Here is a 57,671-nt window from a genome sequence, read left to right as displayed (position 1 = left end):
GCTCGCGGTGAATATCGTCGAGTGTTGAGTTGCTGAGCGCGGCCGTCGACTGACTGCGCCATGACAGCGCCCACGTCCCCGGCGTAAGCTGTCGAAGCGTCGATCGGCCGCCGTTGTACGGTCCGTCGATGCGGCTCCATTCCATCGCACTCAAGCACTATCAGGAGGCTTCCTCGCAATGTCGCTGCCGAATGCTCCCGTTTCCGCGTCCCACACCGCACGCACCACCGGCGCGCGCCTCGTCGTCGATGCATTGCTGACGCACGGCGTCGAACGCGTGTTCTGCGTTCCCGGCGAAAGCTTTCTCGCCGTGCTCGATTCGCTGCGCGACGAAACCGGGCGCCTCCAGACGATCGTCTGCCGTCATGAAGCCGCGGCCGCGAACATGGCCGAAGCGGTCGGCAAGCTGACCGGCCGCCCGGGGATCGCGCTCGTCACGCGCGGGCCGGGCGCGACGCATGCGTCGATCGGCGTGCACACCGCGTTTCAGGACTCGACGCCGATGATCCTGCTGATCGGCCAATGCGCGCGCGAGCATCTCGATCGCGAGGCGTTTCAGGAGATCGACTATCGGCGCATGTTCGGCCAGATGGCGAAGTGGGTTGCGCAAATCGATGACCCGAGGCGCATCCCCGAATACCTGAGCCATGCGTTTCATACGGCCACCTCTGGTCGGCCGGGGCCGGTCGTTCTGGCGCTGCCGGAAGACGTATTGAGCGATGCCTGCGACGCGGTGCCTGGCGCACCCGCGTATCAGCGCGTCGCGGCGTCGCCGTCGGCCGCGCAGATCGCGAAGCTGCGCGAGTTGCTCGAAGGCGCGCAACGGCCGATGCTGATCGCCGGCGGCAGCGGCTGGACACCATCTGCATGCGCGGACCTGCGGCGCTTCGTCGAAACCTGGCGGTTGCCGATCGGCCTTGCGTTCCGCTTCCAGGATACCTTCGATAACGACCATCCGAACTACGCGGGCGACGTCGGTCTAGGTATCAATCCCGAACTCGCACGGCGCATTCGCGACGCCGACCTGCTGCTTACGCTCGGTCCGCGCCTCGGCGAGGCGACGACCAACGGCTACACGCTGCTCGACATTCCGAAGACGAAGCAGACGCTTGTCCACGTGCATCAGGGCGCGGAGGAACTCGGGCGTGTGTATGCGGCCGATCTGCCGATCGTCTCCGGCATGCCTGAGCTTGCGGCGATGCTGGCGGAACTGCAGCCGTCGTCGTCCGGCAAGCTCGCCTGGGTCGGCGCCGCCGAGGAAGCGCATCGCGCGTATCTGGAATGGCGCGAGCCGCGCCCGATCCCCGGCGACGTGCAGATGGGCGAAGTGATCCAGCAGTTGCGCGCACATCTGCCCGACGACGCGATCGTCACGAACGGCGCCGGCAACTACGCGACATGGCTGCATCGCCATTTCTCGTACCGATACTTTCGCTCGCAACTCGCGCCGACGAGCGGCGCGATGGGCTACGGAGTACCGGCCGCGCTCGCCGCGAAGTCGCTCTATCCGCAACGCGCAGTGGTCGCGCTCGCCGGCGACGGCTGCTTCATGATGGCCGCTCAGGAACTGGCGACAGCGATGCAGTACGACCTGCGGGTGCTGTTCATTGTCGTCAACAACAGCCACTTCGGCACGATCCGCATGCATCAGGAGCGGCACTATCCGCATCGCGTGCATGGCACCGGCCTGACGAATCCGGACTTTGCGGCGTTCGCCCGATCGTTCGGCGCACATGGCGAGACCGTTGAGCGCACGGGGGATTTCCTGCCGGCGTTGCAACGCGCGATGGAATCGCAGTTGCCGGCGGTGATCGAGATTCGCATGCCGCAGGAAGCGAGCACGCCCGCGCTCACACTCGAGCAGATTCGGGAGCAGGGGAGGAAGATGCGTGGGGAGTAGTGAAGCTACATTGGCAGCGCAGTAAAAAACCCCGCCAACGCGGGGTTTTTCATCACCAGACGCTTCTGCAACAAAACTTACTTGCCGCCCACGCTTTGCAGCGTCGTCCACTTGCCATCGACGACCTTGTACAGCGTGATACCGCCGTTCTTCAGATCGCCGCGAGCGTCGTACGCGAGATCGCTCGTCGTGACCGCCGGCTTCGACGTCTTCGCGAGCACCGGCAGGTACTTGGCCGGATCGGTCGAGTTCGCGGTCTTCATCGCGGTGAACATTGCCATCGCGCCATCGAATGCGTACGGCGAGTACGTCTGCACGTCTTCGTTGAAGCGCGCCTTGTACTTCTCGACGTATGCCTTGCCGCCCGGCATTTCTTCGAGCGGCAAACCAGCGAGCGAGGCCACCGTGCCGTTCGCCGCGTCGCCGGCGAGCTTGATGAAGGTCGGCGTGTGGACCATTTCGCCGCCCATCAGCGGCGCCTTCACGCCGAGCTGCTTCATCTGCTTGACCATCGGTGCCGCTTGCGAATCCGCGCCGCCGTAGTAGATCAGATCCGGGTTCGACGACTTCAGCTTGGTCAGGATCGACTTGAAGTCGACGGCCTTGTCGTTCGTGTATTCACGATCGACGATCGTCGCGCCCGCCGCCTTCGCTGCCTTCTCGAACTGATCGGCAAGACCCTGGCCGTAAGCGGTGCGATCGTCGACGATCGCGATCTTCTTCATGCCGAGGTTCTTCACCGCGAACGTGCCGGCGACCGAGCCTTGCTGGGTGTCGGACGTCATCATGCGGAAGGTGGTCTTGAAGCCCTGCTGCGTGTATTCCGGTGCGGTCGCCATCGCGATCTGCGGAATGCCCGCGTTCGCGTAGATGCGCGAGGCCGGAATCGTCGTGCCCGAGTTGAAGTGGCCGAGCATGCCCTTGATGCCGTCATCCACGAGTTTTTGTGCAACCGTCGTGCCGGTGCGCGGGTCGGCCTGGTCGTCGGCCGAGTCGAGCACGATGCGAACCGGCTTGCCGCCGATCACCGGCTTCGTCGCGTTGAATTCTTCGACCGCGAGCACGATGCCGTTCTGGAAGTCCTTGCCGTAGTGTGCCTGTGCGCCCGTCATCGGACCGGCGAAACCGATCTTCACGTCTTCGGTCGATTGAGCGTTGGCTGTCCCCGCCAGCGACATTGCGGCGACCAGAGCCGCGCCTGCCAGCTGTTTCATCTTGTGTTGCATAGCTTCTCCTTGATACCAGGTGTGGATGAAGCGGTGTCGGGGTCGCCGTGCCGCTTCCTTTCTATTGAGTGGATCGCCGAGGTTCGCTCAACCGATCGTCATCAAATTCGCATTGCCGCCTGCCGCCGCGGTATTCACGCTGACCGAGCGCTCGGTCAGCAAACGCTCGAGTGCATAGTCCTCGTCGCCGCTCGCGAGCGCACGGGCCGCGACGCCCTGCACCGACACGAGCGGCCCCGCGCGCTTCGCGACCTCCTTCACGAGCGCGAGCAGCTCGTCGCTATCGCCTTCGAACAGCACGGCGTCGAACGGCGCATCGGCACTCTTTCTCACGCTCGCGTGCGCCTTCAGGGACGCTGGCAGTTGCGAGAGCAATTGTTCGCCCGCCGCGCCTTCGAACAACGCCCGATTTCCCGTCGCCAGCGCCGCCGCGAATTGCACGCGCGCGCCGCTCGCGGTCGACGCGATGCACAGCACGGTGCCGCGCGGTCCCAGCGTGTACGTGTTGCGCTCGCCGGTCGGCCCCGACAGGACCGCGGTCGCGCCCGCCGGCACATGCGCGAGGTAGCCGTCGCAACGCGCGGCAAGTTGCGGGTCGCGCTCGGCGATCAGCCAGTCACGCAGCGCGGTCAGCGCGGCCGCCGGATTGTCACCCTTTTCCGCCGCCTGCGGTGCTTCGACCACCAGTGCCTGGGCGAGCGACTTCGGCAAACCAGCCGGCCGTATCGAGAGCAGACGCTGCAGATACAGCGGGCCACCGGCCTTCGGCCCGGTACCCGACAGCCCCTCACCGCCGAACGGCTGCACACCGACCACCGCGCCGATCACATTGCGGTTCACGTAAATGTTGCCCACGTGCGCGCGGCTGATCACGTGCGCGATCGTTTCGTCGATGCGTGTATGGATGCCGAGCGTCAAACCGTAACCCGTCGCGCGGATCTGTTCGAGCAGCTTGTCGAGTTGGCTGCGGCGATAGCGCACCACATGGAGCACCGGACCGAACACTTCACGCTTCAGTTCGTCGATGCTTTCGAGCTCGATCAGTGTCGGGGGCACGAAGGTGCCCTGCGTCGCGCCATCCGGCAGCGGCAATTGCTCGACCTTGCGGCCCTTTTCGCGCATCGCCGCGATATGCGCGTCGATGCCGCGCTTGGCGTCGAGGTCGATCACCGGGCCGACATCGGTTGACAGGCGATCCGGGTTGCCGAGCGCCAGCTCGCGCATCGCGCCCCTCAGCATTTCAAGCGTGCGGTCCGCGATGTCCTCCTGCAGACAAAGAACGCGCAACGCGGAACACCGTTGACCGGCGGAGTCGAATGATGACTGCAGCACATCGGCGACGACCTGCTCGGCGAGCGCCGACGAGTCGACGATCATCGCGTTCTGGCCCCCGGTTTCAGCGATCAGCGGAATCGGTTTGCCATCCGGATCGAGCCGGCCGGACAGCGTTTTGTTGATCAGACGCGCAACGTCGGTCGAGCCGGTGAACATCACCGCACGCGTGCGCGGGTCAGCGACCAGCGCGGCGCCGACCGTCTCGCCATTGCCCGGCAGCAGTTGCACCGCGCCCGCCGGCACGCCTGCTTCGCGCAGAATCCGCACCGCTTGGGCTGCGATCAGCGGCGTCTGCTCGGCCGGCTTCGCGAGCACCGTGTTGCCGGCCGCGAGCGCGGCGGCCACTTGACCCATGAAAATCGCCAGCGGGAAATTCCACGGGCTGATGCAGACCACCGGGCCGAGCGGCCGATGTGTGTCGTTCGAAAACTCGTTGCGGATCTGCGTCGAGTAGTAGCGCAGGAAGTCGATCGCCTCGCGGATCTCCGCGACCGCGTTCGCGAGCGACTTGCCCGCTTCACGCACCACTAGACCCATCAAGGTGTGCATTTGCGCTTCGAGCAGATCGGCGGCACGCGCGAGGCAATCGGCGCGCGCCTCGACCGGCGTCGCCTGCCAGATCGGCGCGGCGGCCACCGCGTAACCGAGCGCGGCGCTCACATGCTCGGCGGTCGCATCGACGACCGTGCCGACGAGATCGCGCTGGTCGGCCGGGTTGCGGACATCGCGCGCGGCGCCAATGTCGATCTCGTTGCCTTCGAGCATCGGCGCGGCGCGCCACGGATGATGCGCGCTCGCGAGCAGCGCCGACGACAGCGACGCGAGCCGATGTTCGTTCGACAGATCGAGGCCCATCGAATTGAGCCGTTGCGCGCCGTACAGATTGCGCGGCAGCGGAATACGGGGGTGCGGCGCGCCGAGCGGCACGATCTTCGACGCTTCCTCGACCGGATCGGCGACCAGGTCCTTGATCGCGACGGATTCGTCGGCGATGCGATTCACGAACGACGTGTTAGCGCCGTTTTCGAGCAGCCGGCGCACGAGGTACGCGAGCAGCGTCTCATGCGTGCCGACCGGCGCGTACACGCGGCATGGCCGATTCAGCTTGTCGCGGCCGGTGACTTCCTCGTACAGCGGCTCGCCCATGCCGTGCAGGCACTGGAACTCGTACTGGCCGGGGTAGTAGTTGTTGCCGGCGAGGTGATAGATCGCCGACAGCGTATGGGCGTTGTGCGTCGCGAACTGCGGATAGACGGCATCGGGTGCGCCGAGCAGCTTTTTCGCACAGGCGAGGTACGAGACGTCCGTGTAGATCTTGCGCGTGTACACGGGATAGCCTTCGAGGCCATCGACCTGCGCGCGCTTGATTTCCGTATCCCAGTACGCGCCCTTCACGAGGCGCACCATGACGCGGTGACGACTGCGGCGAGCCAGATCGATCAGGTAGTCGATGACGAACGGGCAGCGCTTCTGATACGCCTGCACCACAAAACCGATGCCGTTCCAGCCTTGCAGCTCCGGATCGAAGCACAACGCTTCGAGCAGATCGAGCGACAGTTCGAGGCGGTCGGCCTCTTCGGCGTCGATATTGAGGCCGATGTCGTAGCGGCGCGCGAGGATCGCGAGCGTGCGTACGCGCGGCAGCAGCTCGCTCATCGTGCGTTCCTGCTGCGCCCGCGAATAGCGCGGATGCAGCGCCGACAACTTGATCGAGATCCCCGGGCCCTCGTAGATGCCACGGCCGCCCGCGGCCTTGCCGATCGCGTGGATCGCCTGCTCGTACGACGCGTAGTAGCGCTGCGCGTCGGCCTCGGTGGTCGCCGCTTCGCCGAGCATGTCGTACGAATAGCGGAAACCGCGCGCCTCGTACTTGCGGCTATTCGCGAGCGCCTCGGAAATGTTTTCGCCCGTCACGAACTGCTCGCCCATCAGGCGCATCGCCATGTCGACGCCCTTGCGGATCAGCGGCTCGCCGCCCTTGCCGATCAGGCGCGTGAGCGCTGACGACAAACTGCTCTCGCTATTGGTCGTCACCAGCTTGCCGGTGATCATCAGCCCCCAGGTCGCCGCGTTGACGAACAGCGACGGCGCCTGGCCGACGTGCGATTTCCAGTCGCCCTTGCTGATCTTGTCGCGGATCAGCGCGTCGCGCGTCGCGCGATCGGGAATGCGCAGAAGCGCCTCGGCGAGGCACATCAGCGCGACGCCTTCCTGGCTCGACAGCGAAAATTCGTGGATCAGTCCTTCGACACCGCCGCCCTTGCTTTTCGAGCGCAGCGTTTCGACGAGCTTGCCGGCCATCGCCTCGACGTCGCCCGCGAGGTTGGCGGGCAGACGCGCCTGGCCGAGCAGGAACGGCACGCACTCGGGCTCCGGGCGGCGATACGCGGCGGTAATCGCCGCGCGCAGCACCGACTGCGGTTGCACGTTCTGCGCGAAATCGAGAAACGGATGCGAAGCGCCGTCTTCCTCGTTCGCGACCGCCGCGCCGTCGCCGAGATCGGCCGTGCCGGTCGCGCCCGAGAGTTCGGCCGGCAACTGGCCGTGCTCGATCTTTTCGAGGTACGCGAAGATGGCCTGCTTGATCAGCCAGTGCGGAGTTCGCTCGAGGCGGGTGGCGGCATCTTTGAGCCGGGAACGCAGGAGGTCGTCGACCTTGACGCCAAGGGTGGTGCTAGCCATGTTTCCTTCTTGAGACCGGGCGCGAGCCTGGGGAAAGACCAAAAGTTGGCCGAATCGTACGCCTCCCAATAAAAAGGTGCAACCAAGCCAGCGCGCCGGTTGCACCCCGCCCGGAGCCTTATTGGGCGTGGGTTTCGGGGCGTTGTTCGACGGCCGGACCGGCGCGATTGCGCTCGGTAGTTTCCCTGGCGTGATTCTTTTTGAAATAAGCCTTATCAAACGACTTCGCGCGCCGATAACCAGAAATACGACGACGGGCGGCCGGGGACATCGATTTTCCGGGTACGCAGAAAAGATAAACGGGGTTCGCGAGGGTGGGTGAGATGGAAAAGTGGCTGGTAATAGTGGGAATCTGGGTGATGTGTGCGGCGTGCGCGGTGTTCTTCATTCGAGGCGCGACGGGCGGCTCGAATCGGCGGGAAGAGGAGCGTCAGCGTGCGAGCGCCGCCTCGCGCGGATCGGCGGGCAACGCGCGAAGCGCGCTGAGCGACTGAGATCGGAAAAGCACGCATCCGGCTCGTGAATCCGGATGCGTGCTCGAGTGGAGGTGCGGCCGGCTTGGCGCGGGAACGCCGGCGCGCCGGGAATGCGCCTGAAGGTGGCCGTTGGGTCAGCACAGCCCGAGCGGCGGCGCTATCGACTCGAACTGCGTACAGACGTCGCCGGGCGATACGAGCTGGTCGTGCAGACGACACAACCGGCTATCGGCAACGCTCGCGCCGAACCCCGAGCTGAACGTGACGAGCCCTGCAATGTGCTGCTCCAGCGCATCGCGCCCTGCCTCGCGATGCACGCATCCGGAGCAGCATGGCGTAAGGGATGCGCTGCCGCGCTCTGCGGCACCCGCATAAGCCGCGGCGCCGGCGGCGGCATGAGCCGTCAGAATTTTCACGGGCGTTATCCGAGGCTGTTCCAGTACGACGCGAACACGTGCGCGGACAGCGCATAGCCGATCGCGATATTGACCACGACCCCCGCCGTGAACGCAAGGAACGGCTTCAGACCGGTCGCAGCAAGCGAGCGGAAGCGCGTCGTCAGACCGATGCTCAGGAAGCAGAAGGTGAACGCCCACGTGCGCAGCACGGTGATCGGCGCGACGAATTCCGGCGCGACGACCTTGCGGTAATCGGCGAGCGAATAATGGCTCGCGATCCAGGTGACCAGCGCCGACGCAATCACGAAACCGATGACGAACTTCGGGAAACGCGCCCAGATCTCGCCGACGTTCGCGCGCGCGCTGACCCCGCTGTCCTGCGCTTCCCAGCGCGTCGTCGCGACGATCGCGAGCACGAACGCCCAGATGCCGATCCAGATGTCACGCCCCACCACTTTCATCAGTGTGAACGACTGCAACGACGCTTCGGGGGCGCCGGCGATCGCGCCGGCCGCATGCCGCGCGAAATCGCCGTAGGCCTGGGCGGCCGCAATGCCGGCGGCGTCGGCGAACTCCGACGTGCCGATCCACGCCCCGGCGATGGCCGTCGGCAGACCGAGTGAGCGCGACGCGAACGGCAGCACGAAGATCATCACGATCGCCCACAGCACGACCAGCGTGATCGCCACCGACGCCTGCTCGCGCTTCGCCCGCACCGCGCCGGCAATCGCGATCGCCGCCGACACGCCGCACACCGCACCGCCGACGCCGAGCACCGCGGAAAAGCGCCGATCGAGCCCGAGCGCACGCGCAACGAAGAAAATCACGAAGAAGGTCACCAGCGAGACGATGCTCGCCTGCGCGACCGCAACGGGCCCGGCCCACACGAGCAGCGTGAACGGCAGCGTCGCACCGAGCAGAACGATGCCGACCTTGATGTAAAACTCGACGCGCAGCCCCGCCGCGAGCCACTCCGGCAACGTGAACGCGTTCGATACGATCAGCCCGAGCGCGAGCGCGACGAGCGGCGGCTCGAGGTTGTACTTCGACGCGTCGACCCACGCGCCGAGCGTCAGGATCAGCGCGGAAGCGACGAACACGACGGCGAACGCCGCCAGAAACGCGCCGACGCGCTGCTTCAGCAGGGCGACGCTCGCGCCGAACAACACGGCGAATGTCGCGAACAGCGCGATGTAGTTGGGTAGATGCTTGCCGATGTCCTGCGCGGCTTGCGCGACGCTCGACCACTTGGCCGGCGCAACGGCAAGCCACCTGATGCTGCTGCCGGACGCAAACAACGCCCATGCAATCACGATCACCAGCAGGCCGACGCCTGCGGCGAGCCAGTCTTCAGTCAGCGAAAAACCGCTGCCCCGCGCGGCTTGCGCGTCTTGCGTACCTTGCCGTTGACCCGGCCCGGCGCCCGGCGCCGGAGTGTGATGGGTGTCGCTCATTGCTGATGCCCCGAGTAAGTTGAGTGGCATCGGCGCGAAAATTATTGTCGTTTTGCCTCAAAATGCGCCGATTTCGCGACTATAGGCGAGCGCCATCCCAAAACGAAACGATCATTCGCTCTAAGGATATGACGCAAAGAAGTATGGCGGGCGTAATCTGGCCGGCGGCGTCAGATGTCGAGCGGATCGACTTCGAGACTCCAGCGCAACACGCCCTTGAGCGCGCGCAACAGCGGCTGCCACGCGCGCAGCGTGGCCTGCAGCGCAGCGCGCGAGGCGCTTTCGACCAGCAACTGCGCGCGATGCACGTGCATCACCTTGACGATCGTCAGCGGCACCGCGTCGTAGACGGTCACGCGCCCGGCGGCCGGGATTTGCGCGAGTTCAGCCGCGGCCTGCTGCAAAAACGCGAGCGCCGCTTCAAGCGTGCGGCCTTCGGCGCGCAGCAGCGCCTGGTAGACGAACGGCGGCAGGTGCGCGTCACGTCGCTCGGCGAGCGTGGCATTGGCGAAGCCGACGTAATCGTGGCGGCCCAGCGCGTGATACAGCGCGTGCCGCGGATAGCGCGTTTGCACCAGCACTTCGCCCGGCAGACCGGCGCGGCCCGCGCGGCCGCTCACCTGCATCAGTTGCGCGAACAGACGCTCGCTCGCGCGGAAATCGTGCGAAAAAAGCGCGGTATCGGCATTCAGCACGCCAACCAGTGATACGCGCCGGAAGTCGTGTCCCTTCGCGATCATCTGCGTGCCGACCAGAATATCGACTTCGCCCGCGTGCACGTCCGAGAACAGCGCCTGCGCGCTGCCTTTGCGGCGTGTGCTGTCGGCATCGATGCGCAGCACCCGGGCGCCCGGCACCGCGCCCGCGAGCGTTTCCTCGACGCGCTGCGTGCCGCGTCCGAGCGGCGCGATATCCACGTTGCCGCACTCCGGGCACGAACGCGGGATACGAGACTCCCAGCCGCAGTGGTGGCAGCGCAGCGCGCGCTCGGGCTTGTGCAGCACAACGTAGGCGCTGCAGCGCGGGCAGCCGGCCACCCAGCCGCACGCATCGCATGCGAGTTGCGGTGCATAGCCGCGGCGGTTCAGGAACACGAGACTCTGTTCGCCGCGTTCGAGCCGCGTCTTCAACGCGGCGATCAGCGGACCCGACAGGCCTTCGATCGACGCCCGCCCGCGCCGGCGCTCGTCTTCGAGATCGATGAGGCGCACGCTCGGCAATGCGGCGTCGGCGACGGCCCGGCGCGACAGCGTGAGCCGCTTGTAGCGCCCCTGATCGGCCTGCCACCAGCTTTCGAGCGACGGTGTCGCCGAGCCGAGCACGACCGGCACGCCAAGCTGCTTCGCCCGGTAGATCGCGAGATCGCGCGCCGAATAGCGCAAGCCCTCCTGCTGCTTGTAGGCCGGATCGTGCTCCTCGTCGACGACGATGATCGCCAGCTTCGGTAGCGACGCCAGCACCGCGAGCCGGGTGCCGAGGACGATGCGCGCGCGGCCGGTGTGTGCGGCAAACCAGTTGCGGGCACGCTCGCCTTCGGCGAGACCGCTATGCAGCGTGACGATCGCGCTGGCGTCGAGCGCGGCGAAGCGGGCGCGGAACGCCGCCTCGAACTGCGGCGTCAGATTGATTTCAGGTACCAGCACGAGCGCCTGTGCATCGGGCCTGGCGGCCAGAATCCCGGCGAGCGCGCGCAGATACACCTCGGTCTTGCCGCTGCCCGTCACGCCATGCAGCAGGAACGGAGCGAAGCCATCGGCGTCGCGGATCGCCTCGACGGCGTCGGCCTGCTCACCGGTCAATGTCGGGAGGGCCGGCGCGGGCGCGTCAGGCAGTACTGCGGCGGCAGTCACTGCGGCGGCGTCGATCACTTCGAGCATCACCCAGCCTTGCGTCTGCCAGGCGTCGAGCGTCGCCAGCGCCTTCGGATGCAGTGCGCGGGCGTCGGCGCCGGCGAGGCAGTCGGCGTCGGCAAGCGCCTGCGCGAGCTTTCGAAGCGCCGTCGCGCGGGCTGGCAATGCGTCAGGCAATGCCGTGCGGCCCTCGGGCGTCAGGCGGTAGTGCTCCTGCGGGGCGAACAGCCGCGCCCAGCGCGACGCGTCGCGCAGCGACTGCGGCAGCGCGGGCAACGCCACTTCGCCGAGGCCGCGTTGATAGTAGTCCGCGGCGAAGGCGGCAAGGGCGAGCCAGTGCTCCGACACCGGCGGGCACGTCGTGCAGACCTTCTCCACATTCCGCAGCCGCTCGGCCGGCACGTCGCTGTGAGCAACCACTTCGCAGATGAGCCCCACCACGTGCCGCTTACCGAACGGCACACTGACGAGCGTGCCCACCGCAGGCGGCTCGGATGAGTCGCAGCGGTAGTCGAACAGAGTCGGCAACGGATGGTCCAGCGCGACGCGGACGAACACTTCACTCACGCGGCTTGTCGCAAAGGTGGATCGCCCGCGAAGCGAAGCGGAATGGCAAACTCTGCCGTGCGGGATCCGGTGCCTTCAAAGTTAAAGTAAAACGTCAAATTCGCCGCTAAGTTTTGGATTCGGCTGAACAATTGCACTCGGCTCGCGGTCCTGTGGATAACTTTGTTGAGAACTTCGCTCCGACGGGCCGCAAACGGCGGCGCGGCGGCCTTGTGTGGGCTTTCGCACATTTCGTCTCTCTCCCCGGAAACCCTTACCAGACAAGGCTTGAGTCAAATGCGCCGAGTATGTGCAAGGCTCGGGGCACGATTGAACCCTCTACCGCGCCGCAGCGTGGAGAATGTGCATAAGTCAAGTCTTGACAATCACGAGACCGCCGTCCGGCGGCCTCTTCGCGAGATCTGCCTCCTTAGGCAAAGAGCCCAATTCGCTGCGGCGCACCAAGAAACCGTAACGATTAAGGCTTCACGCAGGGATATGCGCACCGCTACGAATAGCACGGCTGTGACGATGCACTTCGTCGATCAGTTCGGCGACGTGCTCCGGCGGCGTGAACTGCGAAATGCCGTGGCCGAGATTGAAAACATGTCCAGGATGATTGCCGAAGCTGTCGAGCACCGCGCGCGCTTCCATGCGGATAGCGGAAGGGGGCGCAAACAGCACGCATGGATCGATATTGCCCTGAAGCGCCACCTTGCCCCCGACACGCTCGCGCGCCTTGCCCAGGTTCACGGTCCAATCCAGGCCCACCGCGTCGACCCCGCTTGCCGCGATGTCGTCGAGCCACAGCCCGCCGCCCTTGGTGAAAGCGATCACTGGCACTTTTATACCGTCGTGCTCGCGTTTCAGCTGGCTGACCACCTGCTCGATGTAGCGCAATGAAAAGCGCTGATAGATGCCGTCGGCAAGCGCACCGCCCCACGTGTCGAAAATCATCACGGCCTGCGCGCCGGCTTCGATCTGCGCGTTCAGATATGCGGCGACCGAGCGCGCGTTGATCTCAAGAATTCGCTGGAGCAGATCGGGACGCGCATACAGCATCGATTTGACAGTGCGAAAGTCCGCCGAGCCGCCGCCTTCGACCATGTAGCACGCGAGCGTCCACGGACTGCCTGAGAACCCGATCAGCGGCACGCGCTGGCGGCCTTGGGCGTCCTTCAGCGCCGAGCGGATTTCGCGCGCGGCGTCGGTCACATAGCGCAGTGCGGCGTCGATGTCGGGCACCGCGAGGCGCGCGACGTCGTCTTCGGTACGCACCGGATGGGCGAATCTCGGCCCCTCACCGTTGACGAACTCGAGTCCGAGGCCCATCGCGTCGGGCACGGTCAGGATGTCGGAGAACAGGATCGCGGCGTCGAGCGGATAGCGATCGAGCGGTTGCAATGTAACTTCAGTCGCGAACGCCGGGTTCTTCGCGAGGCCGAGGAAACTGCCCGCGCGAGCGCGCGTGGCGTTGTATTCCGGCAGATAGCGGCCGGCCTGCCGCATCAGCCAGATCGGCGTGTAGTCGGTCGGCTGGCGCAGCAGCGCGCGCAGGAAAGTGTCGTTCAGAAGTTGATGGGCCACGTTGCTTGCGACTGAAGAGCCAAGGGCAAAAGAGCATTTTACCGGACGCGACTCAGGACATCGCGCACGGCGGAGTACTCATCGTGGCGACGACGCGTCTCGGGAAGCAGGTGCAGAGCCAGCCGGGCGTGCCTGGATGAGCGGCCAGCGGCCTGTGCGTGCACGCGTCGGGGCTAGCTGTCGCCCGCTGCCCGGCTCGCCCTGGCTGAACGGCCAATATTCAAGCCCGCGCTGCCAAGCTACCATCCGACAGCTTTGCCAACCAATTGCACACAGGGAGACTCGATGAAGAAGGCAGCACTCGCAATGCTCGGCGCGCTCGCCGGCGTCGTGATGCACGCCGGGGTGGCCAGCGCGCAAAACGCTACGGCGGCGCCATCAAGGCTCGACGACATCATCAGCCGCGGAACGTTGCGCGCCTGCACGACCGGCGACTACAAGCCGTACTCGTTTTACAAGGGGGACGGCCAGTTCGAAGGTATCGACATCGACATGGCGGAATCGCTCGCGAAGTCGCTCGGCGTGAAGGTCGAGTTCGTCAAGACTTCATGGTCGAACCTGATGAACGATTTCATCGCGAAGTGCGACATCGGTATTGGCGGCGTGTCGCCGACGCTCGAGCGCCAGAAGCACGCGTTCTTCACGCAGGCTTACATGATCGACGGGAAAACGCCGATCGTCCGCTGTGGCGACGTCAACAAATATCAGACGGTCGCGCAAATCGATCAACCTGGCACGCGAGTGATCGTCAATCCGGGCGGGACCAACGAGAAGTTCGCGAAACAGTATTTCGCGCACGCAAACGTGACCGTGTATCCGGACAACGTGACGATTTTCAGGCAGATCCTCTCCGGCAATGCCGACGTCATGGTCACGGATGCGTCGGAAACGCTGCTGCAGCAGAAGCTCAATCCGGGCTTGTGCTCGGTCCATCCCGACAAGCCGTTCCAGTACGGGGAGAAAGCATGGCTGCTGCCGCGCGGCGACGTCGCGTTTCAGCAATACGTCGATCAATGGCTGCATCTCGCGCGAGCCACCGGGGAGTATCAAGCCATTTCCGATAAGTGGTTGAAGTGAAGACGGCGCGACCATTGCGCCTGTCGGCGGCTAAGGCGTTGCGACACGGCGCCAGCAGCCGCCGAAAGCCTGATGTTTTCGTGCAGGGGCAGCAGGCGGATGTAACCAACGGCGATGCCATCGACCCGAGACATCGAACCAGACTCACGTTATGGCGGTGTCGTTGGCCTTTTTTGTGCGCTATGGCTCGAGGTTTGCCTGCTCGCATTGCAACACGGGTCGTCACCGAACTGCGCCGTATTTCGGGCCGGAGTCGCGACTGTTGTAACAACGGGAATTCATCGCTCGAAAGGTGCCCATGCAACGATTGCATGCGGAATCGCGGCGCGATTTCCGCCGCAATATGCGTCGGGAATGGCATCAAACATGCGCATGAATTTGCTGCGGGGGCATCGGTAATACTTACTTTTTGATTTGTTATTTTTGGCAATAAATCCCGGAGAGCCTTATCTGGCGGGCGTTACAACCTGAAACACTTTGTTACCGCGTTCCTAAGTTAATTCGCCCACAATGCCCTCAACGGTTTCAACACGGATGTGGCCGGGTGCGTGGTGTGAGCGGATGCGATGCACTTGCCGGTCGGCGGATGCCGAAGCCCTGTGAAGGGGCATCTCTGTTGGGGCCGTAGTCGACGCAGGGTCGTCGTGATATCCGTCCCATCTTTGGTCTCCTCGCGCTAACCCCGTAGCGTGTGGTTTTTAGCGGGCTCCAGGCCCGCTTTTTTTTCGTCTGGTCAAACGTTTGCGCGCTACGAGACAACGGCCGCGCAACGTCGGTTTGTGCGCCCCGCTTCCCGTTCGCCCCCGATGGGCAGTGCGCCGGGGCAAGCTCATGCCGTCTTGTCTTCCCTGAGCTTCAGTTCGCCAATCATCCGTTCGCGCATCACGAATTTCTGCACCTTGCCGGTCACGGTCATGGGCAGTTCGTCGACGAAGCGGATGTATCGCGGCACCTTGTAGTGCGCGATCTGTCCCTGGCAGAACTGCTGAATTTCTTCGGCCGTCGCCCGTTCGCCCGCACGCAGCACGATCCACGCACATACTTCCTCGCCGTACTTGTTATCCGGTACGCCGAATACCTGCACGCTCTGGATCTTCGGGTGACGGAACAAAAACTCCTCGATTTCGCGCGGATAGACGTTTTCGCCGCCGCGAATCAGCATGTCCTTCAGGCGGCCGACGATGTTGCAGTATCCTTGCGCGTCGAGCGTCGCCAGATCCCCCGTGTGCATCCAGCCATCGACGATGCTCTCGCGCGTCTTCGCGTCGTCGTTCCAATAGCCGAGCATCACGGAATAACCGCGCGTGCATAGCTCACCGGTTTCGCCGACCGGCACGACGTTACCGAGCGGATCGACGATTTTCACTTCCAGATGCGGCTGGATGCGCCCGACGGTCGTCGTGCGCTTGTCGAGCGGATCGCTCGTCGAACTTTGGAACGACACCGGGCTCGTCTCCGTCATGCCATAGGCAATCGTGATCTCGCTCAGATGCATTTTCGAGACGACCTTCTTCATTGTCTCGATCGGACACGGCGAACCGGCCATGATGCCGGTGCGCAGTCGCGAGAGGTCGTATGAGGCAAAGGCCGGATGGTCGAGTTCGGCGATGAACATCGTCGGCACGCCGTGCAGCGCGGTACATTTTTCCTCAGCGGCCGCCGCCAGCGTCGCCGCGGGATCGAAGCCCTCACCGGGAAACACCATGTTCGCCCCGACCGACACGCATGCGAGCACCGACAGCACCATGCCGAAGCAGTGATACAGCGGCACCGGAATGCACAGGCTGTCCTGCTCGCTGAGCCGCATCGCCATCGCGATATAGCGCGCGTTATTTACAACGTTATGGTGCGTGAGCGTCGCGCCCTTCGGATTGCCCGTCGTGCCGCTCGTAAACTGGATGTTGATCGGCTCCCGGCACGACAGTGTCGTACCGATTGCATCGAGCCGCGCGACATCGAGCGACGCACGCCCGCGCTCGATCACGTCGGAAAAACTCAGCATCCCCGGCGATTCAGTGTCGCCCATGCGGATCACATACCGTAGCTCTGGCAGCCGCGCGGCATGCAGCTCGCCCGGCGCCTGAGTCGCCAGTTCGGGCGCGAGTTCCCGCAACATCTCGAGGTACATCGACGTCTTGAAGCGCTCGGCACTGATGATCGCCTTGCATCCCACCTTGTTCAGCGCATATTCGAGTTCCGCAAGCCGGTAGGCCGGATTGATGTTGACGAGGATCGCGCCGATACGCGCGGTCGCGAACTGCGTCAGGAGCCACTCGACGCGGTTGGGGGACCAGATGCCGACGCGGTCGCCCTTCGCGATACCGAGAGCAAGCAGTCCGGAAGCGAGCACATCCACTTCTTGCGCGAACTCTCGCCACGTCCAGCGGATGCGCTGTTCGCGAAACACCACGGCCGGCCGGTCTGGAAAGCGCGCGGCCGTGTCACGCAGGAACTCGCCGACGGTCGCTTCGCTCAACGGATTTTCAGTCGACCCGCGTACGTACGACAGTCCATCCGCCGGTTCGATGAGCGCACCTTCGCCCGAGCTATGCGTTGCCATGGTGTTGTCTCCGTGAGCGCAGGCGCTCGATTGAAATGAATTTGAAATCGATTGTGCACCGACGCGAATCCAGCCGGCATCAAGTGTTACCCGCAGCGCCGCAGCGCAGCGTGCGGGCCGCCGGGAGCCGCCGTTTCTGTCCGACGCTGCAGATTCTTACGACCTTTACGTAAACGTCAATTAAATATTAAAAAAAGCAGCCGCGCGGGCTGCTTTTTTCTGCTTCGTACTGCTTCAGTGCTGGCCGCGCAGCTTGCGCAAACGCTGGATTGCCGCGAGCTGTGCCGTCGCATACGCGAGTTCCGCCTGAGCGGTCGCGTACTCGAGGTTCGAGCCCGTGTTCTGCAGCGCCTCTTGCGCACGCTTGCGTGCGTCTTCGGCCTTGGCTTCGTCGAGATCCTTGCCGCGAATCGCCGTGTCGGCGAGGACCGTCACTGCGCCCGGCTGGACTTCGAGGATGCCGCCGGCGACGAATACAAACTCTTCTTCGCCGTTTTCGACTTCGATGCGCACCGCACCCGGACGGATCCGCGTGATGAGCGGCGTGTGACCCGGCAGAATGCCGAGTTCGCCCGCTTCGCCCGGCAGCGCGACGAACTTTGCCTGGCCCGAGAAGATTTCCTCTTCGGCGCTGACGACGTCTACTTTAATGGTTGCCATATGTGTCGACTCCTGTCGACGAGAGTGAGCGGTCAAGCGCTCACTCTCGTCCCATGCAAGGCGGGTTGATCGTAATGACAAGCGCGGGCTTTGCGTATCGATACATCAACCGTACCGGCACGCGCGAGGCCCGCGCCCGCTTCGTTACACCCGACCTTTACTGGATCTTCTTGGCCTTTTCAAAGGCTTCGTCGATCGTGCCGACCATGTAGAACGCCTGTTCCGGCAGGTGGTCGCACTCGCCTTCGACGATCATCTTGAAGCCACGGATCGTTTCCTTCAGCGGCACGTACTTGCCCGGCGAACCCGTGAACACTTCAGCGACGTGGAACGGCTGCGACAGGAAGCGCTGGATCTTACGAGCGCGCGCGACAGCCAGCTTGTCTTCCGGCGCAAGTTCGTCCATGCCCAGAATCGCGATGATGTCGCGCAGTTCCTTGTAGCGCTGCAGCGTTTGCTGCACGCCGCGCGTAATCGTGTAGTGCTCTTCGCCGATCACGTTCGGGTCGATCTGACGCGAGGTCGAATCGAGCGGGTCCACGGCCGGGTAGATACCGAGCGAAGCGATGTCACGCGACAGCACGACGGTTGCGTCGAGGTGACCGAAGGTCGTCGCCGGCGACGGGTCGGTCAAGTCGTCTGCAGGGACGTAGACCGCCTGCACCGACGTGATCGAGCCAGTCTTGGTCGACGTAATCCGCTCTTGCAGCTTGCCCATTTCTTCAGCCAGCGTCGGCTGATAGCCCACTGCCGACGGCATACGGCCAAGCAGTGCCGACACTTCCGTACCGGCCAGCGTGAAACGGTAGATGTTGTCGACGAAGAACAGCACGTCGAGGCCTTCGTCACGGAAGTGCTCGGCCATCGTCAGGCCGGTCAGCGCGACACGCAGACGGTTGCCCGGCGGCTCGTTCATCTGGCCGTACACCAGCGCGACCTTGTCGAGAACGTTCGAGTCCTTCATTTCATGATAGAAGTCGTTCCCTTCGCGGGTACGCTCGCCCACACCGGCGAACACGGAGTAACCACCGTGCTCCTTCGCGATGTTGTTGATCAGTTCCATCATGTTCACGGTCTTGCCCACGCCGGCGCCACCGAACAGACCCACCTTGCCGCCCTTCGCGAACGGGCAGATCAGGTCGATAACCTTGATGCCAGTTTCGAGCAGTTCGGTCGACGGCGACAGTTCGTCGAACGCCGGAGCCTTCTGGTGAATCGCACGCTTGGTTTCGCTGGAGATCGGGCCCGCTTCGTCGATCGGACGGCCCAGCACGTCCATGATTCGGCCGAGGGTCGGCTTGCCGACCGGCACGCTGATCGGGTTACCCGTGTTCTTCACGATCGTGCCGCGGCGCAGACCGTCCGAAGCACCCAGACAGATGGTACGGACCACGCCGTCGCCCAGCTGCTGCTGGACTTCGAGCGTCAGCTCCGAACCTTCGAGAATGAGCGCGTCGTAGATCTTCGGCATGGATTCACGCGGAAATTCCACGTCGATCACCGCGCCGATGCACTGTACGATCTTGCCTTCTACCAAAGCAGTAGTACTCATCGCTTTTCCTTTAGATACTCAATTCTTCACTCGCGCAAAGGCGCAGTTTCTCCGATGGGTGCGCCGCTGCGGGCGCACACGAAGCGAGCTGCCTGACCGGGGTCAGACCGCCGCCGCTCCACCGACGATTTCCGACAGTTCTTTTGTGATCGCGGCCTGGCGGCTCTTGTTGTACTTGAGCTGCAGATCGTTGATGACCGTCTTCGCGTTGTCCGAAGCGGCCTTCATCGCGACCATGCGGGCCGATTGTTCCGACGCCATGTTTTCCGCGACGGCCTGATAGACCAGCGCTTCGACATAACGCACCAGCAGTTCGTCCACCACTGCCTGCGCATCCGGCTCGTAGATGTAGTCCCACTGTGTGCTCGGGGTCGTACCGTCTTCTTCCTTGCGCTCGAACTGGTCCGCCGACAACGGCAGCAACTGCTCGATCACCGGCTCCTGCTTCATCGTGTTGACGAAGCGCGTGTACGCGAGGTACACCGCCGAGACCTTGCCTTCCGAGTACAGGTCGAGCTGCACCTTGACGGCGCCGATCAGTTTTTCCAGATGCGGCGTATCGCCCAACTGTACGACGTTCGACACGACCCTCGCCTGCAGACGGTTCAAAAAGCCCAGACCCTTGCTGCCAATCGCAGTTGCCTCGATCGTCTTGCCCTGGCCTTCCAGTTCCTTGAACTTCTGCAGCGACGCGCGCAGCACGTTGGTGTTCATCCCGCCGCACAGACCTTTATCAGTCGTGACGAGGATGAAACCGGCCGATTTCGCGCCTTCGTTCGACACCATGAACGGGTGACGATACTCCGGGTTGGCACAGCTCATGTGTGCAGCGATATCGCGGACCTTGTCGGCATACGGGCGAGCAGCGCGCATGCGCTCCTGAGCGCGGCGCATCTTCGATGCGGCCACCATCTCCATCGCTTTCGTGATCTTTCGCGTGTTTTGCACGCTCTTGATCTTGCCGCGAATTTCCTTCATTCCAGCCATTGCTTGCTCCTTTGTCGGCCCGAGTTAGCGCTTCAGCGCTTACCCGGGTCCCATGCAAAGCGGCCAAAACAGCGCGGGAGCATTCGCATGCGGCCCGCGCCGCTTCAAGGTCCGCTTATGCCTTGCGGATCACTCGCGGATCAATAAGCGCCGGACTTCTTGAAGTCTTTGACGGCCGTGTGCAGCAGGCCTTCGTCGTCCTTCGAGAGTTCCTTGGTATCTTCGATGCGCTTGACCAGGTCAGCATGGCTCGACTTCAGGGAGTCGCGCAGGCCCTTCTCGAACGGCAGGACCTGAGCAACTTCGAGGTCGTCGAGATAGCCATTGTTCGCCGCGAACAGCGAGACAGCCAGTTCCCACACTTGCAGCGGCTGATACTGCGGCTGCTTGAGCAGTTCCGTCACGCGGCGGCCGCGCTCGAGCTGCTTGCGGGTCGCTTCATCGAGGTCCGACGCGAACTGCGCGAATGCAGCGAGTTCACGGTACTGTGCGAGGTCGGTACGGATACCGCCCGACAGCTTCTTCACGACCTTCGTCTGGGCCGCACCACCCACACGCGACACCGACACGCCAGCGTTAATTGCCGGGCGGATACCTGCGTTGAAGAGGTCAGTTTCGAGGAAGATCTGGCCGTCGGTAATCGAGATCACGTTCGTCGGAACGAATGCCGTCACGTCGCCTGCCTGCGTTTCGATGACCGGCAGTGCCGTCAGCGAGCCGCTCTTGCCCTTCACTTCGCCGTTGGTGAACTTCTCGACGTACTCTTCCGAGACGCGAGCAGCACGCTCGAGCAGCCGCGAGTGCAGATAGAACACATCGCCCGGGTAAGCTTCGCGGCCCGGCGGGCGGCGCAGCAGCAGCGAGATCTGACGGTATGCCCAGGCCTGCTTGGTCAAGTCGTCATAAACGATCAGCGCGTCCTGGCCGCGATCGCGGAAGTATTCGCCCATCGTGCAGCCGGCGTACGGTGCGAGGTATTGCATCGCAGCCGAGTCCGAAGCCGAAGCGGCCACGACGATCGTGTATTCGAGCGCGCCCGATTCTTCGAGCTTGCGCACCACGTTCATGATCGACGATGCTTTCTGGCCGATCGCGACGTAGATACAGACGAGGTTCTTGCCCTTCTGGTTGATGATCGCGTCGACTGCGACTGCCGTCTTGCCGCACTGACGGTCGCCGATGATCAGCTCACGCTGGCCACGGCCGATCGGCACCATCGAGTCGATCGACTTCAGACCGGTCTGGACCGGTTCCGAAACCGACTTACGCCAGATCACGCCCGGTGCAATCTTTTCGATTGCATCGGTCAGCTTCGCGTTGAGCGGGCCCTTGCCATCGATCGGGTTGCCGAGCGCGTCGACCACGCGGCCGAGCAGCTCCGGACCCACCGGCACTTCGAGAATGCGGCCCGTCGTCTTGACGATGTCGCCTTCCGAAATGTGCTCGTACTCACCCAGAATCACGGCACCGACCGAGTCGCGCTCGAGGTTCAGTGCGAGACCGAAGGTGTTACCCGGGAATTCGAGCATTTCGCCCTGCATCACTTCCGACAGGCCGTGGATACGCACGATACCGTCGGTCACGGAGATCACGGTGCCCTGGTTGCGAACGTCTGCGCTCGCTTCAAGGCCCTGGATCCGACTCTTGATCAGCTCGCTGATCTCAGAGGGATTGAGTTGCATTATTCGCTCCTGATAGTCAATTCTGTTGCGTGCCAGCCGCTAAAGCGCGAGGCGCTTTAGGCCGTCAGGGCCGTGTGCATGCTGGCGAGCCGCGCGCGGACCGAGGTATCGAGCACTTCGTCGCCGACCGTCACGCGTACGCCGCCGATCAGCGACTGATCGACTTCGACCGTCGGCTTCAGCTTACGCTTGAACTTGCGTTCGAGGCTTGCGACGAGTTCGTTCAACTGCGCACCTTCGAGCGGAAATGCGCTGACGATCAGCACATCTGCCGCCCCTTCGCGGGCGTTCTTCAACTCTTCGAACTGCGAGGCGATTTCCGGCAGCAACTGCAGGCGATGGTTGTCCACCAGCATCTGCACCAGATTCTTCGCTTGCGCGTTGTCCTTGAGCGGGGAGCGGACCGCAGCCAGCAGCAGATCGCTGACCTGGGCGCGGCTCACTTTCGGGCTCGAGGCGATCGACAGCACTTCGGGCAGACGCGCAACCTGCGCCAACTCCTGCACGAGCGTGGACCAGGCGGCGATGTCACCAGCTTCGGCCACGCCAAACAGCGCTTCCGCGTACGGACGGGCGATGGTTGCTAGTTCGGCCATGATCAGAGCTCGGCTTTCAGTTGATTCAGCAGGTCAGCGTGCGCTGCCTGGTCGACTTCGCGCTTCAGGATCTGTTCAGCGCCCTTCACAGCGAGTGCGGCGACTTCGCCGCGCAGTGCTTCGCGCGCCTTCACGACTTGCTGATCCGCGTCGGCCTTCGCCTGCGCGATGATGCGGGCGGCTTCCGCCTGCGCCTGAGCCTTGATTTCGTCGGCGACTGCGACAGCACGCTTTTCAGCGTCGGCGATGCGTTGCTGGCCGTCGTTGCGAGCCTGAGCGAGTTCCTGGTCGACGCGCTTGTGAGCGGCTTCGAGTTCCTGCTTGCCCTTTTCCGCGGCGGACAGACCGTCGGCGATCTTCTTCGCGCGCTCGTCGATGGCGTTGATCAGCGGCGGCCACACGAATTTCATCGTGAACCACGCGAGGATCAGGAACACGACCATTTGCGCAAACAGGGTTGCGTTGAGATTCACGGTGCTTCCTTAAACGTTGCTAGTTCGGAAAGTGAAACGGCAAGGCGCTCATCGATTCTGCTCGATCAGCGCCCCAGTACCCGTTCCGCCCTGCGCCTTTACCTGTTATAGCTCAGGCGCAAACCTCCGAGGAACCTCAGCCTGCCAGCTTCGAGAGCAGCGGGTTCGCGAACGCAAACAGCATTGCCACACCAACGCCAATCAGGAACGCCGCATCGATCAGACCAGCCAGCAGGAACATCTTGGTTTGCAGCGGGTTCATCAGTTCCGGTTGGCGGGCGCACGCTTCGATGTACTTGCCGCCCATCAGACCGATACCGATACAGGCGCCGATAGCACCCAGGCCGATGATGATGCCGATACCGATGGCGGTCAGACCCTGGATGTTGGCGATGAAAGCTTGCATGATCACTCCTTTGTGAAAAGTCTTTTAGAACTGGTTGGAACTGGGATTTAAAAACTACGATTCTTTGTCGACTGCGCAGCTCAGTGCGCGTCGTGTGCCTGGCCGATGTACACCAGCGTCAGCATCATGAAAATGAACGCCTGCAGCAGAACGATCAGGATGTGGAAGATTGACCACACTGTGCCGGCGACCACGTGGCCGATGAAGCCAAGCACCGTCGTGTCCGCGCCGAAGCTCCAGAGACTGCCGAGCAGGGCAATCAGCAGGAACAACAGTTCGCCCGCGTACATGTTGCCGAACAGCCGCATGCCGAGCGAGACCGTCTTCGCGACGAACTCGATGATGTTCAGTGCCAGGTTCGGGATCCACAGCAGGGGATGCGCGCCGAACGGAGCGGACAGCAGTTCGTGCACGAAGCCACCGGCGCCCTTGATCTTGAAATTGTAATAAATCATCAGCACGAACACGCCAAGCGCGATGCCGATCGTGCCGTTCAGGTCGGCGGTCGGCACAAGGCGGTGGTGCGGGATGACTTCAGAGAGACCCAGCCAGCCGATCAGGCGGCCCGGCAGGTCGACGGGAACGAAGTCGAGCGAGTTCATCAGCGCGACCCAGACGAACACAGTCAGCGCGAGCGGCGCGATGAAGGTGCGCGAGCCGTGGATCATCGCCTTCGATTGATCCTCGACCATTTCGACCAGCATTTCGATCGCGCACTGGAAACGGCCCGGCACGCCGGACGTCGCCTTGCGGGCTGCCAGACGCAGCACGAAGATCGTGACGAGGCCGCACAGGATCGACCAGAAAAGGGTGTCGAGATTCCACACGTGGATGTCGAAAATCGACGTCTGATGCGCGGTGGAAAAGTTCTGCAAGTGGTGCGCGATGTACTCGGACGGATCCATTGCGCGCGTGCCTTCGCTAGCTGCCATATCGTTAAAGCCACCCAAATTGTCGAAAATCGTCTGAGGCCGCTCCCGCCGAAATACGCTCTCGCGGGAACGCGCCGGGTGCGGGTCCTGTCTCGTCCGCACACCCGTGCCGGCGCCACGCGCCGGCCTTAAATTCTTTTTGCTGCTATTTTTTTTGCTGCTACCTTAGCGCCACGCCAAGGCAATCCAGTAAGTCTTCAACGCGACGAGGTAGGTCACGAGCAGCGGAATCCAGCGTACGTCGTGATACCAGAAGGCGATTGCGACGAACATCGCAATCGTTGTCCCCATCTTGAGTGCTTCACCGATCATCCAGCTCATCACGGTCTCGGTGCCACCCTGCGTTTTCAGTCGTGCCGCGAACAACGCGCCCGGCACCCAGCAGATCGCTCCCCCCAGGAACGCGGACAGCGCAGCAGCGCCGGGCGGCCTGTAGAACAGCCACCACAAGAGCGTTGCGACCAGGGACAAAACCATTTGCGCCGCGACGACCCTGAACGGCGTCACACGCGATGGACGACCCACGCCGGGACCAAACAGCTTTTCCGCCTCGGCCCGCGTGAGCGGAACAATATTGTTATCTTCCTGCACGTCATTCCACGCTTCAGCCGGGTCGAACTGCCGACTGCCGGACGTATCAGGAGCGGAGCGTTCAGCGCGGTGTCTGTCGTCACCACTCTCTGGCGACAGATTCGACATTTTGACCGCCATCGCAGTGTTCCGAAAGTCTCGTTCAGCCCGCGCGTTTACGCAGCGCTTACGGGGTTGCCGTGCAATTAAATCCGGGCGATTGTAAGCGATAGTTGCAGGCAATTCAAGACTTTAGGCCGGGCTATAACGGCGTGAAACGTGCCTTCACCATGCGGTAAAACCTGTGCTAACGACGCAAAAGACGTCAAATGTAAGGTGGACGGGGGGCGGCAAATTCCGTGAAGCGCATGACCCGGATCGAAGCTCGCCGGCAGACCGTTTCGACGCTGCGGCGGACGTCTCGAAAATGCAACAAATGCCACTTTTCCAAGGAGTGAACAGGAGAGATCGCCGACTGACCTGAATCATCAGGGCCGTGAATTCAATGATGATCAAGCGGCTTTGTGATAGCGGCCCGTAAGCATGATTACCGCCCCAATACCGCGCCGCTCGAGACTAGGATTCCTTATTAACTTCCCGTCGGTTATTTAGGAATCCACGGCAATCGCGCGCACGAGGGTACGCCGACTCGCGGCGCTGTTCATGCACAGGCCGTCCGTCGTTCGTCCCCCTTCCCTGTCGAGCGCAGCTGCGCTCAGACGTTCGCGCTCCCGCGCAAGCGAACCAGAATGCCTTCCAGCGCATCGAGATCGCCGAAGTCGACCAACACCTGGCCGCGGCCGCGTCGGCCGAGCTTGATTTTCACCGTCGCCGACAGCAGGTCCGACAGTTCCTCTTCCAGCCGTCGCGTGTCACGGCCGCCATCAGGATTCGCGCGCGCCTTGACCGCCGGCGTTACCTTCGTGGTCATCGCGACCAGCTTTTCGGTCTCGCGCACGGACAAGCGCTTGTTCACGACCTGGTTGGCCAAGGTGATCTGCGTCGCAGCATCGACGGCGAGCAGCGCACGAGCGTGACCCATGTCCAGATCGCCGGCGAGCAGCATCGTCTGAACCGGCGTCGCGAGGTTAAGCAGACGTAGCAGATTCGACACCGCGCTACGCGAACGGCCCACCGACTCCGCGGCCTGCTCGTGGGTGAAATTGAACTCGTCGAGCAGACGCTGGATGCCCTGCGCCTCTTCGAGAGGATTCAGATCCTCGCGCTGAATGTTTTCGATCAGTGCCATCGCAGCGGCGGCCTGATCGGGCACGTCCTTCACGAGCACCGGTACCTCCTCGAGGCCCGCGATTCGCGCCGCGCGAAAGCGTCGCTCGCCCGCGATAATCTCGTAGCGATCCGTCGCGATCGGACGCACCAGAATCGGCTGCATCAGTCCCTGCGCACGGATGCTCGCCGCGAGTTCCTGGAGCGCGCCTTCGTCCATGCGCGTGCGCGGCTGATATTTACCCGCCTGCATCTTGGCGAGCGGCAACACGTTCGGCGCACCATCGATCACTACCGCCTCGGTGATATCCGCGGTGCCGCCCAGCAATGCCTCGAGACCGCGGCCTAGTCCCTTCTTTCTTGCTACTGCATTCATCGTGCTTCCTCGATCCGCTTAGGATGCCTGGTGCGCGTCGCTCAGGGCGCGCACCCGCTCAATCATTTCAGCGCCGAACTGCACGTACGCCTGCGCGCCGCGCGACGCTCTGTCAAACACCACGCCAGGCAGGCCGTAGCTGGGTGCCTCGGCCAATCGCACGTTACGTGGAATCACCGCATCGAACACCTTGTCGCCGAAATGCTCTTTCAATTGATCCGAAACTTGCTGTTGCAACGTGATGCGCGGGTCGAACATCACGCGCAGCAGACCGATCACCTTCAGGTCGCGATTCAGGTTCGCGTGGACCTGCTTGATCGTGTTGACGAGGTCGGACAGCCCCTCTAGCGCGAAGTATTCGCACTGCATCGGAATTACGACGCCGTGGGCGGCGCACAGTCCGTTGAGCGTCAGCAGCGACAAAGCGGGCGGGCAATCTATCAGTACGAAATCGTATTCGCCTACGACCGCCGAGAGCGCCGTCTTCAGCTGACGCTCTCGATGCTGCATGCTCACGAGTTCCACCTCTGCGCCCGCAAGCTCGCGGTTCGCGGGCACCACGTCGTAGCCGACCGCCTCCGGCCGCACACGCGCATCGGCCACCGAGACGTTGTCGACGAGCACCTCGTAGACCGTGTTCGCACACTCGCCCTTGTCGATACCGCTGCCCATCGTGGCGTTGCCCTGCGGGTCCAGATCGATAAGAAGGACTCGCTGTCCCTGCGCTGCCAGGCTCGCGGCCAGATTGACTGTGGTGGTCGTTTTGCCGACGCCGCCCTTCTGGTTCGCAACGCAGAAGATTTTTGCCATCGTTGGTGTGTCCCTATTGCTGCTTGGATGAAGTGAAGATCGTTGGGGGTGCTTTGAGGCCAGATCGACCGTCAGCTTGCGGCGTCCACCCGCACCTCGATCAGATGCCGCTCAGCGTCAAGCGACGGCACGTTCAGCCTGATGATCTGTTCGACGTGGTTGCCCGCAGGCAGCCGCCCGATTTCGCCATCGGGCCGCACACCCTTCATCGCCCAGATCGCCCCCTGATTCGCAACCAGATGACGGGCCAGTGTAACGAAATCCGCGAGTTCTGCGAATGCACGCGAGACGATTACGTCGAACTTTGCCGGTACTTCGGCGCCAGGCCGCAGCGTCTCCACGCGGCCGGTCACGACCGAAAGGTTCGCGAGGCCCAGCTCGGCCTTCGCCTGTGCCTGGAAGGCGGTCTTTTTGTGAACGATATCGTTCGTGGTGATGGTCCAATCGGGCAGCACGATCGCGAGCACGATCCCCGGCAGGCCGCCGCCCGACCCGACGTCGAGCACGGACGATGGCCCGCGCGGCGCCAGATGCGGCACGATCGACAGCGAATCGAGGATGTGCTGGACCAGCATCTGTCGCGGATCGCGGATCGCTGTCAGGTTGTAGACGTTGTTCCACTTTGCGAGCAGCGCGACATAATCGAGCAGCTTGCGCTGCTGCTCGTCGGCCAGATCGAGGCCGAGCTCACGGACACCGTCCGCGAGCAACGACGCCAGCACCTGCTGGTCGAACCCCCTCTGCGCTGTCGTCATTGCACCACCGGCGTGCTGTCGGCGCCCGGTTCGGCGGCTTTCGGCGGACGACGCCCCAGCCCGCGCTTCAGATGAACCATCAGCAGCGAGATAGCGGCCGGCGTGATGCCCGAAATCCGTGATGCCTGTCCAATCGTTTCCGGCCGGAACTGCATCAGCTTCTGGCGGGCTTCGAACGACAGCCCGCGCACCTCGGTGTAGTCGAGCCCTTCCGGCAGACGGGTGTTCTCCTGCGCCTCGTTGCGCTCGATCTCATCTGCCTGCCGGTCGATGTAACCCTGATATTTGACGCCGATTTCGATCTGTTCCTTGATCTGCGCGAGCAGCACTGGATCTTCAGCCAGCGCTTCAGGTGCGCCGCAGGCGCCATCGCGCAGTCCGCAGACGCCGTCGTAGCTGACGCCTGGACGGCGCAGCAGGTCCGCGAGGCTGTATTCGTGGTCGATCGGCTTACCGAGCAAGGTCGTCGCTTCGTCGGCGGATAACGTCTTGGGATTGACCCACGTTGAGCGCAGGCGCTGTGTTTCACGTGAAACAGCGTCGCGCTTGCGGCTGAACGCGTCCCACCGGGCGTCATCGACCACACCTAGTTCGCGGCCGATCTCCGTCAGACGCATATCGGCGTTGTCTTCGCGCAGGCTCAGACGATATTCGGCACGGCTCGTAAACATTCGATACGGCTCTGACACACCGCGCGTGACCAGGTCGTCGACCAGCACGCCGAGATAAGCCTGATCGCGGCGCGGGCACCACGCCTGCCTGCCTTGCACAAACAGACCGGCGTTGATACCGGCTAGAACGCCTTGTGCTGCCGCCTCTTCGTAGCCGGTCGTGCCGTTGATCTGACCGGCAAAGAACAACCCACTGATCACCTTGGTTTCCAGCGATGCCTTGAGCCCGCGCGGATCGAAATAGTCGTATTCGATCGCATAACCGGGCCGCAAAATATGCGCATGCTCAAGGCCGCGCATCGAACGCACCAGCTCAAGCTGCACGTCGAACGGCAGGCTCGTCGAGATTCCGTTCGGATAGAACTCGTTAGTCGTCAGCCCTTCGGGTTCGAGATAGATCTGGTGCGATTCCTTCGACGCAAACCGGTGAATCTTGTCCTCGATCGACGGGCAATAGCGCGGCCCCACCCCTTCGATCACGCCCGTATACATCGGCGAACGATCGAGACCACCGCGGATGATGTCGTGCGTGCGTTGATTCGTATGCGTGACCCAGCACGGCACCTGGCGCGGGTGCTGCTCCACGCGGCCGAGGAACGAGAACACCGGCACCGGATCAAGATCGCCCGGCTGCTCTTCGAGCTGGGAATAGTCGATCGTGCGGCCATCGATGCGCGGCGGTGTGCCGGTTTTCAGACGCCCTTGCGGCAGCTTCAGTTCTTTTAGCCGCGCCGACAGCGAAACCGCTGCCGGGTCACCGGCGCGGCCGCCAGTGTAGTTGTTCAAGCCAACGTGAATCTTGCCATCGAGGAACGTCCCGGCCGTCAGCACCACCGCGCGCGAGCGGAAACGAATGCCTACTTGCGTGACGGCGCCGACGACCCGATCACCCTCGACCATCAGATCGTCCACGGCCTGCTGGAACAGCCACAGATTCGGCTGATTCTCCAGACGATGACGGATCGCCGCCTTGTACAGCAACCGGTCAGCCTGAGCCCGTGTCGCGCGAACCGCTGGTCCTTTCGAGGAATTTAGAATCCGGAACTGGATGCCGCTTTCGTCGGTCGCGGCCGCCATGGCGCCACCGAGCGCGTCGACTTCCTTGACTAGATGGCCTTTGCCAATACCGCCGATCGACGGATTGCAGCTCATCTGCCCGAGAGTCTCGATGTTATGGGTCAAAAGCAGCGTTTTATTGCCCATGCGCGCCGACGCCAAAGCGGCCTCGGTGCCGGCATGACCGCCGCCGACGACGATTACGTCAAATTCTGTGGGAAAAAGCATCGCGGGATCTCACGTCAGAACGTCGCGTGAGCCTTCAAAGGAAATGTATGGCCGAATTATAACGGGTTCGGTTTCGGCCCGAATTTCGTCCGATTGGCGAAACAATAAAAAAGCGGTGTGTTTCACGTGAAACACACCGCTTGAAGAGAGCGGGAGCCGCGAAAAAAAGGCAGGCTTACGCGACCTTTTTAGCCAGACCGAGATAGGTTTCGATCACACGTGGATTCTGCGCCAGATCAATCGCCTGTCCTTCCAGTGCCAGTTCGCCAGTTTCGAGCACGTAACCGTAGTCCGATATCTGCAACGCAGCGCGCGCATTCTGCTCGACCAGCAGCGTCGCGACGCCCGTCTGCCGTAGCGCGCTAATGATGTGAAAGATTTCCTTGACGATCAGCGGCGCGAGACCGAGGCTCGGTTCGTCGAGCATCAGCAGGTCGGGCTTGCCCATCAATGCGCGTCCGACCGCCAGCATCTGCCGCTCGCCACCGGACAGCGTGCCGGCCGCTTGCTTGCGCCGCTCCTTCAGTCGCGGAAATAGCTCGAACACCGGTTCCATCTGATCGAGAAAATTGCGCTCCCCTGCCCGCTTGCGACGGTAGGCGCCAAGCAGCAGATTATCTTCGACCGTCATCGACGCGAACAGCTCACGCTTCTCGGGCACCAGGCACATACCGAGCGCGACCCGTTTTTCGACCGGCATCGCGCTGACGTCTTCGTCCCGATAGGTAATCGCGCCCTTCGCTTGACCGGAGACCGGCAACGCGCCCATGATCGCATTCAGCAATGTCGATTTTCCAGCCCCATTCGGGCCGATCACCGAGACGATCTGTCCCGCTCGTACCTTGATCGCCGCATTGTGCAGCGCCTCGACCTTGCCATAGCGGACCGACAAGTGGTTCACTTCGAGAATTGGCCCCGCCGACGCTACACCGATCGTCGTCCCGTCTTCCATCATTCCACCCCGCCCAGATATGCTTCGAGCACCGCCGGATCCTGCTGCACTTCCTGTGGCAGACCTTCGGCGATCCGTGTGCCGAATTCCATGACCACGAGCCGGTCCGTCAGATTCATCACGAAATCCATGTCGTGTTCGACGAGCAGTACGCTCATCCCCTCCGCCTTCAGCCGGCGCAGCAGGTCGGCAAGCTGCAGTTTCTCCTGATAGCGCAAACCGGCCGCTGGCTCGTCGAGCAATAGCAGAGTCGGATCGCAGCACAGCGCGCGCGCAATTTCGAGAATTCGCTGCTGCCCGAGCGCGAGGCTGCCCGCTTCGTCATACATATGCTGTTCGAGCCCGACGCGGCGAATCTGCCGCGCCGCTTCGGCCATGAGCCGCGCCTCTTCCGCGCCATTCAGCCGCACGACGCTGCGCCACACGCCCGCGTGCCCGCGCAGATGCGCGCCGATTGCGACGTTCTCGAGCACGCTCATGCCCGGCAGCAGCTTCACATGCTGGAACGTCCGTCCGATACCCCGCTTGACGATTTCACGTGAATTCAACGCATCGATGCGCTCGCCACGGAACGTGATCTCGCCACTCGTCGCCTGAAGCACGCCCGTCACGAGATTGAACGTCGTCGACTTCCCGGCGCCGTTCGGCCCGATCAGCCCGATGATCTGCCCTGCTTTGACCTCGAAGCTCACATCGTTCACCGCGATGAGGCCGCCGAACTGCTTGCGCGCCTTGTTCACCGTCAGCAGGCTTTCGCCCGTCTCCGGCTTGTTGCGCTGCGGCAGAGACTCCGCATGATCCGCATGATCCGCGAGATGCGCCCGCGGGCCGCGCGGGAAGAAGCGCGCGAAGAACGGCCACACGCCCTGTCGCGCGTACTGCAGCAGCAGCACCATGAGGACGCCGAACACGATCACCTCGAAGTTCCCGTTCTCGCCGAGCAGTTTCGGCAGCAGCGTCTGTAGATAGTCCTGCAGCACGGTCAGAATCGCCGCGCCGAGCACCGCGCCCCAGACGTGCGAAACGCCGCCCACCACTGCCATGAACAGAAACTCGATGCCGTGATTCAGCCCGAATGGCGTGGGATTCACCGCGCGCTGCAAGTGCGCGTACAGAAAGCCCGACACAGATGCGAGCATCGCCGCATAGACGAAGATCACGACGCGCATCCAGCCAGTGTCGACACCCATCGACTCCGCCATCAGGCCACCGCCGCGCAGCGCGCGAATCGCGCGGCCGGGCCGGCTATTAAGCAGATTCTGAACAGAGACGACTGCCCCGAGCACGACCACCCAGATCAGGTAATAGATATGGCGGCCAGACTCGAGGTTTATCCCAAAAACATTCAACGCCGGGATGCCGTTGATGCCGTCGTACTTGCCAAGCATGTCCAGATTGCCGAACAGGTAAAACAGCGCGAGCCCCCACGCAATCGTGCCGAGCGGCAGAAAATGGCCCGACAGACGCATCGTCACGAGACCGAGCATCAGCGCGATCAGCGCGGTGACGATGACACCAGCGATCAGCGCGAGCCACGGCGACACGCCGAAGTTCGTCGTCAGATACGCGGTCGCATAGGCGCCGATGCCGACGAACGCGGCCTGCCCGAAGCTCGTCATGCCACCGATACCGGTCAACAGCACGAGGCCGATCGCAACGATCGAATACAGGCCGATGTAGTTGAGCAGCGTGACCCAGTACTCGGGCACATGAAGCGGTTGCGGCAGCACCGGTAGCGCGAACAGGACGATGAGGAACAACCAGAAGAACTTCCTTTGCATAATCGGCTGCATCGCGTCACTCCTCTTCCTCTTCGGCGTGCGGGCTCGCAAGACTGCGCCACAGCAGCACCGGGATGATCAGCGTGAACACGATCACTTCCTTATAAGCGCTGGCCCAAAACGACGAATACGACTCCAGCAGACCCACCAGGACCGATCCGGCCGCCGCGAGCGGATAGCTGACCAGACCGCCGATGATCGCGCCAACGAAGCCCTTCAACCCGATCAGGAAGCCTGAGTCGTAGTAGATCGTCGTGAGCGGTGCGACGAGGACGCCGCACAGTGCGCCGAGCCCCGCCGCCAGCGTGAAAGCAAGACGCCCCGCCTGCGTCGTGCCGATGCCGACGAGCCGCGCGCCGAGCCGGTTCACCGAGGTTGCACGCAATGCCTTGCCAGAGATCGAACGATCGAAGTACAGGTACAGCGCGCCAATCAGCACGACGGCCGTGCCGATCACCCACAAGCTCTGTCCGGAGACCGACAGAGTACCGACGTTGAACGTCGCATCGGAAAAACCGTTCGTGCGCGAGCCCTCCGCGCCGAACATCACGAGGCCGAGACCGACCATCGCGAAATGAACCGCCACCGCGACGATCAACAGCAGCAGCGTGGTCGCCTCGGCGATCGGCTCGTACGCGAGCCGATAAACGAACGGTCCCATCGGAATCACGATCAGCAGCGTCAGCGCGATCTGCACGATCATCGGCAGCGGTTGCAAAAAGATGCCGCGCGTGAGCGCGTAGACCGCAATCGGAAACAGCAGGTACTTCCCTGCCAGCACCGGCAGCGTAGTTGCCGCATGACGGCGTCGCTGCGCATGCCGTAACACGGCCGCCGTCTCGACGACGAAACATGCAGCGCCCATCGCCATCAACAGCCAGCACGTAGCCGGAAACTTCTGCGTCTGAAGTGCGGCGAGTGTCAACGCGCCATACGAAACGAACTCCCCTTGCGGGATGAAGATCACCCGCGTCACGGAAAACACCAGCACCAGCGCAAGCGCAAGCAGCGCATAGATCGCGCCGGTCGTGATGCCGTCCTGCGCGAGGATCGCCGCAATTGATAGATCCATACTTCCTCATCCTGAAGCGTCGAAAACGAAAAAAACCGGAAACAGTCGTGACGGCGCGGCTCGAGAAGCCGCCCACCTGTAAAAGACAGCGTGCGCCAAATGCAGGTTTGTCCCGAAGCAGCGAAACCACATTTTTGCGCGCCGCGCGCGCCCTGCGCGGGCAATAAAAAAGACGCGTCAACTGCACGCGTCTTTTTCGATGAGGTCCCGTGGCGCAGCGCCTTCGCTCAGTCGCCGGTCAGCTTCCACTTGCCATCGACGATCTGCACCATCACGCGCGCCCGCTGATCGAGACCGGCGTGGTCGTTCGCGCTCATGTTGAAGATGCCGTGCGACGCGGAAAGATCCTTCGTGCCTTCGAGCGCAGCGCGCAGAGCCTCGCGGAATGCCGGCGTGCCGGGCTGGCCCTTCTTCAATGCGAGCGGGATCGCCTGCTGCAGCAGCAGGCCCGCGTCCCATGCGTGACCGCCGAACGTCGACACCGAGCCCGCGCCATACGCGGTTTCATACGCGTGCTTGTACGCCAGCGCGCTCTTCTTCACGGGATTCGCATCAGGCAGTTGCTCGGCGACCAGCAGCGGGCCGGCGGGCAGCCACGTGCCGTCGCAATCTTTGCCGCACACGCGCAGAAAATCGTTGTTCGCGACGCCGTGCGTCTGATAGTACTTGCCCTTGTAGCCGCGCTCCTTCAGCGTTTTCTGCGGCAGCGCGGCCGGCGTGCCCGCGCCCGCGATCAGCACCGCGTCCGGGTTCTGCGACATGATCTTCAGCACCTGGCCCGTGACCGATGCATCGTTGCGTGCAAAGCGCTCGTTCGCGACGATCTTGATCTTCGCGAGCTCAGCCGCCTTGCTGAATTCCTTGAACCAGCTTTCCCCGTACGCATCGGAAAAGCCAATGAACGCGACTGTTTTCACACCGTGATTCGCCATGTGCTGCGCGATCGCGGTAGCCATGAGGATGTCGTTTTGCGGCGTCTTGAAGACCCATGCGCGCTTCGCGTCCATCGGTTCGACGATGCCCGCGGCGGCGGCCAACGAGAGCATTGGCGTAGAGGTTTCGGCGGCGACGTCGATCATGGCAAGCGAGTTAGGCACGACGGTCGAGCCAATCAGCGCATCGACGTGATCTTCGCTAGTGAGCTTGCGGGTGTTCTTGACCGCCTGGGTGGAGTCGGTCGCGTCGTCGAGGACGATGTAGTCGACTTTCTGGCCCGCTACTTCTTTCGGCAGCAGCGCAATCGTGTTCTTTTCCGGAATCCCGAGCGAGGCGGCTGGCCCTGTTGCCGACACGGTCACACCGATTTTCACGTCCGCGAATGCATGACCGCTCCATGCAGTCGAAACTCCGGTGGCGACCACTGCCGCGCTGATCCATCGCAATGTCGACTTCATCCTGCTCCTCTATTAACCCCATTATTGAACTGCAACTAAATCCACGGATTCAATTGCCGACCCAGCGGCTGGTGACGGCGAGTTTAGCGGACGCAAGCGCCGCGCCGCAAGCAGCCAGCAGACCTGTGACGTTTAAATGCAGCGCGTTGCGGACAATAAGAATGACTTGCGGATCAGCGGAAATTGCGCTGAAGAAATTCGAAAGCGCAAATGAAAAAGCGCTGTTGGATATCAATCCAACAGCGCTTTGTTCTGGGCACTTAGTGCCTCAATTGTCTCCTCGTTCTCCACCTGCAAATTCGTGGTGCATCAGAACTGGGTGAAGATTAAACGACCGCCTAAGCAGTCACAACTAGCAATTACCCTAGTGGTGCACTGCGGCACCGAACTGGGGCACGTTCGGCGGGACTGACATCGCACAATCTGCCACAAGTTTGCTCGGCGCTCGGATTCAGCGGGCCTTCAGGAAGACGCAAAATTAGATCGGACACCGAAGAAATGGTTTATCGCACTGCATCAAGCGTCCGACCTTGCAGGCACGATCAAGCCGATAATCTCAAGCCCGCAGCGGCCGCACGCGTGCGACGATCTCTCCAACAATGCCGCGCCGGAACGCCAGCACACATGCGATAAAAATCAGCCCCGTGACGATCGTCACCGACTCGCCGAGCGAACGGAACCAGTCGATGCCGGTCACCGACGCCAGCGCGGAGCCGATATCGCCGAGCCGGTCTTCGAGCGACACGATCAGCGCGGCACCGAGCAAGGGACCAAACAGCGTGCCCATGCCGCCTACCAGTGTCATGAGAATCACGAGGCCGGACATCGTCCAATAGGCATCGCTCAGCGTTTCGAAGCCTTGCACCAGCACCTTCAGCGAACCCGCGAGACCCGCGAGGCCAGCCGACAGAATGAATGCGAGCAGCTTGAAACGGTCGGTGTCGTAACCCAGCGACACCGCGCGGGGCTCGTTCTCCTTGATCGCGACGAGCACCTGCCCGAACGGCGAATGCACGATGCGCACGATCAGCAGGAACGCTGCGACCATCACCGCTAGCACGACGAAATACAGCGCGACATCCGATGACAGACTGAGCACGCCGAACAGCTTGCCGCGCGGCACGCCTTGCAGGCCATCTTCACCGTGGGTGAATGGCGCCTGCAGGAACACGAAGTAGACCATCTGCGCAAGCGCGAGCGTCACCATCGCGAAGTAGATGCCCTGACGGCGAATCGCGAAAAAGCCGACGACGAGCCCGAGCAGCGTCGCCACCGCGGTACCGCTCGCCACACCGAGCTCCGGCGAAAGGCCGAGCGTCTGCATCGCATAGCCGGTCACGTAGCCAGCCGACGCAAGGAACATCGCGTGACCAAAGGACAGCAAGCCCGTATAGCCGATCAGCAGATTGAAGGCGGCCGCGAACAGAGCAAAGCACATGACCTTCATCACGAAGAGCGGATAGATGCCGAGCACCGGCACCGCGAGCAGCACGATCAGCAGCAGACCGTAGAGCGCTTTTCTCTGCATCATTTTTCCCTGCCGAAAAGACCCGCCGGACGCACGAGCAGCACGAGCGCCATAATCACGAAGACCACGGTCGCCGACGCTTCCGGGTAGTACACCCGCGTGAGTCCTTCGACTACGCCGAGCATCAGGCCGGTCAGAATCGAACCCATGATCGAGCCCATGCCGCCGATCACGACCACCGCGAAGACGGTGATGATCATCGACTGGCCCATCAGCGGCGACACCTGAATCACCGGTGCCGCGAGCACGCCGGCAAACGCCGCCAGCCCGACGCCAAAGCCGTAGGTCAGCGTGATCATCAGCGGCACGTTGACGCCGAACGCCTCGACGAGCTTCGGATTTTCGGTGCCCGCGCGCAGATACGCACCAAGCCGCGTCTTTTCGATCACGAACCACGTCGCGAAGCATACGGCGAGCGACGCGACGACCACCCACGCGCGATAGTTCGGCAGGAACATGAAGCCGAGATTGGTCGCGCCCGACAGCGCCGATGGCACATCGTACGGCTGGCCTGACGAGCCGTAGATCGAGTGGAACACGCCCTCGATCACGAGCGTGAGACCAAAGGTCAGCAACAGGCCATATAGATGATCGAGCTTGTAGAGCCAGCGCAGCATCGAGCGCTCGATCGCAACGCCGAGCACGCCGACGACGAGCGGCGCGACCACCAGCATCACCCAGTACGGCAGATTGAAATACGACAGCCCCATCCACGTGAGCATCGCGCCGAGCATGAACAACGCGCCATGCGCGAAGTTGATCACGTTGAGCAGGCCAAAAATCACCGCCAGCCCGAGGCTCAGAATCGCGTAGAACGAGCCGTTCACGAGCCCGAGCAGTAGCTGGCTCAGCATCGCCGGTAGCGGAACGCCAAAGATGTCCATTGAAGCCCTTAGCCCTTCAAGCCATCGTCAAGGTGAGATCGGTCACGCACGATCCAGCCGGCACGCGACGAGCGGACGCTGCTCATCACGTGCGGCATCTGAAACGCTCAACCGCCAGCGCGTGCCCTGCACCGCCGACGGTACTCCCGGGTCCGCGCGGTCCGCGACCGCTTACCCGGGGCCCGCGCTTACTTCCACAGCGCGCAGCGGGTCTGCGCTTTGGTCGTGAAGGCCTGATCGCCGGGAATCGTTGCTGTGATCTTGTAGTAGTCCCACGGCTCCTTCGATTCGGCCGGTGTCTTCACCTGCATCAGGTACATGTCGTGGATCATGCTGCCGTCCTGACGGATGTAGCCCTTCGCGTAGAAGTCGTCGATCTTCGTCTTGCGCAGCTGCGCCATCACCTTGTCCGGATCGGTGCTGCCGACCGCCTGCACCGCCTTCAGATAGTTCATCGCCGCCGAGTAGTCCGCAGCCTGCAGGCTCGACGGCATCTTCTTCATCTTGTCGAAGTAGCGCTGCGACCACTTGCGTGTGTCGGCGTCCTTGTTCCAGTACCAGCTGTCGGTCAGCACGAGACCTTGCGTCGTTTCGAGACCAAGGCTGTGCACGTCGTTGATGAACATCAGCAGCGCCGCGAGCTTCATCGTCTTCGTGATGCCGAATTCCTTCGCCGCCTTGATCGAGTTGATCGTGTCGCCGCCAGCGTTCGCGAGGCCGAGTATCTGCGCCTTCGACGCCTGCGCCTGCAGCAGGAACGACGAGAAGTCCGACGCCGACAGCGGATGGCGTACCTCGCCGAGCACCTGGCCGCCGTTCGCCTTCACGACGTCCGAGGTCGCTTTTTCAAGCGCCTTGCCGAAGGCGTAGTCTGCCGTCAGGAAATACCACGTCTTGCCGCCCTGCTTCGTCACCGCCGAGCCCGTGCCATTTGCCAGCGCCGTCGTGTCATACGCGTAGTGGATCGTGTAGGGCGTGCATTGCTCGTTGGTCAGCGTATCCGCGCCGGCGCCGACGTTGATGTAGACCTTGTGTTTCTCGCCCGCGACGGTGTTCGTCGACAGAGCGGTCGCCGAGTTTGTGCCGCCGATCACCACGTCGACGCCATCGCGGTCGAACCATTCGCGAGCGCGCGACGCCGCGATGTCCGCCTTATTCTGGTGATCCGCGTACAGCACCGTGATCGGCTTGCCGTTGACCTTGCCGCCGAAATCGGCGACCGCCATCCGGATCGCTTCAAGACCACCCTGCCCGTCGATGTCCGCGTACAGTCCCGACAGATCCGTGATGAAGCCGATCTTCACGGCATCGTCGGCCGCTTGCGCGCTGCCCAGCGTCAGTGCGGCGCCGGCAGCGACCGCGAAACAGAGTGAGGCAAGCCGCGCGAGTGGATTTCTTTTCATGCGTGTCTCCTGGTTCTTCGCTTGTGGTTATCAGAGGCAGTCGGGCGTGAGGGAGTCCGTGTCTGTCTATACGCCCAGTAAATCGTGGAGCACCGGCATCTTGCCTTCGAGCTCGCCGGCCCCGAAATGCTCGACGATCGTGCCGTGCTCCATCACGTAGAAACGATCCGCGAGCGGTGCGGCGAAACGGAAGTTCTGCTCCACCATGACGATCGTGTAGCCGCGCCCCTTGAGCGTGACGATCATGCGCGCGAGCGCCTGCACGATCACGGGCGCGAGCCCTTCCGAGATTTCATCGAGCAGCAGCAGATTCGCGCCGGTGCGCAGAATCCGCGCGACCGCCAGCATCTGCTGTTCGCCGCCTGAGAGCCGCGTGCCCTGACTCATGCGCCGCTCATGCAGATTCGGGAACATCGCGTAGATCTCCTCGAGCGACATCATGTGCGCCTTGTCGCCGATGGGCGGCGGCAGCAGCAGATTTTCCTCGCACGACAGGCTCGAAAAAATACCGCGCTCTTCCGGGCAATAGCCGATGCCGCAATGCGCGATGCGATGCGTGGGCAGATCGATCGTTTCGCGTCCGCCGATACGGATCGAGCCGGTGCGGCGACCCGTGAGGCCCATGATTGCGCGCAGCGTCGTGGTGCGGCCCGCGCCATTGCGACCGAGCAGCGTCACGACCTCGCCGCGGCCGATCGACAGATCGACGCCGTGCAGAATGTGGGATTCCCCGTACCAGGCTTGCAGTCCCGCGATTTCCAGCGCGGGTGCGCCGCTTTTCGTTTGGTTCGCTTCGAGGCCTTCGCGCTCGACCGTCGTATTCATGCGTGGGCTCCGGCGAGCGCCGCGTCGGCGCTGCCCATGTAGGCTTGCATCACGAGCGGATTCTTCGACACTTCCGCGTAGCTGCCCTCGGCGAGCACTTCGCCCCGTTGCAGTACGGTGATCGTGTCGGAGATACCGGCGATCACGTTCATGTTGTGCTCGACCATCAGGATCGTGCGGCCTGCCGATACTTTTTTAATCAGCGCGGTCACGCGATCGACGTCCTCATGACCCATGCCTTGCGTCGGTTCGTCGAGCAGCATCAGTTCCGGTTCCATCGCGAGCGTGGTCGCGATTTCGAGCGCGCGCTTGCGGCCGTATGCAAGCTCGACCGTCAACACATCGGCGAAATCGGTCAGGCCGACCTGGGTCAGCAGATCCATCGCGCGATCGTTCAGACTCCGCAGCGTGCGTTCGCTCTTCCAGAAGTGAAACGCGGTGCCGAGCGAGCGCTGCAAGCCGATGCGCACATTCTGCAATGCCGTCAGATGCGGAAATACCGCGGAGATCTGGAATGAACGAATGATGCCGCGCCGTGCGATCTGCGCAGGACGCTCGCTGGTGATATCGACGCCGTTGAAAACGATCTGACCCGCGGTGGGTTCGAGAAATTTGGTGAGCAGATTGAAGCAGGTGGTCTTGCCCGCTCCATTGGGGCCGATCAGCGCATGGATCGAACCACGGCGCACGCGCAGGTTGACCCCGTTCACGGCGACAAAGCCTTTGAACTCACGGGTGAGGCCACGCGTTTCGAGAATCGTATCGCCGAGAATCATGTTCCCTTCCATGCGGAGTAAGGCGAAGCACGTCGATCGTTCCGCGCGAAGCTCTGCGCGACTTGTTATGTTGGCGGCACCCCTTGCCGCTCGTTGGCGTGCTGCACCAATCCCGAGATCATCGATGGCGCTGCCCGCAGCATGGCTGCCATTGTCGCCCCAATGATGCAGCGCATTCATTGGGATTTGCACTTAGTGAATGAGGCCCGCTCCGTGCGCACGCGAAGCGCGGTTCATGCGCCTCGCGTGCGCGCGGAAAACATGACCGATGCGCTCGCGCGGCATGTCACACAGCTGACATCGACGCGGCGACGCTCGTGGGCGCGGCCATGCCGCCGCTCACGCGCGCGCGGCGATCCTCGCGGATCATCTCGCTCGCACGCTCGGCGATCATCAGCGTCGGCGAATTCGTATTGCCCGACGTGATGTTGGGCATCACCGAGGCATCGACCACCCGCAACCCTTCCACTCCGAAAACGCGTAGCCTGCTATCGACGACCGCGGCGGGATCGTCGGTCGTGCCCATGCGGCAGGTGCCGACCGGATGAAAGATCGTCGTGCCCACCGCGCCCGCGGCCTGCTGCAATTCTGCTTCGCTCTGATACTGGAGACCCGGCAGAATCTCACGCGGCTGATAACGCGCGAGCGCAGGCGCCGCGACGATGCGACGCGTGAGCCGCAGCGCATTCGCGGCGACGTGGCGGTCGTAGTCGGTCGACAGATAGTTCGGGGCGATCAACGGCGGCGCAGCCGCATCGGCCGACGCAATATGGATGCTGCCGCGCGACGTGGGGCGCAATTGACAGACCGAAGCCGTGAACGCATTGAAGCGATGCAGCGGTTCACCAAAGCGATCGAGCGACAAGGGTTGCACGTGATACTCGAGATCGGGTCGCGAGAGCGAACGATCGTCGGCGTCGGACCTCGCGAATGCACCGAGTTGCGACGGCGACATCGACATGGGTCCGCTCTGAAACAACGCGTACTGCATGCCGATCATCAGCTTGCCCCACCAGTGCGCGGATATTGTATTGAGCGTGCGCACGCCCTGCACCCGATACGCCATGCGCAGCTGGAGATGGTCCTGCAGATTTTCGCCGACGCCGCGCAGATCCTGAACGACCTCGATGCCGAGATTCTGCAGACGCGCACCATTGCCGACGCCGGACAGTTCGAGCAGTTGCGGCGAGTTGACCGCGCCCGCGCAAAGAATCACTTCGCAACGCGCTTTGACGAGATACTCGGCGTCGCTGCCCCGATATTCGACACCGTTGCAGCGGCGGCCATCGAACACGACACGCTGCGTGTGGGCACCGGTAATGACCGTCAGATTTCCGCGCTTCAGCGCGGGCCTCAAAAATGCCTTCGATGCATTCCAGCGAACGCCGCGCTTCTGGTTGACATCGAAGTAGCCGACGCCGGTGTTGTCGCCGCGGTTGAAATCGTCAGTGGCGGGAATGCCGGTTTGCTGCGCGGCTTGCGCGAATTCTTCGAGAATCTTCCATTTGAGGCGCTGCTTTTCGACGCGCCAAGGTCCGCCCGCACCGTGCGATTCGGTGGCGCCGCCGTAATGGTCCTCGCTGCGCCTGAAGACCGGCAGCACCGCGTTCCATGACCATGCGCTGTCGTTCGTGACGCGCGCCCATTCGTCGTAGTCTTCGCGCTGGCCGCGCATATAGATCATGCCGTTGATCGACGAACTGCCGCCAAGCACGCGCCCACGCGGATACGACAGCGCGCGGCCGTTCAGCCCTGGCTCGGCCTGCGTCTTGTACAGCCAGTCCGTGCGCGGATTGCCAATGCAGTACAGATAGCCCACCGGCACGTGGATCCAGTGGTAGTCGTCTTTGCCGCCAGCTTCGAGCAACAGCACGCGGATATCGGGATCTTCGGTGAGCCGGTTCGCCAGCACGCAGCCCGCCGTGCCGGCCCCGACGATGATGTAGTCGAACTCGCCCTCGAGCCGCCGTCGGGTTCCGGGCGTACTGTCGCTATGGTTCATCGTTCAGTCTCCTAAGCATTTCTGCCGCGCATGCGTTGAAGCTCGAGCGCTTCTGACGCATGCGCGGCGACGCGCTTTTATTTTTTCTGGCACGCGTGCGGACTTGCTGTCGCGCACAGCCGCCCGCCTATTTGGCGACCGGCATCGTGAATTCGGCGCCCTTCGCGATGCTGTCTGGCCAGCGCTGCATGATGCTCTTGTAGCGCGTGTAGAAACGCACGCCTTCCTCACCGTACGCATGATGATCGCCGAACAGCGACTTCTTCCAGCCGCCGAACGAATGCCACGCCATCGGTACCGGAATCGGCACGTTGATGCCGACCATGCCGATCTCGATCTGCCGCGAGAACGCGCGCGCAATGCCGCCGTCGGAGGTGAACAGCGACACGCCGTTCGCAAACTGATTCGCGTTGATCAGCTCGACGGCGGAGGCGAAGTCCGGCACGCGCACGACGCACAGCACCGGTCCGAAAATCTCCTCGCGGTAGATCTTCATCTCGGGCGAGACGTCGTCGAACAACGTGCCGCCGAGGAAAAAGCCCTTCTCGTACCCCGCGACCGTATGACCGCGGCCATCGACGACGAGCTTTGCGCCCGCCGCGACGCCGGCGTCGATATAGCCGACCACCTTGTCGCGATGCGCGCCGGTAACGAGCGGCCCCATCTCGGCGGCCGCTTCCATGCCATCGAGGATCTTCAGGCTCTTCACGCGCGGCGTCAGACGCTCGATCAGTTCATCGGCGATATGCCCCACCGCCACCGCCACCGAAATCGCCATGCAGCGCTCGCCGGCCGAGCCATAAGCGGCGCCGATCAGTGCGTCGACGGCTTGGTCGAGATCGGCGTCGGGCATCACGACGAGGTGATTCTTGGCACCGCCCAACGCCTGTACACGCTTGCCGTGCTTCGTGCCTTCCGTGTAAATATATTCGGCGATCGGCGTCGAGCCGACGAACGACAGCGCGCTCACTTCCGGATGCACGAGCAGCGCGTCGACCGCGACCTTGTCGCCGTGCACGACGTTGAAGACGCCGTCCGGCAAGCCCGCTTCCTTGAGCAGTTCGGCGAGCCGGTTCGATGCGGACGGATCGCGTTCGGACGGCTTCAGCACGAAGGTGTTGCCGCACGCGAGCGCGACGGGGAACATCCAGCAGGGCACCATCATCGGAAAATTGAACGGCGTGATACCCGCGACCACGCCGAGCGGTTGACGCAGATTCCAGTTGTCGATGCCGCCACCGATCTGATCGGTGAAGTCGGTCTTCAGCAGATTCGGAATGCCGCACGCAAATTCGACGATTTCGATGCCGCGCATCACCTCGCCTTTCGCGTCGGAAAACACCTTGCCGTGCTCGCGCGTGATCAACTCCGCGAGTTCGTCGTGATGCCGGTCGAGCAATTCCTTGAACTTGAACAGCACGCGCGCTCGTTTGATCGGCGCGGTTTCGCTCCATGCGGGAAACGCGGCTTTCGCGGCCGCGACCGCGGCATCCACCTCAGCGACGCTCGCGAGAGGCACTCGCGCGCTGACGCTGCCGAGCGCCGGATTGAAGACATCGCCAAAGCGCCCGCTCGTGCCTTCGACGGGCTTGCCGTTGATGAAATGGCTCAGCGCGCGTGCGCCGGCCACGCGGCGCGCGGCGTCGCCGTGGGCGCTTTCGGTGGGCGCGGTTTCGCTGGGATATGTCTCGCTCATCTTGTTCCTCGTCCTGTGAAGTCTTCCGCCTTGCGCGCGGTACTGCGCGCCAAAGCATGCTGAATGCCAAGCGTACGGCCCGTGCGGGCGACAAATCCAATGAGTAATGCTCAATTGCACTATAAGCCGCGCTAATATCACGTCATGGATCTGACTCTGCTTCGGGCCTTCGTCACCGTCGCACGCGAGGGCAACCTCACCCGTGCCGCGGTGCAACTGCACCTGACCCAACCTGCCGTCAGCCTGCAAATCAAGCACTTGCAGGAGACGCTCGGCGTGACGCTGTTCACGCGGACTTCCCACGGGCTGGCCCTCACGCGCGACGGCCAGGCGCTGCTGCCGCACGCCGAACGCGCGCTCGGCGCGGCTGCCGACGTGCAACGCGCCGCGCAGACGCTGCGCCAGGAAGTGCGCGGGCGACTGCGCATCGGCACCATTCTCGACCCCGAGTTCCTGCGCCTCGGCGGTTTCCTGAAGCAGCTCGTCGAGACCTGGCCGCAGATCGAAACCGCGCTGCGTCACGGCATGTCGGGCTGGGTGCGCGAGCAGATCCGCGCGGGCGAACTCGACGTCGGTTACTACATCGGCCTGCCCTCCGACGAGGGCACCCACGACGGCGCCACGTTTCATGCGGTCACGCTCACACATTTCCAGTATCGCGTGCTGGCGCCGGCGGGCTGGAAAGATCGCGTGAAAGGTGCGCGCGACTGGCGCTCGCTCGCGGCGCTGCCGTGGATCTGGACGCCGCCCGCGTCCGCGCACAACCGGCTGCTGTCGCGGTGCTTCGGCGAGGCGGGCGTGAAGCCGGTCAAGGTGGCTGAGGTGGACCAGGAGCCGTCGATGCTCGATCTGGTCAAGTCGGGCGTCGGTCTTACGCTCGCGCGGGACGCGACCGCGATCGCCGAAGCGCATGCGCACGCGTTGACGATCGTCGACGGCATCACGGTGCCGACCCAGTTGAGCTTCATCACGCTCCAGGAGCGCAAGGACGAGCCGGCGATCGCGGCGGCGTTGAAGCTGATCGAACAACAGTGGGCGATTTGAGCGGAGACGGTCCGGCTCGCGGTGCGATATGAGTCTCGCTAATGCCCGCCGATCTGCCACCCGGGCGCCGCCCTGAAACCGAGTCGTCACGGACTTTTTGCTAGATTGTCGGTTTGCCCGCGCCGCGACCTCGCGCCGCTCTCCCTTCCGCCTGACTTTGTCCTTCCCGGCGGCTCTCCCCGACAACACCGGCAACCGGGGAGGCCGCCGCTCACTCCATCCATCGACAGGAGCTTGACATGGCACGCAACATCGAAATCAAAGCCCGCGCCCAGCATTTCGACGAATTGCGCGAGCGCGCCGCGCAGCTCGCGCCTCAGGCGCCGCTGATCTTCCGCCAGCAGGATTTTTTCTACGATGTGCCGCGCGGCCGCCTGAAGCTGCGTCAGTTCGACGACGGCACGCCGGCCGAGCTGATCTTCTATCAGCGCGACGACCGCGACGGTCCGAAGGCGTCGTATTACACGCGCAGTCCGGTGACGAATCCCGAAGCGATGCATGCGCTGCTTGCGACCGCCTTGACCACCCGCGGCATCGTCTCGAAGGAACGGCACGTGTATCTGATCGGGCGCACGCGGATCCATCTGGATCGCGTCGACGGTCTCGGCGATTTCGTCGAACTCGAAGTGGTGCTCGCGCAGGACGACGACGAAGAAGGCGGACACGCCGAAGCGCACGCGATGTTCAAGAGCCTCGGCGTGTCCGAAGCGGATCTGGTGCCGGTCGCCTATGTCGATCTGCTCAATGCCGAAGAAGAGCCAAAGGCGGCGGCATAAAGCTCCCGTCTACGCAGGAGCCGCGCCCAAGCCTGCGCGGCTCCCTCTTTCCACGAGCCGGCACGGCCGGCAACCTCGTCAGTCCCTCAACCCGCCGCCGCCCCCGGCGCCAGATGCCCCAACGGCAACGGCCCATTGCGCTTGAATGTGGTCAGCACGATATTCGAACGCACGCTATCGACGCCCGGCACGCGCATCAGCTTCTTCATCACGAAGGTCGACAGGTAGTTCAGATCCGGCGCGACGATGCGCAGCAAATAGTCGGCATCGCCGACGACCGCGTGACATTCGAGCACTTCGGGCAGTACGTCGATTTGTTGCTGAAACTGCTCGATGATCGAATCGCCGTGATGCTTCAGCTTCAGGCTCGTGAAAGCGGTGACGCCGAGCCCGAGCTTTTCGGGCCGCAGCACGACGCGATAGCCATCCACCACACCGACCTGCTCCAGCCGCTGCAAGCGCCGTCCGATCTGCGACGGCGACAGCGGCACCTGCTCGGCCAGTTGCTGATGCGTGGCGCGCCCGAAGCGCTGCAGCACGTCGAGCAGCGCGAGATCGAAGTGATCGAGTTCCAGCATACCTAATTCCCGCATTAAACGGCCATTTTATACACGATAATTGCGTACTGTGGCCATACTCCGCGAATATTGCTCAAGAAACAGTTCGACGCCTGTCTCGAAGCGCGCGCCGACTCGACGATCGCCCAGCCGCGCGAACGCTACGGTGCAGTCGGTGATGCGGTCCGGCGACAGCTCTACGCGCGACCTTGCTCAAAGGCCGCGGCTGCGATGAATTCCTCGCGGGGGTCGAGCGCATCGGCCTGCCGTCCCACCGGGTGCCGTGCTTCGCCGACGTCAACGCAAAGCTCACGCCGCCGCCTGCGTTCGCGATTTGTCCGGCCATGTGCCGCTGCTGATTAACCCGATGTTCGCCGACTACATGCACGCGTACGGCCACACCGCGCTGGCGGCCCATCACGCGGGCGCACTACCGCTACTCGCGCGGCTTTATTGGCACACAGTGGAGTTCGGGCTGATCCGCGATGCCGCAAATTGGAACGGCGTGAAAGGGCAATGCAGGCAATTCCCTAGGTAAACCTTCAGTTCTACAGGCTATTATTAAGTTGAACGTAAGCTTCCCACGCCTGCCGTGCAATCGGGTCGAAACGATCCAGTGATAGCGACTTCCGACGCTGTACAATCAGCAGCGCATATGGCTTGGAGAGCGCGCTTGCCTCCTTGCACAGAACGAGTTCGTCGCCGCTCGAAGGTGAGCGGGCCCGCCAGAAGTTGATCGCGGCTTCCAGTTCGTGAATGCTTATCTCGGACATGACTTCGTGACGGCTGGCAAGGTGCTACGGGACGGCCCGACAGCGGCTTTGCGGCGCGTTTTCCACCGCTTCTCGCGCTGCCTGTGCAGCAGGCGCCCCGGCGAACCACTTGCCCAAACGCCTAAACCCATTGTACTTGAGCGAAATCCATGCGACTCCTTCTGATCGAAGATGACCGCCCCATCGCACGCGGCATCCAAAGCAGTCTCGAACAAGCCGGCTTCACTGTCGACATGGTCCATGACGGCATCTTTGCCGAGCAGGCCCTCACGCAAAACCGCCACGAACTCGTGATTCTCGATCTGGGTCTGCCGGGCATCGACGGCATGACGCTGCTGTCGCGTTTCCGCCAGAGCAATCGTCACACGCCGGTGATCATCCTGACCGCGCGCGACGAACTGAACGATCGCGTCCAAGGCCTGAACTCGGGCGCCGACGACTATATGCTGAAGCCGTTCGAACCCGCCGAGCTCGAAGCGCGCATTCGCGCGGTGATGCGCCGCAGCGGTCCGCACGGCGACATGCCGCGTCCGGAGGTGTCGCTCGGTGGCGTGCGCCTGTCGGGCGTAGATCGCCGCATCTTCAACGACGACAAGCCGCTCGAGTTGTCGCCGCGCGAATTCGCGGTGCTCGAAATGCTGCTGCTGCGTCATGGCCGCGTGGTCAGCAAGGCGCAACTTCAGGATCACCTCACGCACTTCGGCGGCGATCTCGGCGATACCGCGATCGAAGTCTACGTGCACCGCGTGCGCAAGAAGCTCGAGAACTGCCGTGTCGAAATCGTCACCGTGCGTGGCTTCGGCTACCTGTTGCAGGAAATTCGCCAGGCCGCATGATCGTCGTGAAGGCCGCGCATCGAGTCGCGGCCTGACGGCGCCGGACCGGCGCCGCGCCGCGGCTGTGCCCGCCGCGCGCCGAGCCGGCATCCCGACTGTCTCTGGGCGCTTCGCGTCGTTGCCACCGCAGTTGTCACTATCCCGCGCATACGATCATGCACCAGCCGGCCGCCGCCAATAGTCTGCGCCGCACGCTGCTGCGGCGCCTCGCTGCTCCCCTGTCGCTGCTCGCGCTGATGAGCGGTCTGATCGCTTACTGGCTCGCCTGGCAGTACACGCAGCACGTGGTCGACCGCTCGCTCGCGGACCTCGCGACCGCAATTTCCAAACAGATTCAGATTGCCGGACCGGACGCGCCCGTCACGGTGCCGCCGCTCGCGCAGGCGATGTTCTCCGACCCGGTCGAACAACTGGTCTACCGGATCAGCACCGGCGATACCGAGATTGCCGGCGACGACAAACTCCCGCTGCAGGGCACCAACGTGCGCCGCATGCATTACGCGTACGTGTTCGAGACGCAGCACGAAGGCGTGACCGTGCGCGTCGCGCAGGTGCGGGTCGATCAGCCGAGCGGCAATCCGATCGTCGTCGAAGTGGGCCAGCCCGTGCATCATCGCTTCCGCATCGCAGCCGAGTTCCTCGTCGCGATCATGATGCCGCTATTGCTGCTGCTGCTGGCCGGCTGGGTGATCGTCTGGCGCGTCGTCAATCAGCAGCTCAATCCGCTGACTGCGCTCGCCGATTCGCTGAACCGGCAGACCCACACGTCGCTCGAACCGGTCGACGAAACCTATGTGCCGGTCGAGATCCGTCCGCTGACGGGCGCGCTGAACGCGCTCCTCGATCGTTTGAAAGCCGCCCTCGATGCCCAACGCAAATTCATCGCCGATGCCGCCCATCAGTTGCGCACGCCGCTCACCGCGGTGAAGCTGCATGCGGAGCAGGCGGCCGTCGCGCGCGATCCGCAGCAGACGCTCGCGGCCGTTCGCGAGCTGCGCGCGGCGGCCGATCGCGCGGTGCGGCTGTCGAATCAGCTACTGTCGCTCGCGCGCGCCGAGCCGGGCGAGCAGGCCGCCCGCTTCGTCAATGTCGACATGGCCGCGCTCGCATTCGACACCGGCGCCGAGTGGGTGCCGCGCGCGCTGCGGGTGCACGTGGATCTCGGCTTCCAGCGCCTCGACGATCCGTCGAACGGTGATCCGTTGATGGTGCGCGGCAGCCCGGTGCTGCTGCATGAGGTGATCGCGAACCTGCTCGACAACGCGCTGAAGTATGTGCCGCCCGCGCGCGCCGACGGTGCGCGTATCACGGTGACGGTTTCGCAGACCTTGATCGACGATCTGCGCATGGCCGAGATCGTCGTCGAAGACAACGGGCCGGGCGTGCCGCGTTCGCAGCAGGCGGATCTGTTCAAGCGGTTTTTCCGGGGCGACGGACAGGCCGACGCGGGCGTCGACAGCGGCGCGGGTCTCGGCCTCGCCATCGTCCACGACATCATGGTGCTGCATCATGGCAGCGTCCATTACGAGGATGCGCCGGAGGGAGGCGCACGCTTTATCGTGAGAATTCCGTTGTTGCCGCGTGGCGGGTCCGCCGATGCTGCCACCAGCCACGATGCGAACGCGCGGCACGCCACAAAAAAACCGGCGCACTCGGCGCCGGTATAGCGATTTGAGTGGCCCGCGCTCGCGAGCCGCGCCTCATTTCTTCTTCGATTTCTTCGCCGGCGTGCCGGACTTCTCCGGCTTGCCGCCGCGCTTGCCCTTCTGCGGCGGCGCCAGCATCGTGCCGCGGCACTTGCGCGCGCCGCAGCGGCATTCGTATTCCTTTTTCAGCTTCTTTGTCTGGCGCGCGTCGATCACGAGCCCGTAGTCGTAAAAGACTTCCTCGCCTTCGGCGATATCGCGCAGCGCATGCACATACACGTGCCCGTCGATTTCCTCGGCCTCGCAGTTCGGTGCGCACGAATGGTTGATCCAGCGCGCACTGTTGCCGTTCACCTTGCCGTCGATGACCTTGCCGTTATCCAGCGCGAAATAAAACGTGTGGTTCGGTTCGGCCGGATTATGCGGATGACGGCGCAACGCTTCTTTCCAGCTAATCCGCTCGCCCTTGTATTCGATCAGCCGCTCCCCTGCCGCAATCGGCTCGAGAGCAAACACGCCTTTGCCGTGCACACCCGAACGGCGCACGGCGATCCTGCGTGAATTCATTGAATGAATCCTTGTGAAGAACTGGGGAATGAGGTCTGGTTATCGTCAGGCGCGTCTAGCGCGCGGCAATTTCTGACGCAAATAACAAACGCGGCGCCCTGCAAGCGCCGCGTCGACTTGCGACGCGCATTGCGCCACAACCGGCATCCTACACGCTGTCGACGGCTTCCTTCAACCGTCAGCCGCTGCGTTCGTTCAACGTGCCACGGGCGTCACCGTTGACCGAACGAAATCTCGCCGAACAGCGCTTTCTGATCGCGCGGCTGCGAACGCCAGTACTGCGGTGGCGCTTCGACCGTCGCGCCGAGTTGCGCGGCGGCATGCCACGGCCAGCGCGGGTTATAGAGCAACCCGCGAGCTAGCGCGATCAGATCGGCATCGCCCGCTTCGATCAGCTGCTCGGCGTGCAGCGGATCGGTGATGAGTCCAACGCCGATCGTCGTCAGACCGGTTGCGTGTTTGACCGCCTTCGCGAAGGGGATCTGATAGCCCGGTTCGAGGGGGATTTTCTGCAACGGCGACACGCCTCCCGACGACACGTCGATCCAGTCGCAGCCGCGCTTTTCCAGCTCGTGCGCAAACGCGATCGTATCTTCGAGCGTCCAGCCGCCTTCGACCCAGTCAGTCGCCGACACGCGCACGCCGACCGGTTTGTCGGCAGGGAACGCGGCACGCACGATGTCGAAGATTTCGAGCGGAAAACGCATGCGATTTTCGCGCGAGCCGCCGTAGTCGTCGGTGCGCTGATTCGCGATCGGCGACAGGAACTGATGCAGCAGATAGCCGTGCGCGGCATGCACTTCGAGCGCATCGACGCCGAGACGCGCGGCGCGCCGCGCGGATGCGGCGAACGCCTCGCGAATCCGCTTCAGGCCGGCGACATCGAGCGCAAGCGGCGGCTCCTCGCCCGCTTTGTGCGGCAAGGACGACGGCGCATGCGGGAGCCACCCGCCCTGCGACACCGGAATCAGCTGGCCGCCTTCCCACGGCACATGGCTCGACGCCTTGCGGCCCGCGTGCGCCAGTTGCATCGTCACGCTGATATGCGAATGCTTGCGGATCGCGGCCAGCACCGGCACGAGCGCCTCTTCGGTCGCGTCGTCCCACAAGCCGAGATCGCCCGGCGTGATGCGGCCATCCGGCTCGACTGCGGTTGCTTCGATGCACAGCATGCCCGCGCCGGACAGCGCGAGACTGCCGAGGTGAATCATGTGCCACGCGACCGCTTCACCGCGTTCCGCGGAGTACTGGCACATCGGGGAGACGACGATACGATTGGGAAGCGTCACGCTACGCAGCGTGAGCGGAGAGAAAAGCGCGCTCATGGATTACGTCCAATGAAAGCCCGAGAGCGATCGAGCATAGCACTGCAAGCGGATTGCTGCATGAACGTGGCGGCGGACCGGACGCCAACGAGGCCATTCGGCTAGCCGGTCAGATTTTCGGTTCGACCTGATCGAGCCATTCGCCGAACATGCGGCACGCGGCGGCTTCGAGCGCAGGGCCGTATCGAGCGGTGTCGGCGCGCAACCGACGCGCGTCGATGCCGCGGCCGGCTAGTTCGTTCGCATTCCCAATCAGCCAGGGCTCGAACCGGTCGGCCCGGATCTCGGGATGACACTGCAAGCACAGCACATGATCGCCCCATGCGAAGGCCTGATTCTCGCAGGCCGGAGTCGATGCGAGACGGGTCGCGTTGGCGGGCAGATCGAAGGTATCTCCATGCCAATGCAGCATCGACGTATGAGCGCCATCCAGATGGCGTAGCGGCGAGACCCGGCCGGCATCGGTCAGCGTGAGCGGCGTCCAGCCGAGTTCGGCCTGAGCCGCCGGATAGACGCGCTCACCGAGCGCCCGCGCGATCAGTTGTGCGCCGAGGCAGATGCCGAGCGTAGGCAGACCGGCGGCGATGCGTTTTTCGATCAACGACAGCAACGGCTTGAGCGTGGGATATAGCGCTTCGTCAGTGGCGCTGAGCGGGCCGCCGAGCACGACCACTAGCGACGCGGCAACCGGATTGGGCGCCTCGATACGGGCGACGCCCACATCGAGATAACGGACGGGACGCCCGCGCTCGCCGAGCACGAGCTCGAGACTGCCCAGATCCTCGAAGTGCACATGGCGAATCGCCAGTACTTCCCGGTTCATCGGCTTGCCCCATCTTCAGGTTAACTAACGACCGGCCCCCAACGCCCCGACCCTTGCACGGCGCCGGCCGGCAGACAGGCGGCGCCTGCCGCCCGCCGCTGCCGGCCAAACCATGTTAGCGGATTGCCCCGCAAGGCGCCGCGTTACTGGGCGAAGATCTTCCAGGTCTTCTTTTGAGTGGCGACGTCAGCGGTTTCGTGCACGGAGCAGTCGAGACGCAGATCGGTGTCCGCCATGTTCAGGTCGAGCAGCGCGCAATGATGCGGCGTTTTCTTTGGATTCTTGCTCGGCTGGAGATGCGTGCAGCTCAGGCACATGCGATGCGAGGGGATCGTATTTTGCGCTTCGAGCTGATAGATGGTCTTGAGCAGCGTGCGATAGAACACGGCCTGCTCCTCGTCGCGCAGCGTACCGACCGCCTTGCTCAGGAAGTCCGGCCATTGCGCCGCACGTTTGGCGGCGGTGCGGCCACGCGAGGTCAGGCGTACCGCGAGCGCGCGACCGTCGTCGAGCGCGCGACGCTTTTCGACGAGGCCCTTGGTTTCGAGCGTGCTCACCGCATCGCTGGTGGTCGCGGCGGTCAGCGCCGTTTCACGCGCGATTTCGCCGAGACGCATCGGCCCCTTGCGTTGCATCAACAGCACGAGAATTTCGCCCTGGGTCGGCGTCAGGCCTGCGCCTTCCGCCCATTCCCAAGCCTGGCTTCGCATCGCCGTGCTCAATCGCAAGAGGCTGTGGGTCACTCGCCCGGTTGCCTGTTCTCCGTATACGCCTTCGCTCATAATCTTCGATTCGTTTATTTACTGTTCGGGTGCAATGCCGGCGACTGCCTGCCGGTATACGCCCGTTGCGTGTGTGTGGTGGCTTCTCCCAACCGCGGATGAAGCCGTTTTTGCTATCTATCTCAAAAATATACCGCCTCGGGGGCTCGAGGCGGCGAAAAACGACATTCTATGCGAGAGCTGCAAATCGTACAGCTAACTTATCCAACGGGGGCTGTGGATAAGCCGGGGAAAACCTTTGGACAGCCTGTGCACCGTTTCGCAACAAGCACTTGCAGCAAGTTGAACGATTCCTCGGTTCTTCCCGCCGGGCTTGGCCGACAGTGATTTCGCGAGCCCAGTTATCATTTCGCCAGCGCGTTGACTTTGCAAGAAATTATTCAGTTGTCCACAGACTTTAACAAGCCTGCTTACGAATACTACGCTTGTATACGTAAAGTTTCGAAAAACCTGAAGGGCTCGGCGCGCGAAAAATCATAAAAAAATTCTTACGAAAAAAAACCCGCGCGTGGCGGGTTTCGTCGAAACGTGGCGTACATGGCGCACGCAAACGGTTTACGTGCAGTCCTCGTGACTACGCACGCCACTGCAAACACTGCTGCCGCACCGCTTCGTGCAAAGACTTTTCCTGCGCAAATACGCTGCGAAGCCACGTCGCGTCATTGACCTGGCCGCGCGCGATCGCGCCGACTTCGGCCAGCGCATTGACCGAACCGAGCGCTTGCGCGTGCGGTGCGATCCGATCGAGCGTTTCGAGGATGTCCTCGGAAATCGTCTTGCGTTCCCCGGTTTGCGGATTGATGCAGGTGCCGCCGAGTCCGAAGCGGCACGCCTCGAACCGGTTGAAGGTATAGACCAGATAGTCGTCTTCCTGAGGCGTGATCGGCTTATCGAGCAGCAGATGACGCGCGAGCGTCTGGATGTAGCAGGCAATAGCCGCGGCGCGATCCACCGAAAAGGGCGTGTCCATCACCCGTACTTCGATCGTGCCGAAGCCAGGCTTCGGCCGAATGTCCCAATAGAAATCCTTCATGCTGTTGACCACGCCCGTGTGGACCATCTTCGAGAAATACTCCTCGAAGCTGTCCCACGTCAGCACGAACGGCGCGCGGCCCGACAGCGGAAACGCGAATACGGAATTGAGCCGTGCCGAATGAAACCCGGTATCCACCCCCTGTACGAAAGGCGATGACGCGGACAGGGCAATGAAATGCGGGATGAAACGCGACATCGAATGCAGCAGATAGAGCGCGCTGTTCGGATTCGGGCACCCGATGTGCACATGCTGGCCGAACACGGTGAACTGCTTGGCGAGATAGCCGTACAGCTCGGAAAGATACTGAAAGCGCGGCGTATCGACGATCTGCCGCTCACTCCATTGCTGGAAGGGATGGGTGCCGCCGCCGCACAGGCCGACGTTCAGATGGTCGGCCGCGGACACCAGCGTGTCGCGAATCTTGCGCAGATCGGCGACCGCCTGCTCGTGCGACGTGCAGATGCCGGTCGACAGCTCGATCATGCTTTCGGTGATCTCCGGCGTGATATTGCCGGGGATTTTTTCATCCTTGATGAGGCGCAGCAGGTCCGTGCCGGCTTTGGTCAGATCATAGTCGTGCGTATTGACGATCTGCATTTCGAGTTCGATACCGAACGTGAACGGTTTCGAATCGATGAAGGGTTCGAGTGACATAGCGTCCCCTGGATCAGGTCGTTTGAAGCGAAGGTGTTGAAAACGGGTTCGTGAAACGCGCGAATCAACCAGACGCGCGTTTCACGCTTACGCCTCGCGCCGTTCGGCGACGAGCGCAAGGCTGCGATAAACGAGCCACGGCCCGAGAATCTGCAGCACAAATATCGAACACATGACGATCGCGCGCAGTTGCGGATCGAAATTCGGATACAGGTTGTACGTATCGTCGACGAGCAGATACGCAAGCGCCGACATGGGTGACAACGACAGCCCGAGCGCGACGCCCTGCTTCCAGTTCAGGCCGCTCGGCTTCGCGAACGCCAGCACACCGGCCAGCTTCGCGACGAGCCGCGCAACAATCAGGCCCAGCGCCGCCACTCCGCCCAACGCGATGTGCTTCCACTCGAACGACGTGAGCGTCAGCACGAACAGGATAACCGTCAGTAGCCAGCCGGCCGTGCCGAAATGCTGCGGCCACAACTGCGGCCGCGCTTCGTGATTCTTCACGATGATGCCCGCGGCGAGCAGCGCGAGAATCGTGGACAGCTTGAACAGATGCGCGATCGCGATGGCGAGCAGCACGAGCCCGAACAGCGCGACGAACGAATGCTCGTCGTGCATGTTAAGGCGCCGATAAAAGAACGTGCAGGTGCGCGCAAGCAGGTACGCGAGAACGAGCGAGCCGACCAGCAGATACACCGGCTGTAGGATGGTCGCCAACACGTTGCCGTAAACCTCCTGATGCAGCCAGCTCGACACGAGCTTTTCAATTACGACCGCATACATGCTATTCAGCGCGGTCAAGGTCAGAAGACGCTGCGTGACCTGGCCTTCGGCGCGCAGCTCCGTTTTGAGCTGGATCATCATCGCCGGGGATGTCGCCATCGCGATCGCGGCGAGTACGGTCGCGACCATCAACGGCACGCGCAGAAACAGAAGCACCGGCAGTACCAGCACGAAAGTCAGCGTGGCCTCGGCGACGCTCGACAGGATCAGCCATGGGTTACGGCGAATCCAGCGCAGATCCAGCCGGCTGCCCAGTTCGAACAGCAACAGGCCGAGCGCGACGTCGAGCAGCGGCCGCGCGGCGCTCGCGGCTTCCGCATCGATCACGCCAAAGCCGGCAGCGCCGGCCACGAGGCCGATCACCGCATAGCCGGAAATACGCGGTAGACGCCACGCGCGATAGCAGAGCTCACCGCACAGACCGGCGGCAAGCAACGCAAGACCTGCCCAGAAAATGGCATCGGGTGATAGCGGCCACGCTGGCAGAAACGAAAACGCCGAATTCATCGTAATGGGTTCTCCTTGGCAGCAACGGCAGACGACACGAACCGACGCAGACGCACGCCGTGGCACGAGCGAACCGAAAGCGCTCGTAGTCGCAAGCGCTTCGCGAAGTCAGCGTTGCGAGGTTTCAATGATCGGATGATCGGAATGCGCCGCGGCCGCAACGAACCGCACAGAGTCCGGCACATTCACGGATGCGGCTGGTGCGACAGGCACGGTGAAGGAACGTCGTCGACTTCGGATCAGATTCTGTTTGACCGGCACCGTTCCATTGCTGCGCTTGCCCTCAGATGCGGTGGCACGACGCGGAAAAGAACGGGGATTGTGCCACAGCTTTTTCCACATTGATCGAAAAGACGCTAACTCGCTGGCAAAACGGTAAATAAGTACCTTATTTTCGCGATGAACGGAAAAAGCGACCTCTTTTCGACATACCGGCCGGTTTTGACTGCGTCGCGAAGAGCGGACTCGAGCGCCAGTGTTATCACGGCATGTGTCGTTTCTTTTGCGTTAACCGCTCGCCCGTTAAAAGGCGTCCAGGTTTACGTGAGGCGATGGCAGATTTGATTACGCGAATTCGAGCGGAATTCAGCTAGTCCGATAGGCGGGGCGCTAGCCCCCGGCTTTGCTGTTTACTGGTTTACCGTATGTATACGTAGTAACAGTTAACAAGATGCCTCTGTTGCTGTGGATAACTCACGTTTACGGAAATAAATCAGCAGGTTGCAGACCGCACAACCGCATGCACAGCATGTGCGGCAGCCGCCGGTATACGCGAGCAACTTTTCGCGCTTTTCCGCGACGTTCGAGTTACCCCGTTTACGTCCACAACGGTTCCACACGACTTGCGCCGGTTAACTGCGCAGTTTTCCACAGGTTGCGGTGGATAAGCTGGAACGCCGGTTAACGGGGCCTAGCCGGTGGCCGGCGCCGATCTGTCCGACGCACCGGTTAACTTCGAAATAATCGGAGCCGGTTAACTGAGCGTTCCCTGCCGCAACGCACGCAGCAAAAAGCGCGCAGGGTCGATGTCTTCGGCGAGATCGCGTTCGAGCGGCCACGGCTCGCCTTCGATTTGCGATGCAATGAGCTCAGCCCCGAGCGCGGCCCACACCAGCCCGCGAGAACCATAGGCGAATGCGCCGTACAGTCCGTCGACGCGTGGCAGATCGAGCGG

General features: G+C 62.9%; 49 protein-coding genes and 1 pseudogene (2 of these 50 only partly in view). 8 read left to right on the top strand and 42 right to left on the bottom strand.

Annotation, left to right across the window (positions count from 1 at the left end; all coding sequences use genetic code 11):
* Both LJ655_RS09660 and LJ655_RS09655 read left to right on the top strand, forming a co-directional pair.
* Positions 1–28: the 3' portion of an L-serine ammonia-lyase gene (locus tag LJ655_RS09660; protein WP_230561011.1), read on the top strand. It extends 1,361 nt beyond the left edge of the window; 28 of the gene's 1,389 nt are visible here — the last part of the coding sequence; its start codon lies off the left edge, out of view; its stop codon occupies positions 26–28.
* Positions 29–178: 150 nt separating this feature from the next.
* The gene (locus LJ655_RS09655; RefSeq protein WP_230561010.1) at positions 179–1,900 is read left to right on the top strand and encodes a thiamine pyrophosphate-binding protein; all 1,722 of its coding nucleotides are present in this window, start codon (positions 179–181) and stop codon (positions 1,898–1,900) included.
* Between the two features lie 77 nt (positions 1,901–1,977).
* Here LJ655_RS09655 and LJ655_RS09650 read toward each other — a convergent pair whose 3' ends face one another.
* From LJ655_RS09650 to hemE, 7 genes are all read right to left on the bottom strand, one after another.
* The gene (locus tag LJ655_RS09650) at positions 1,978–3,126 is read right to left on the bottom strand and encodes a branched-chain amino acid ABC transporter substrate-binding protein (RefSeq protein WP_230561009.1); all 1,149 of its coding nucleotides are present in this window, start codon (positions 3,124–3,126) and stop codon (positions 1,978–1,980) included.
* An 87-nt stretch (positions 3,127–3,213) separates the two neighbouring features.
* A complete protein-coding gene (putA, locus tag LJ655_RS09645; RefSeq protein ID WP_230561008.1) occupies positions 3,214–7,143 on the bottom strand; it encodes a trifunctional transcriptional regulator/proline dehydrogenase/L-glutamate gamma-semialdehyde dehydrogenase in 3,930 nt (1,309 codons plus the stop codon).
* Positions 7,144–7,261: 118 nt separating this feature from the next.
* Positions 7,262–7,531, bottom strand: coding sequence for a hypothetical protein (locus tag LJ655_RS09640; protein WP_230561109.1), 270 nt, complete (start codon positions 7,529–7,531; stop codon positions 7,262–7,264).
* A 222-nt stretch (positions 7,532–7,753) separates the two neighbouring features.
* On the bottom strand, positions 7,754–8,035 hold the full coding sequence (locus LJ655_RS09635) for a hypothetical protein (protein WP_230561007.1): 282 nt from the start codon (positions 8,033–8,035) through the stop codon (positions 7,754–7,756).
* 5 nt (positions 8,036–8,040) lie between these two features.
* Entirely contained in the window at positions 8,041–9,471 is a 1,431-nt protein-coding gene (locus LJ655_RS09630) for a YeiH family protein (protein ID WP_230561006.1), read from the bottom strand.
* A gap of 170 nt (positions 9,472–9,641) precedes the next feature.
* Positions 9,642–11,888 (bottom strand): primosomal protein N', encoded by a 2,247-nt coding sequence (locus tag LJ655_RS09625; RefSeq protein ID WP_230561005.1) that lies wholly within the window; start codon positions 11,886–11,888, stop codon positions 9,642–9,644.
* A gap of 465 nt (positions 11,889–12,353) precedes the next feature.
* Complete coding sequence (gene hemE / locus LJ655_RS09620) at positions 12,354–13,454, bottom strand: uroporphyrinogen decarboxylase (RefSeq protein ID WP_230561004.1); 1,101 nt, start codon at positions 13,452–13,454, stop codon at positions 12,354–12,356.
* Between the two features lie 285 nt (positions 13,455–13,739).
* Here hemE and LJ655_RS09615 point away from each other — a divergent pair, with 285 nt between their 5' ends.
* Positions 13,740–14,531, top strand: coding sequence for a transporter substrate-binding domain-containing protein (locus tag LJ655_RS09615; protein ID WP_230561003.1), 792 nt, complete (start codon positions 13,740–13,742; stop codon positions 14,529–14,531).
* A gap of 829 nt (positions 14,532–15,360) precedes the next feature.
* Here LJ655_RS09615 and LJ655_RS09610 read toward each other — a convergent pair.
* The 26 genes from LJ655_RS09610 to LJ655_RS09485 form a co-directional block, all read right to left on the bottom strand.
* The gene (locus tag LJ655_RS09610) at positions 15,361–17,091 is read right to left on the bottom strand and encodes an AMP-binding protein (protein ID WP_230561002.1); all 1,731 of its coding nucleotides are present in this window, start codon (positions 17,089–17,091) and stop codon (positions 15,361–15,363) included.
* Between the two features lie 234 nt (positions 17,092–17,325).
* Positions 17,326–17,751, bottom strand: coding sequence for a F0F1 ATP synthase subunit epsilon (locus LJ655_RS09605; RefSeq protein ID WP_230561001.1), 426 nt, complete (start codon positions 17,749–17,751; stop codon positions 17,326–17,328).
* Between the two features lie 157 nt (positions 17,752–17,908).
* Entirely contained in the window at positions 17,909–19,303 is a 1,395-nt protein-coding gene (atpD, locus tag LJ655_RS09600) for a F0F1 ATP synthase subunit beta (protein WP_230561000.1), read from the bottom strand.
* 102 nt (positions 19,304–19,405) lie between these two features.
* The gene (gene atpG, locus LJ655_RS09595; protein ID WP_230560999.1) at positions 19,406–20,290 is read right to left on the bottom strand and encodes a F0F1 ATP synthase subunit gamma; all 885 of its coding nucleotides are present in this window, start codon (positions 20,288–20,290) and stop codon (positions 19,406–19,408) included.
* Positions 20,291–20,430: 140 nt separating this feature from the next.
* Complete coding sequence (atpA, locus tag LJ655_RS09590) at positions 20,431–21,972, bottom strand: F0F1 ATP synthase subunit alpha (RefSeq protein WP_230560998.1); 1,542 nt, start codon at positions 21,970–21,972, stop codon at positions 20,431–20,433.
* A 56-nt stretch (positions 21,973–22,028) separates the two neighbouring features.
* Positions 22,029–22,568: a F0F1 ATP synthase subunit delta gene (locus LJ655_RS09585; protein ID WP_230560997.1), complete on the bottom strand. Its 540-nt coding sequence runs from the start codon at positions 22,566–22,568 to the stop codon at positions 22,029–22,031.
* Positions 22,569–22,570: 2 nt separating this feature from the next.
* On the bottom strand, positions 22,571–23,041 hold the full coding sequence (locus tag LJ655_RS09580) for a F0F1 ATP synthase subunit B (protein ID WP_230560996.1): 471 nt from the start codon (positions 23,039–23,041) through the stop codon (positions 22,571–22,573).
* 136 nt (positions 23,042–23,177) lie between these two features.
* Complete coding sequence (gene atpE, locus LJ655_RS09575; RefSeq protein ID WP_007180033.1) at positions 23,178–23,447, bottom strand: F0F1 ATP synthase subunit C; 270 nt, start codon at positions 23,445–23,447, stop codon at positions 23,178–23,180.
* Between the two features lie 80 nt (positions 23,448–23,527).
* On the bottom strand, positions 23,528–24,379 hold the full coding sequence (gene atpB, locus LJ655_RS09570) for a F0F1 ATP synthase subunit A (protein ID WP_230560995.1): 852 nt from the start codon (positions 24,377–24,379) through the stop codon (positions 23,528–23,530).
* Positions 24,380–24,544: 165 nt separating this feature from the next.
* Positions 24,545–25,090, bottom strand: coding sequence for an ATP synthase subunit I (locus LJ655_RS09565; RefSeq protein ID WP_230560994.1), 546 nt, complete (start codon positions 25,088–25,090; stop codon positions 24,545–24,547).
* Between the two features lie 574 nt (positions 25,091–25,664).
* A complete protein-coding gene (locus LJ655_RS09560) occupies positions 25,665–26,552 on the bottom strand; it encodes a ParB/RepB/Spo0J family partition protein (protein WP_230560993.1) in 888 nt (295 codons plus the stop codon).
* 18 nt (positions 26,553–26,570) lie between these two features.
* A complete protein-coding gene (locus LJ655_RS09555) occupies positions 26,571–27,362 on the bottom strand; it encodes a ParA family protein (RefSeq protein WP_230560992.1) in 792 nt (263 codons plus the stop codon).
* Between the two features lie 71 nt (positions 27,363–27,433).
* Positions 27,434–28,117 (bottom strand): 16S rRNA (guanine(527)-N(7))-methyltransferase RsmG, encoded by a 684-nt coding sequence (rsmG, locus tag LJ655_RS09550; protein WP_230560991.1) that lies wholly within the window; start codon positions 28,115–28,117, stop codon positions 27,434–27,436.
* The gene (gene mnmG / locus LJ655_RS09545; protein WP_230560990.1) at positions 28,114–30,072 is read right to left on the bottom strand and encodes a tRNA uridine-5-carboxymethylaminomethyl(34) synthesis enzyme MnmG; all 1,959 of its coding nucleotides are present in this window, start codon (positions 30,070–30,072) and stop codon (positions 28,114–28,116) included. Before mnmG ends, rsmG begins: the two co-directional genes overlap by 4 nt.
* Before the next feature lie 175 nt (positions 30,073–30,247).
* The gene (locus LJ655_RS09540; RefSeq protein ID WP_230561102.1) at positions 30,248–31,024 is read right to left on the bottom strand and encodes an ABC transporter ATP-binding protein; all 777 of its coding nucleotides are present in this window, start codon (positions 31,022–31,024) and stop codon (positions 30,248–30,250) included.
* Positions 31,024–32,817 (bottom strand): branched-chain amino acid ABC transporter ATP-binding protein/permease, encoded by a 1,794-nt coding sequence (locus LJ655_RS09535; RefSeq protein ID WP_230560989.1) that lies wholly within the window; start codon positions 32,815–32,817, stop codon positions 31,024–31,026. The genes LJ655_RS09540 and LJ655_RS09535 overlap by 1 nt, the downstream gene beginning before the upstream one ends.
* Before the next feature lie 4 nt (positions 32,818–32,821).
* On the bottom strand, positions 32,822–33,877 hold the full coding sequence (locus LJ655_RS09530; protein ID WP_230560988.1) for a branched-chain amino acid ABC transporter permease: 1,056 nt from the start codon (positions 33,875–33,877) through the stop codon (positions 32,822–32,824).
* 227 nt (positions 33,878–34,104) lie between these two features.
* Positions 34,105–35,271, bottom strand: coding sequence for an ABC transporter substrate-binding protein (locus LJ655_RS09525; protein ID WP_230560987.1), 1,167 nt, complete (start codon positions 35,269–35,271; stop codon positions 34,105–34,107).
* 49 nt (positions 35,272–35,320) lie between these two features.
* Complete coding sequence (locus LJ655_RS09520; RefSeq protein ID WP_230560986.1) at positions 35,321–35,506, bottom strand: hypothetical protein; 186 nt, start codon at positions 35,504–35,506, stop codon at positions 35,321–35,323.
* A gap of 321 nt (positions 35,507–35,827) precedes the next feature.
* A complete protein-coding gene (locus LJ655_RS09515) occupies positions 35,828–36,799 on the bottom strand; it encodes a branched-chain amino acid ABC transporter permease (protein ID WP_230561101.1) in 972 nt (323 codons plus the stop codon).
* The gene (locus LJ655_RS09510; protein WP_230560985.1) at positions 36,799–37,683 is read right to left on the bottom strand and encodes a branched-chain amino acid ABC transporter permease; all 885 of its coding nucleotides are present in this window, start codon (positions 37,681–37,683) and stop codon (positions 36,799–36,801) included. The genes LJ655_RS09515 and LJ655_RS09510 overlap by 1 nt, the downstream gene beginning before the upstream one ends.
* A 188-nt stretch (positions 37,684–37,871) precedes the next feature.
* Positions 37,872–39,086, bottom strand: a complete 1,215-nt coding sequence (locus LJ655_RS09505; protein WP_230560984.1) for an ABC transporter substrate-binding protein — start codon at positions 39,084–39,086, stop codon at positions 37,872–37,874.
* Between the two features lie 66 nt (positions 39,087–39,152).
* Positions 39,153–39,911 (bottom strand): ABC transporter ATP-binding protein, encoded by a 759-nt coding sequence (locus LJ655_RS09500; protein WP_230560983.1) that lies wholly within the window; start codon positions 39,909–39,911, stop codon positions 39,153–39,155.
* The gene (locus LJ655_RS09495) at positions 39,908–40,687 is read right to left on the bottom strand and encodes an ABC transporter ATP-binding protein (RefSeq protein ID WP_085482994.1); all 780 of its coding nucleotides are present in this window, start codon (positions 40,685–40,687) and stop codon (positions 39,908–39,910) included. Before LJ655_RS09495 ends, LJ655_RS09500 begins: the two co-directional genes overlap by 4 nt.
* 286 nt (positions 40,688–40,973) lie before the next feature.
* Positions 40,974–42,689: a GMC family oxidoreductase gene (locus tag LJ655_RS09490; RefSeq protein ID WP_230560982.1), complete on the bottom strand. Its 1,716-nt coding sequence runs from the start codon at positions 42,687–42,689 to the stop codon at positions 40,974–40,976.
* Positions 42,690–42,816: 127 nt separating this feature from the next.
* On the bottom strand, positions 42,817–44,385 hold the full coding sequence (locus LJ655_RS09485) for a CoA-acylating methylmalonate-semialdehyde dehydrogenase (RefSeq protein ID WP_230560981.1): 1,569 nt from the start codon (positions 44,383–44,385) through the stop codon (positions 42,817–42,819).
* A gap of 144 nt (positions 44,386–44,529) precedes the next feature.
* Between LJ655_RS09485 and LJ655_RS09480 the strand changes: the two genes are divergently transcribed.
* Together LJ655_RS09480 and LJ655_RS09475 are read left to right on the top strand one after the other, a co-directional pair.
* Entirely contained in the window at positions 44,530–45,429 is a 900-nt protein-coding gene (locus LJ655_RS09480; protein ID WP_230560980.1) for a LysR family transcriptional regulator, read from the top strand.
* Between the two features lie 239 nt (positions 45,430–45,668).
* Positions 45,669–46,205 (top strand): class IV adenylate cyclase, encoded by a 537-nt coding sequence (locus LJ655_RS09475; RefSeq protein ID WP_230560979.1) that lies wholly within the window; start codon positions 45,669–45,671, stop codon positions 46,203–46,205.
* An 86-nt stretch (positions 46,206–46,291) separates the two neighbouring features.
* Here the strand turns inward: LJ655_RS09475 and LJ655_RS09470 are convergent, their stop codons facing one another.
* Positions 46,292–46,783: an Lrp/AsnC family transcriptional regulator gene (locus LJ655_RS09470; RefSeq protein ID WP_008917944.1), complete on the bottom strand. Its 492-nt coding sequence runs from the start codon at positions 46,781–46,783 to the stop codon at positions 46,292–46,294.
* A 66-nt stretch (positions 46,784–46,849) separates the two neighbouring features.
* Here LJ655_RS09470 and LJ655_RS09465 point away from each other — a divergent pair.
* Positions 46,850–47,273 (top strand): annotated as a pseudogene (locus tag LJ655_RS09465) (phenylalanine 4-monooxygenase); the annotation flags it as partial.
* A gap of 37 nt (positions 47,274–47,310) precedes the next feature.
* Here the strand turns inward: LJ655_RS09465 and LJ655_RS09460 are convergent.
* On the bottom strand, positions 47,311–47,535 hold the full coding sequence (locus LJ655_RS09460; protein ID WP_230560978.1) for a DUF3717 domain-containing protein: 225 nt from the start codon (positions 47,533–47,535) through the stop codon (positions 47,311–47,313).
* 149 nt (positions 47,536–47,684) lie between these two features.
* On the opposite strand from LJ655_RS09460, the gene LJ655_RS09455 reads away from it, so the two are divergent.
* Positions 47,685–48,371 carry a response regulator gene (locus tag LJ655_RS09455; RefSeq protein ID WP_013090980.1) on the top strand — a complete coding sequence of 229 codons (687 nt, stop codon included), beginning with the start codon at positions 47,685–47,687 and terminating at the stop codon, positions 48,369–48,371.
* 155 nt (positions 48,372–48,526) lie between these two features.
* On the top strand, positions 48,527–50,038 hold the full coding sequence (locus LJ655_RS09450) for a sensor histidine kinase (protein WP_230560977.1): 1,512 nt from the start codon (positions 48,527–48,529) through the stop codon (positions 50,036–50,038).
* A 33-nt stretch (positions 50,039–50,071) separates the two neighbouring features.
* Here the strand turns inward: LJ655_RS09450 and LJ655_RS09445 are convergent, their stop codons facing one another.
* The 7 genes from LJ655_RS09445 to mnmC all read right to left on the bottom strand — a co-directional run.
* Positions 50,072–50,584, bottom strand: coding sequence for an SET domain-containing protein (locus tag LJ655_RS09445; RefSeq protein WP_230560976.1), 513 nt, complete (start codon positions 50,582–50,584; stop codon positions 50,072–50,074).
* A gap of 212 nt (positions 50,585–50,796) precedes the next feature.
* Complete coding sequence (locus LJ655_RS09440; protein WP_230560975.1) at positions 50,797–51,909, bottom strand: NADH:flavin oxidoreductase/NADH oxidase; 1,113 nt, start codon at positions 51,907–51,909, stop codon at positions 50,797–50,799.
* A 109-nt stretch (positions 51,910–52,018) separates the two neighbouring features.
* A complete protein-coding gene (locus LJ655_RS09435) occupies positions 52,019–52,732 on the bottom strand; it encodes a glutamine amidotransferase (protein ID WP_230560974.1) in 714 nt (237 codons plus the stop codon).
* 143 nt (positions 52,733–52,875) lie between these two features.
* Complete coding sequence (locus LJ655_RS09430) at positions 52,876–53,514, bottom strand: MarR family winged helix-turn-helix transcriptional regulator (RefSeq protein WP_230560973.1); 639 nt, start codon at positions 53,512–53,514, stop codon at positions 52,876–52,878.
* Between the two features lie 574 nt (positions 53,515–54,088).
* Complete coding sequence (locus tag LJ655_RS09425; protein WP_230560972.1) at positions 54,089–55,204, bottom strand: YbdK family carboxylate-amine ligase; 1,116 nt, start codon at positions 55,202–55,204, stop codon at positions 54,089–54,091.
* 87 nt (positions 55,205–55,291) lie between these two features.
* Positions 55,292–56,497 carry a cation:proton antiporter gene (locus LJ655_RS09420; protein WP_230560971.1) on the bottom strand — a complete coding sequence of 402 codons (1,206 nt, stop codon included), beginning with the start codon at positions 56,495–56,497 and terminating at the stop codon, positions 55,292–55,294.
* Between the two features lie 973 nt (positions 56,498–57,470).
* Positions 57,471–57,671 carry the final stretch of a bifunctional tRNA (5-methylaminomethyl-2-thiouridine)(34)-methyltransferase MnmC2/FAD-dependent 5-carboxymethylaminomethyl-2-thiouridine(34) oxidoreductase MnmC1 gene (mnmC, locus tag LJ655_RS09415; protein ID WP_230560970.1) on the bottom strand. 1,767 nt of this gene lie beyond the right edge of the window, so only the last 201 of its 1,968 coding nucleotides appear in the window; its start codon lies beyond the right edge, outside the window — the gene reads right to left on this strand; it ends in the stop codon at positions 57,471–57,473.

Source organism: Paraburkholderia translucens (genome assembly GCF_020881035.1).
GTDB classification, from domain to species: Bacteria; Pseudomonadota; Gammaproteobacteria; order Burkholderiales; family Burkholderiaceae; genus Paraburkholderia; species Paraburkholderia translucens.
The sequence above is the reverse complement of the archived record's forward strand: the minus strand, read 5'-3'. Positions and strand labels throughout refer to the sequence as shown.

What these genes read in the sequence shown, in the direction of transcription:
- LJ655_RS09655 (WP_230561010.1), top strand. Translation starts at nt 179, where the DNA reads ATGTCGCTGCCGAATGCTCCCGTTTCCGCGTCCCACACCGCACGCACC.
- LJ655_RS09650 (WP_230561009.1), bottom strand. Translation starts at nt 3,126, where the DNA reads ATGCAACACAAGATGAAACAGCTGGCAGGCGCGGCTCTGGTCGCCGCA.
- putA (WP_230561008.1), bottom strand. Translation starts at nt 7,143, where the DNA reads ATGGCTAGCACCACCCTTGGCGTCAAGGTCGACGACCTCCTGCGTTCC.
- LJ655_RS09640 (WP_230561109.1), bottom strand. Translation starts at nt 7,531, where the DNA reads ATGAAGAACACCGCGCACGCCGCACACATCACCCAGATTCCCACTATT.
- LJ655_RS09630 (WP_230561006.1), bottom strand. Translation starts at nt 9,471, where the DNA reads ATGAGCGACACCCATCACACTCCGGCGCCGGGCGCCGGGCCGGGTCAA.
- LJ655_RS09615 (WP_230561003.1), top strand. Translation starts at nt 13,740, where the DNA reads ATGAAGAAGGCAGCACTCGCAATGCTCGGCGCGCTCGCCGGCGTCGTG.
- LJ655_RS09610 (WP_230561002.1), bottom strand. Translation starts at nt 17,091, where the DNA reads ATGGCAACGCATAGCTCGGGCGAAGGTGCGCTCATCGAACCGGCGGAT.
- LJ655_RS09605 (WP_230561001.1), bottom strand. Translation starts at nt 17,751, where the DNA reads ATGGCAACCATTAAAGTAGACGTCGTCAGCGCCGAAGAGGAAATCTTC.
- atpD (WP_230561000.1), bottom strand. Translation starts at nt 19,303, where the DNA reads ATGAGTACTACTGCTTTGGTAGAAGGCAAGATCGTACAGTGCATCGGC.
- atpG (WP_230560999.1), bottom strand. Translation starts at nt 20,290, where the DNA reads ATGGCTGGAATGAAGGAAATTCGCGGCAAGATCAAGAGCGTGCAAAAC.
- atpA (WP_230560998.1), bottom strand. Translation starts at nt 21,972, where the DNA reads ATGCAACTCAATCCCTCTGAGATCAGCGAGCTGATCAAGAGTCGGATC.
- LJ655_RS09585 (WP_230560997.1), bottom strand. Translation starts at nt 22,568, where the DNA reads ATGGCCGAACTAGCAACCATCGCCCGTCCGTACGCGGAAGCGCTGTTT.
- atpE (WP_007180033.1), bottom strand. Translation starts at nt 23,447, where the DNA reads ATGCAAGCTTTCATCGCCAACATCCAGGGTCTGACCGCCATCGGTATC.
- atpB (WP_230560995.1), bottom strand. Translation starts at nt 24,379, where the DNA reads ATGGCAGCTAGCGAAGGCACGCGCGCAATGGATCCGTCCGAGTACATC.
- LJ655_RS09565 (WP_230560994.1), bottom strand. Translation starts at nt 25,090, where the DNA reads ATGGCGGTCAAAATGTCGAATCTGTCGCCAGAGAGTGGTGACGACAGA.
- LJ655_RS09560 (WP_230560993.1), bottom strand. Translation starts at nt 26,552, where the DNA reads ATGAATGCAGTAGCAAGAAAGAAGGGACTAGGCCGCGGTCTCGAGGCA.
- LJ655_RS09555 (WP_230560992.1), bottom strand. Translation starts at nt 27,362, where the DNA reads ATGGCAAAAATCTTCTGCGTTGCGAACCAGAAGGGCGGCGTCGGCAAA.
- rsmG (WP_230560991.1), bottom strand. Translation starts at nt 28,117, where the DNA reads ATGACGACAGCGCAGAGGGGGTTCGACCAGCAGGTGCTGGCGTCGTTG.
- mnmG (WP_230560990.1), bottom strand. Translation starts at nt 30,072, where the DNA reads ATGCTTTTTCCCACAGAATTTGACGTAATCGTCGTCGGCGGCGGTCAT.
- LJ655_RS09540 (WP_230561102.1), bottom strand. Translation starts at nt 31,024, where the DNA reads ATGGAAGACGGGACGACGATCGGTGTAGCGTCGGCGGGGCCAATTCTC.
- LJ655_RS09535 (WP_230560989.1), bottom strand. Translation starts at nt 32,817, where the DNA reads ATGCAGCCGATTATGCAAAGGAAGTTCTTCTGGTTGTTCCTCATCGTC.
- LJ655_RS09530 (WP_230560988.1), bottom strand. Translation starts at nt 33,877, where the DNA reads ATGGATCTATCAATTGCGGCGATCCTCGCGCAGGACGGCATCACGACC.
- LJ655_RS09525 (WP_230560987.1), bottom strand. Translation starts at nt 35,271, where the DNA reads ATGAAGTCGACATTGCGATGGATCAGCGCGGCAGTGGTCGCCACCGGA.
- LJ655_RS09515 (WP_230561101.1), bottom strand. Translation starts at nt 36,799, where the DNA reads ATGCAGAGAAAAGCGCTCTACGGTCTGCTGCTGATCGTGCTGCTCGCG.
- LJ655_RS09510 (WP_230560985.1), bottom strand. Translation starts at nt 37,683, where the DNA reads ATGGACATCTTTGGCGTTCCGCTACCGGCGATGCTGAGCCAGCTACTG.
- LJ655_RS09505 (WP_230560984.1), bottom strand. Translation starts at nt 39,086, where the DNA reads ATGAAAAGAAATCCACTCGCGCGGCTTGCCTCACTCTGTTTCGCGGTC.
- LJ655_RS09500 (WP_230560983.1), bottom strand. Translation starts at nt 39,911, where the DNA reads ATGAATACGACGGTCGAGCGCGAAGGCCTCGAAGCGAACCAAACGAAA.
- LJ655_RS09495 (WP_085482994.1), bottom strand. Translation starts at nt 40,687, where the DNA reads ATGATTCTCGGCGATACGATTCTCGAAACGCGTGGCCTCACCCGTGAG.
- LJ655_RS09490 (WP_230560982.1), bottom strand. Translation starts at nt 42,689, where the DNA reads ATGAACCATAGCGACAGTACGCCCGGAACCCGACGGCGGCTCGAGGGC.
- LJ655_RS09485 (WP_230560981.1), bottom strand. Translation starts at nt 44,385, where the DNA reads ATGAGCGAGACATATCCCAGCGAAACCGCGCCCACCGAAAGCGCCCAC.
- LJ655_RS09480 (WP_230560980.1), top strand. Translation starts at nt 44,530, where the DNA reads ATGGATCTGACTCTGCTTCGGGCCTTCGTCACCGTCGCACGCGAGGGC.
- LJ655_RS09475 (WP_230560979.1), top strand. Translation starts at nt 45,669, where the DNA reads ATGGCACGCAACATCGAAATCAAAGCCCGCGCCCAGCATTTCGACGAA.
- LJ655_RS09470 (WP_008917944.1), bottom strand. Translation starts at nt 46,783, where the DNA reads ATGCTGGAACTCGATCACTTCGATCTCGCGCTGCTCGACGTGCTGCAG.
- LJ655_RS09460 (WP_230560978.1), bottom strand. Translation starts at nt 47,535, where the DNA reads ATGTCCGAGATAAGCATTCACGAACTGGAAGCCGCGATCAACTTCTGG.
- LJ655_RS09455 (WP_013090980.1), top strand. Translation starts at nt 47,685, where the DNA reads ATGCGACTCCTTCTGATCGAAGATGACCGCCCCATCGCACGCGGCATC.
- LJ655_RS09450 (WP_230560977.1), top strand. Translation starts at nt 48,527, where the DNA reads ATGCACCAGCCGGCCGCCGCCAATAGTCTGCGCCGCACGCTGCTGCGG.
- LJ655_RS09445 (WP_230560976.1), bottom strand. Translation starts at nt 50,584, where the DNA reads ATGAATTCACGCAGGATCGCCGTGCGCCGTTCGGGTGTGCACGGCAAA.
- LJ655_RS09440 (WP_230560975.1), bottom strand. Translation starts at nt 51,909, where the DNA reads ATGAGCGCGCTTTTCTCTCCGCTCACGCTGCGTAGCGTGACGCTTCCC.
- LJ655_RS09435 (WP_230560974.1), bottom strand. Translation starts at nt 52,732, where the DNA reads ATGAACCGGGAAGTACTGGCGATTCGCCATGTGCACTTCGAGGATCTG.
- LJ655_RS09430 (WP_230560973.1), bottom strand. Translation starts at nt 53,514, where the DNA reads ATGAGCGAAGGCGTATACGGAGAACAGGCAACCGGGCGAGTGACCCAC.
- LJ655_RS09425 (WP_230560972.1), bottom strand. Translation starts at nt 55,204, where the DNA reads ATGTCACTCGAACCCTTCATCGATTCGAAACCGTTCACGTTCGGTATC.
- LJ655_RS09420 (WP_230560971.1), bottom strand. Translation starts at nt 56,497, where the DNA reads ATGAATTCGGCGTTTTCGTTTCTGCCAGCGTGGCCGCTATCACCCGAT.